At 50.3% G+C, this 57,671-nt stretch carries 50 protein-coding genes (2 of these 50 cut by a window edge); 19 read left to right on the forward strand and 31 right to left on the reverse strand.

Annotated elements, in window-relative coordinates; translation table 11 throughout:
• The 3 genes from SD425_RS22760 to SD425_RS22770 form a co-directional block, all read right to left on the reverse strand.
• Positions 1-506, reverse strand: the 5' portion of a protein-coding gene (locus SD425_RS22760) for an efflux RND transporter periplasmic adaptor subunit (protein ID WP_324672592.1). 616 nt of this gene lie to the left of the window's left edge; the window shows 506 of its 1,122 coding nt (coding positions 1-506); its start codon is at positions 504-506; the stop codon falls past the left edge of the window.
• 45 nt (positions 507-551) lie between these two features.
• Entirely contained in the window at positions 552-2,036 is a 1,485-nt protein-coding gene (locus SD425_RS22765) for a TolC family protein (protein ID WP_324672594.1), read from the reverse strand.
• Between the two features lie 88 nt (positions 2,037-2,124).
• Positions 2,125-2,739, reverse strand: a complete 615-nt coding sequence (locus SD425_RS22770) for a TetR/AcrR family transcriptional regulator (RefSeq protein ID WP_324672596.1) — start codon at positions 2,737-2,739, stop codon at positions 2,125-2,127.
• Between the two features lie 283 nt (positions 2,740-3,022).
• Between SD425_RS22770 and ispF the strand changes: the two genes are divergently transcribed.
• The 6 genes from ispF (at position 3,023) to SD425_RS22800 (ending at position 11,989) form a co-directional block, all read left to right on the forward strand.
• Complete coding sequence (gene ispF, locus SD425_RS22775) at positions 3,023-3,502, forward strand: 2-C-methyl-D-erythritol 2,4-cyclodiphosphate synthase (protein ID WP_324672599.1); 480 nt, start codon at positions 3,023-3,025, stop codon at positions 3,500-3,502.
• 59 nt (positions 3,503-3,561) lie between these two features.
• A complete protein-coding gene (locus tag SD425_RS22780) occupies positions 3,562-5,226 on the forward strand; it encodes a M28 family peptidase (RefSeq protein ID WP_324672602.1) in 1,665 nt (554 codons plus the stop codon).
• A gap of 117 nt (positions 5,227-5,343) precedes the next feature.
• Complete coding sequence (locus SD425_RS22785) at positions 5,344-7,005, forward strand: M28 family peptidase (RefSeq protein WP_324672605.1); 1,662 nt, start codon at positions 5,344-5,346, stop codon at positions 7,003-7,005.
• Positions 7,006-7,111: 106 nt separating this feature from the next.
• Positions 7,112-8,482, forward strand: a complete 1,371-nt coding sequence (locus SD425_RS22790) for a LutB/LldF family L-lactate oxidation iron-sulfur protein (protein ID WP_324672608.1) — start codon at positions 7,112-7,114, stop codon at positions 8,480-8,482.
• Between the two features lie 83 nt (positions 8,483-8,565).
• A complete protein-coding gene (locus SD425_RS22795) occupies positions 8,566-9,624 on the forward strand; it encodes a hypothetical protein (protein ID WP_324672610.1) in 1,059 nt (352 codons plus the stop codon).
• A 1,048-nt stretch (positions 9,625-10,672) separates the two neighbouring features.
• Positions 10,673-11,989 (forward strand): T9SS type A sorting domain-containing protein, encoded by a 1,317-nt coding sequence (locus SD425_RS22800; RefSeq protein ID WP_324672612.1) that lies wholly within the window; start codon positions 10,673-10,675, stop codon positions 11,987-11,989.
• A 109-nt stretch (positions 11,990-12,098) separates the two neighbouring features.
• On the opposite strand, the gene sdaAA is transcribed toward SD425_RS22800, so the two are convergent.
• Complete coding sequence (sdaAA, locus tag SD425_RS22805; protein ID WP_324672615.1) at positions 12,099-13,004, reverse strand: L-serine ammonia-lyase, iron-sulfur-dependent, subunit alpha; 906 nt, start codon at positions 13,002-13,004, stop codon at positions 12,099-12,101.
• A gap of 214 nt (positions 13,005-13,218) precedes the next feature.
• Positions 13,219-13,680, reverse strand: a complete 462-nt coding sequence (gene msrB / locus SD425_RS22810; RefSeq protein ID WP_324672617.1) for a peptide-methionine (R)-S-oxide reductase MsrB — start codon at positions 13,678-13,680, stop codon at positions 13,219-13,221.
• 290 nt (positions 13,681-13,970) lie between these two features.
• Here msrB and SD425_RS22815 point away from each other — a divergent pair, with 290 nt between their 5' ends.
• A complete protein-coding gene (locus SD425_RS22815) occupies positions 13,971-15,488 on the forward strand; it encodes an NAD(P)H-hydrate dehydratase (protein ID WP_324672619.1) in 1,518 nt (505 codons plus the stop codon).
• 35 nt (positions 15,489-15,523) lie between these two features.
• Here SD425_RS22815 and SD425_RS22820 read toward each other — a convergent pair whose 3' ends face one another.
• The 3 genes from SD425_RS22820 to pafA form a co-directional block, all read right to left on the reverse strand.
• On the reverse strand, positions 15,524-16,417 hold the full coding sequence (locus SD425_RS22820; RefSeq protein ID WP_324672620.1) for a UbiA family prenyltransferase: 894 nt from the start codon (positions 16,415-16,417) through the stop codon (positions 15,524-15,526).
• Between the two features lie 313 nt (positions 16,418-16,730).
• A complete protein-coding gene (locus SD425_RS22825) occupies positions 16,731-17,318 on the reverse strand; it encodes an inorganic diphosphatase (RefSeq protein ID WP_324672621.1) in 588 nt (195 codons plus the stop codon).
• 214 nt (positions 17,319-17,532) lie between these two features.
• Complete coding sequence (pafA, locus tag SD425_RS22830) at positions 17,533-19,245, reverse strand: alkaline phosphatase PafA (RefSeq protein WP_324672623.1); 1,713 nt, start codon at positions 19,243-19,245, stop codon at positions 17,533-17,535.
• Between the two features lie 152 nt (positions 19,246-19,397).
• Between pafA and SD425_RS22835 the strand changes: the two genes are divergently transcribed.
• Complete coding sequence (locus SD425_RS22835; protein ID WP_324672624.1) at positions 19,398-20,126, forward strand: HAD family phosphatase; 729 nt, start codon at positions 19,398-19,400, stop codon at positions 20,124-20,126.
• Between the two features lie 72 nt (positions 20,127-20,198).
• On the opposite strand, the gene atpG is transcribed toward SD425_RS22835, so the two are convergent.
• The 7 genes from atpG to SD425_RS22870 all read right to left on the reverse strand — a co-directional run bounded on the left by atpG (position 20,199) and on the right by SD425_RS22870 (position 26,212).
• On the reverse strand, positions 20,199-21,089 hold the full coding sequence (atpG, locus tag SD425_RS22840) for an ATP synthase F1 subunit gamma (protein ID WP_324672625.1): 891 nt from the start codon (positions 21,087-21,089) through the stop codon (positions 20,199-20,201).
• Between the two features lie 91 nt (positions 21,090-21,180).
• Positions 21,181-22,761 (reverse strand): F0F1 ATP synthase subunit alpha, encoded by a 1,581-nt coding sequence (atpA, locus tag SD425_RS22845; RefSeq protein WP_324672627.1) that lies wholly within the window; start codon positions 22,759-22,761, stop codon positions 21,181-21,183.
• 9 nt (positions 22,762-22,770) lie between these two features.
• Entirely contained in the window at positions 22,771-23,331 is a 561-nt protein-coding gene (gene atpH, locus SD425_RS22850) for an ATP synthase F1 subunit delta (RefSeq protein WP_324672629.1), read from the reverse strand.
• 90 nt (positions 23,332-23,421) lie between these two features.
• Entirely contained in the window at positions 23,422-23,916 is a 495-nt protein-coding gene (locus tag SD425_RS22855; protein WP_324672631.1) for a F0F1 ATP synthase subunit B, read from the reverse strand.
• Positions 23,917-24,098: 182 nt separating this feature from the next.
• Positions 24,099-24,356 (reverse strand): ATP synthase F0 subunit C, encoded by a 258-nt coding sequence (atpE, locus tag SD425_RS22860; protein WP_086594371.1) that lies wholly within the window; start codon positions 24,354-24,356, stop codon positions 24,099-24,101.
• A 50-nt stretch (positions 24,357-24,406) separates the two neighbouring features.
• Positions 24,407-25,465, reverse strand: coding sequence for a F0F1 ATP synthase subunit A (atpB, locus tag SD425_RS22865; RefSeq protein ID WP_324672634.1), 1,059 nt, complete (start codon positions 25,463-25,465; stop codon positions 24,407-24,409).
• Between the two features lie 501 nt (positions 25,466-25,966).
• Positions 25,967-26,212: an AtpZ/AtpI family protein gene (locus SD425_RS22870; RefSeq protein WP_324672636.1), complete on the reverse strand. Its 246-nt coding sequence runs from the start codon at positions 26,210-26,212 to the stop codon at positions 25,967-25,969.
• Between the two features lie 255 nt (positions 26,213-26,467).
• Between SD425_RS22870 and SD425_RS22875 the strand changes: the two genes are divergently transcribed.
• From SD425_RS22875 to uvrC, 3 genes are all read left to right on the forward strand, one after another.
• Complete coding sequence (locus SD425_RS22875; protein ID WP_324672638.1) at positions 26,468-29,479, forward strand: tetratricopeptide repeat protein; 3,012 nt, start codon at positions 26,468-26,470, stop codon at positions 29,477-29,479.
• A 276-nt stretch (positions 29,480-29,755) separates the two neighbouring features.
• The gene (locus tag SD425_RS22880) at positions 29,756-31,921 is read left to right on the forward strand and encodes a transglycosylase domain-containing protein (protein WP_324672640.1); all 2,166 of its coding nucleotides are present in this window, start codon (positions 29,756-29,758) and stop codon (positions 31,919-31,921) included.
• 170 nt (positions 31,922-32,091) lie between these two features.
• Complete coding sequence (gene uvrC / locus SD425_RS22885; RefSeq protein ID WP_324672642.1) at positions 32,092-33,927, forward strand: excinuclease ABC subunit UvrC; 1,836 nt, start codon at positions 32,092-32,094, stop codon at positions 33,925-33,927.
• A gap of 87 nt (positions 33,928-34,014) precedes the next feature.
• On the opposite strand, the gene gldN is transcribed toward uvrC, so the two are convergent.
• From gldN to lipB, 10 genes are all read right to left on the reverse strand, one after another.
• Positions 34,015-34,947 carry a gliding motility protein GldN gene (gldN, locus tag SD425_RS22890; protein WP_324672644.1) on the reverse strand — a complete coding sequence of 311 codons (933 nt, stop codon included), beginning with the start codon at positions 34,945-34,947 and terminating at the stop codon, positions 34,015-34,017.
• Between the two features lie 40 nt (positions 34,948-34,987).
• A complete protein-coding gene (gldM, locus tag SD425_RS22895; protein ID WP_324672646.1) occupies positions 34,988-36,571 on the reverse strand; it encodes a gliding motility protein GldM in 1,584 nt (527 codons plus the stop codon).
• A 61-nt stretch (positions 36,572-36,632) separates the two neighbouring features.
• Positions 36,633-37,439, reverse strand: coding sequence for a gliding motility protein GldL (gene gldL / locus SD425_RS22900; RefSeq protein WP_324672648.1), 807 nt, complete (start codon positions 37,437-37,439; stop codon positions 36,633-36,635).
• A 70-nt stretch (positions 37,440-37,509) separates the two neighbouring features.
• Positions 37,510-38,529 (reverse strand): SUMF1/EgtB/PvdO family nonheme iron enzyme, encoded by a 1,020-nt coding sequence (locus tag SD425_RS22905; protein WP_324672649.1) that lies wholly within the window; start codon positions 38,527-38,529, stop codon positions 37,510-37,512.
• A gap of 235 nt (positions 38,530-38,764) precedes the next feature.
• The gene (locus tag SD425_RS22910; RefSeq protein ID WP_324672651.1) at positions 38,765-39,754 is read right to left on the reverse strand and encodes a PorP/SprF family type IX secretion system membrane protein; all 990 of its coding nucleotides are present in this window, start codon (positions 39,752-39,754) and stop codon (positions 38,765-38,767) included.
• A gap of 133 nt (positions 39,755-39,887) precedes the next feature.
• On the reverse strand, positions 39,888-40,718 hold the full coding sequence (locus SD425_RS22915; RefSeq protein WP_324672653.1) for a uroporphyrinogen-III synthase: 831 nt from the start codon (positions 40,716-40,718) through the stop codon (positions 39,888-39,890).
• Between the two features lie 77 nt (positions 40,719-40,795).
• Positions 40,796-41,593: a DUF4271 domain-containing protein gene (locus tag SD425_RS22920; RefSeq protein ID WP_324672655.1), complete on the reverse strand. Its 798-nt coding sequence runs from the start codon at positions 41,591-41,593 to the stop codon at positions 40,796-40,798.
• 405 nt (positions 41,594-41,998) lie between these two features.
• Positions 41,999-42,889 (reverse strand): MraY family glycosyltransferase, encoded by an 891-nt coding sequence (locus SD425_RS22925; protein ID WP_324672657.1) that lies wholly within the window; start codon positions 42,887-42,889, stop codon positions 41,999-42,001.
• Between the two features lie 248 nt (positions 42,890-43,137).
• Positions 43,138-43,554, reverse strand: a complete 417-nt coding sequence (locus SD425_RS22930; protein ID WP_324672659.1) for a hypothetical protein — start codon at positions 43,552-43,554, stop codon at positions 43,138-43,140.
• A 2-nt stretch (positions 43,555-43,556) separates the two neighbouring features.
• Entirely contained in the window at positions 43,557-44,363 is an 807-nt protein-coding gene (lipB, locus tag SD425_RS22935; RefSeq protein WP_324672661.1) for a lipoyl(octanoyl) transferase LipB, read from the reverse strand.
• A 170-nt stretch (positions 44,364-44,533) separates the two neighbouring features.
• Here lipB and SD425_RS22940 point away from each other — a divergent pair, with 170 nt between their 5' ends.
• On the forward strand, positions 44,534-44,893 hold the full coding sequence (locus tag SD425_RS22940) for a YraN family protein (RefSeq protein ID WP_324672664.1): 360 nt from the start codon (positions 44,534-44,536) through the stop codon (positions 44,891-44,893).
• Positions 44,894-44,940: 47 nt separating this feature from the next.
• Here the strand turns inward: SD425_RS22940 and SD425_RS22945 are convergent, their stop codons facing one another.
• From SD425_RS22945 to SD425_RS22955, 3 genes are all read right to left on the reverse strand, one after another.
• Positions 44,941-45,924, reverse strand: a complete 984-nt coding sequence (locus SD425_RS22945; protein WP_324672666.1) for a hypothetical protein — start codon at positions 45,922-45,924, stop codon at positions 44,941-44,943.
• 186 nt (positions 45,925-46,110) lie between these two features.
• Positions 46,111-47,952 carry a molecular chaperone HtpG gene (gene htpG / locus SD425_RS22950; RefSeq protein WP_324672668.1) on the reverse strand — a complete coding sequence of 614 codons (1,842 nt, stop codon included), beginning with the start codon at positions 47,950-47,952 and terminating at the stop codon, positions 46,111-46,113.
• A gap of 135 nt (positions 47,953-48,087) precedes the next feature.
• On the reverse strand, positions 48,088-48,582 hold the full coding sequence (locus SD425_RS22955) for a hypothetical protein (protein ID WP_324672670.1): 495 nt from the start codon (positions 48,580-48,582) through the stop codon (positions 48,088-48,090).
• A gap of 893 nt (positions 48,583-49,475) precedes the next feature.
• On the opposite strand from SD425_RS22955, the gene SD425_RS22960 reads away from it, so the two are divergent.
• The 7 genes from SD425_RS22960 to SD425_RS22990 all read left to right on the forward strand — a co-directional run bounded on the left by SD425_RS22960 (position 49,476) and on the right by SD425_RS22990 (position 56,102).
• Positions 49,476-51,938, forward strand: coding sequence for a TonB-dependent receptor (locus SD425_RS22960; protein WP_324672673.1), 2,463 nt, complete (start codon positions 49,476-49,478; stop codon positions 51,936-51,938).
• Positions 51,939-52,150: 212 nt separating this feature from the next.
• Entirely contained in the window at positions 52,151-53,104 is a 954-nt protein-coding gene (locus SD425_RS22965) for a cation diffusion facilitator family transporter (protein ID WP_324672675.1), read from the forward strand.
• Positions 53,105-53,260: 156 nt separating this feature from the next.
• Positions 53,261-54,508, forward strand: a complete 1,248-nt coding sequence (locus tag SD425_RS22970) for an MFS transporter (RefSeq protein ID WP_324672677.1) — start codon at positions 53,261-53,263, stop codon at positions 54,506-54,508.
• Positions 54,509-54,578: 70 nt separating this feature from the next.
• A complete protein-coding gene (locus tag SD425_RS22975; protein ID WP_324672679.1) occupies positions 54,579-54,920 on the forward strand; it encodes a hypothetical protein in 342 nt (113 codons plus the stop codon).
• 97 nt (positions 54,921-55,017) lie between these two features.
• A complete protein-coding gene (locus tag SD425_RS22980; RefSeq protein ID WP_324672681.1) occupies positions 55,018-55,461 on the forward strand; it encodes a DUF6526 family protein in 444 nt (147 codons plus the stop codon).
• A 17-nt stretch (positions 55,462-55,478) separates the two neighbouring features.
• The gene (locus tag SD425_RS22985; RefSeq protein ID WP_324672682.1) at positions 55,479-55,766 is read left to right on the forward strand and encodes a YciI family protein; all 288 of its coding nucleotides are present in this window, start codon (positions 55,479-55,481) and stop codon (positions 55,764-55,766) included.
• 33 nt (positions 55,767-55,799) lie between these two features.
• On the forward strand, positions 55,800-56,102 hold the full coding sequence (locus SD425_RS22990; RefSeq protein WP_324672683.1) for a DUF4286 family protein: 303 nt from the start codon (positions 55,800-55,802) through the stop codon (positions 56,100-56,102).
• Between the two features lie 81 nt (positions 56,103-56,183).
• On the opposite strand, the gene SD425_RS22995 is transcribed toward SD425_RS22990, so the two are convergent.
• The 3 genes from SD425_RS22995 to SD425_RS23005 form a co-directional block, all read right to left on the reverse strand.
• Entirely contained in the window at positions 56,184-56,678 is a 495-nt protein-coding gene (locus SD425_RS22995) for a GNAT family N-acetyltransferase (protein ID WP_324672684.1), read from the reverse strand.
• 138 nt (positions 56,679-56,816) lie between these two features.
• Complete coding sequence (locus SD425_RS23000) at positions 56,817-57,041, reverse strand: hypothetical protein (protein ID WP_324672686.1); 225 nt, start codon at positions 57,039-57,041, stop codon at positions 56,817-56,819.
• A gap of 147 nt (positions 57,042-57,188) precedes the next feature.
• Positions 57,189-57,671, reverse strand: the end of a protein-coding gene (locus SD425_RS23005; protein WP_324672688.1) for a prolyl oligopeptidase family serine peptidase. 1,734 nt of this gene lie beyond the right edge of the window; 483 of the gene's 2,217 nt are visible here — the last part of the coding sequence; its start codon lies beyond the right edge, outside the window; the stop codon is at positions 57,189-57,191.

Genomic DNA, 57,671 nt, shown 5'->3' on the forward strand with positions numbered 1-57,671 from the left:
AACGCCTGGTAGTTGTTTTTAGCTTGTAGATACTGCACCTCCGTGCCGATCTGCTGCTTCCAGAGGCGGTCTTGCTTCTCGAACAACACGCGCGCCAAGTCGAGGCGGGTGCGTAGCTCGGCAATACCAGATTCGAGCACAGCCGCGTCGAGGGTAGCTAGCACTTGGCCCTTACCGACACGGTCGCCGCGCTGCACGCGGATATTGGTGATGGTCCCGGAGGCCCGCGCCGACACGTTTGCATTCTGATCGAAGTCAGCACGGCCCTGTACCTCCAGGTAGCTCCGGAAATCCTCCGGCTGCACTTTGATGATGCCTACTGGTACCGCAATAGCAGCCGCGTTGCTCTTGTCGGGGCCTACCTTAGCTTCTAGCTCCGCAATCTTGGCCTGGTTGTTTGCTTGTTCTTTTTTCAGCGCAGCCAGTTCCGCAGCAGGATCTTTTTGGCCACCGCAAGCGGCCAGCATTGCCAGCGCCAGCAGCGCGGCAGAAGTAGTATGTTTCATTGGGGAAAAGCGGTTCGAATAAGTCATATAGAGTGCGCGGGCTGCTTACTTTTTGTACAAGGTACCGGCTGCTTTGTCATAGTCTACTTTAGCCACCAGCGCATCGTAGAGCGCGGAGTAGTAGTTCGTCTGTGCTTGGCGCAAGTCCGTTTCGGCCGTCACTAGCTCCACATTGGAGCCCACCCCTTCTTGAAACTTCACTTTCGCCACGCGGGCCACTTCGGTAGCTAGGTCTAGGTTAGCTTTCTGGTTAACTAGCACATCCAGGTCGTTCTGCAACGTCGTCTGGCTTTGGGTCCGCTGCAAGTCGATGCTCTGCTGAAGAGTTGTAAAGCCTTTATTCAGCTGTTCCAGCGTTAGCTTAGCACTCTGTACCAGGTACTTCTTGCGAAAACCATCAAACACCGGGATTTGCAACTGTAAGCCTATGTTGCCGAAACCAAACCAACTCTGATTAGGGAAGTTGGTAACAGGGTCCAGAGAGTTAGGACCGCGGAATTCCAATAGGCCGGGCAACGACTTCGCGGAGCCGATGAAACCATAAGCGCCCACCAGATTTAGTGAAGGCAGATAGCCTGCACGTTGGTTGCGCACGTCGAGGGCAGCTAGGTCGCGCTGGGTTTCCAGCACCGAGTACTCAACACGGTTACTGTAGTTAAAGTCTTTCTCCACTTGGCTTACCTGCTGTTTGAGTCGCTCAGCGTCTAATACAGCTGTGCTTAGCGAGTCAGTCAGCTGCACCGGCTGACGCTGGTCGAGGCCCATCTGGAACTTCAGTAAGGCTACACTCAGATTAATCAGGCGTTCAGCGTTCTGCTGCTCAATGCGCAGGTTATTACGCTGCACTTGTAAGCGCTGTACATCCAGCTTCTCAACAAATCCTTCTTTAAAGGTGCGCTCCGTTTGATAAAGAAGCGTATCGAGGCGCTGCACGTTGCGAGACAGCAGTTTCAATCGCTCACTGGCTACCAGAGTGCTGTAGTAAGCTTTCGAAACCTGCTCCACCACATCCACCTCACTCTGTACCGTCTGCTTGGTTGCCAATTGCTGGTACACTTTTGCTGCCTTTAGGCCCAATAGATAAGAACCATTAAACAACTGTTGCGAGAAGGAAGCCGAGGTGTTGCCAGCGTATTGCAAGCCGAACGCCAGTGGTTGGGGCGGAGTAGCAACAGCCTCTTTATAAGCAGGTTGCAAGGTAACAGGCTGACCAGACTGCGCAGTAACAATGTCAGTACTGGTAAGGGTAGCACCTTGCAGTTGCGGACCGGCAAACGCCCCGAAATCAACTAGGGATTTTTGTAGTTTGAAGTTATCCGTCAGCGTGGCAGCCACATTCACCTGTGGCAAACCCTGCGACTTAATCTGCCCAATGCGAGCATCAGCTAGCTGTTCGTTGATACGAGTAGCCTGTAGCGTCGACTTATTCTTAAGCGAGTAATCAACAGCCTGTTGCAGCGACAGCGCCAACGGCGTTGAAGTAGCAACCGGCTGGCCAGTGGAAGGCGTCTGGGCAAGCAGCTTTTGCATTCCCAGAAAGCTTAGCGCTGCCAGAAGTAGCAGGAGGCGAAGCGAATTTTTCATACGATAGAAAGGAGAGTGTACGGAATAAGCGAGGTTATTCTTCCTCCGTCACATGACGGTATTGGTTGATAAGCTTGTAGCCTTTAAGGCTGGCGATACCTAGCATAAAATGCTCTAGGATACAGGTTTGCACCCTTTGCTGAGAGAACTGACGAGGTGGATAAACTTCTGCATTCAACAACAACTCAATCAGGGCTAAACGCATGCGGGCTATCACTTCCACGTCTAGCTCGGGGCGGTAAAGCCCTTCAGTAATTCCGCGTTGCAGATTGGCCTTAATCTGCGCTAGAATAAAAGTGTTCTTGTGTTCTAACCACAGCTGCCAAGCTCCTGGGTAATACTTCTGCATGTCGTAGAAAATACCCGGAACGATGTCGGCGAAATGGTTCCGAATCCACTCCAGCATCAGAAAGAACTCATCAATGGCATTAGCAGCCCCATTGAGTAATTGTTGGCCTTCGCACTGGTTATTGCTTAAGTATTGCTCCAGAGTGGCTTGCACAATCTGGTCCTTGTTTTCGAACCACTTGTAAAGCGTCTTTTTCGACACGGCCAAGTGGGTCGCAATGTCATCCATGGAGACGCTTTTCAAGCCTCGTTGCGAGAACAGCGCCCCGGCTGATTGTAGAATCCGATCTTTGATTTCCATAATTCTGGGACAAAGATACATCGGAAACTTTTTTCATTCCCAAAGTTTCCACTAAAATTTTCCGATGATACATCATATGCGCTATCACTTTCACCTTCTAAGACGGTGAGCTGTACCGGATACTTTAAGATTGAGAAAATATTTTTTCAGGATCACAAAGCAGCCTGTCTCATACCATCCTATTGAGTATCAGCCATTTGTTAACACTACCATAATCTGAGCACAGACTAATACCGGGTGTGTTGTACCTTGGCAGCCGTCTTCCTTACCTAGCTTCTGCTTTATGAAAATTCGCACCGGCTTCGGCTACGACGTGCACCAGCTCCGCGAGGGGCTTCCTTTTTGGCTCGGCGGTGTCCAGATTCCGCATACCCACGGCGCCCTCGGCCACTCCGACGCCGATGTTCTCATCCACGTGATTTGTGATGCCCTGCTCGGCGCCGCCAACCTCCGCGACATCGGTTTCCACTTCCCCGACACCGACCCGCAGTACAAAGGCATTGACTCGAAGCGTTTGCTGGCTGAAGTGGTGCGCCTGTTGGAGGAACGCGGCTACGCTATTTCCAATATCGACTCAACCGTTTGCCTAGAAGCGCCCAAGGTAAATCCGCACATTCCGGCTATGCAGGAAACTTTGGCAGCCGTCCTGCGCATTCCCACGGAAGACATTTCCATTAAGGCCACGACTACCGAAAAGCTAGGGTTTGTCGGCCGCCGGGAAGGTGTCGCTGCTTACGCCAGCGTGCTCATTACTAAGTCGTAAGCCGGCGCGCCAACCTAGCACCTATTTCGGTGGTGTGATGCAAGCTTTTGCTTAGGCTTGTGTCTTTGCTTCGCTATTTCATTCCCTCATTCTACTCCATGCACAAGAACACCTTTTACGCGCTGCTGCTAGCGGCGTGCTGTGCTACTTCTGCCGGGGCGCAGCAAGCGCCGGCCAAGGGCAAAACCAAAGTAAAGAGCCGCGGCGACGCTACTACTACCCCGGTGCAACCCACCATGACCCCGGCCCCAGCACCTTCTGCGGCTGACCTAGCTACTGCGTACGCCAACAGCATCACGCAGGAAGATCTGCGCAAGCACCTCTCCATCATCGCCTCCGACGCCTACGAAGGGCGCGAAACAGGTGAAAAGGGTCAGAAGATGGCCGCTGAATACATTGCCAAGCAGTTCCAAGAGCTAGGTCTGGTGGGCCCCGTGCAAGGCTCCGACAACCCCTACGTGCAGCACTTTACCATGGTGCGCTCCACTTGGGGCAACGACGCCACCCTAGCTATCGGCAAGCAGACGTATAAGTGGACCACGGACTTTCTTGGGTACGGCCGCACACCTTTCGCCACCGAAACCACGGTGCAACCTGTGTTTGTAGGCTATGGTCTGGAAGCCGACTACGCTGGCAAGGAGCTGAAGGGCAAAGACGTAATCATGCTGGTTAGTGAGCCGGGCATGAACGAGTATCGTTCGAAAATTGCCACGGCCAGCAGCAAGGGCGTGCGCAGCGTATTCCTGGTCAACTTCACACCGGGCGCTTCGTTTGCGGCGGCTACGGCTCCCATCGCGGCGTACGTGAATCGGCCAACGATTATGTTTAAGGATGCTCCGCAGCAAAGTGGTGGCCGGGCCGCAGCGTTTGTCGTGACGCCCGCAGTGGGCTACAAGATGCTAGGCACGAACGAAGCTGGTGTTACCAAATACCTAGCGGCGGCAAAAGCTGGTAGCCAAGCAGCAGCGCCGTTCAAACCCGTTAGCTTCCAGATCAAAACGCCCCAAAATCAGCAGGAGTTCGTCACCGAAAACGTGATGGGCTTGCTGGAAGGTACCGACAAGAAAGACGAGTACCTAGTATGCTCGGCGCACTACGACCACGTAGGCGTAATCAAAGGCGAGGTGTACAACGGCGCTGATGATGACGGCTCGGGTACGGTATCGGTACTGGAAATGGCGGAGGCGTTTGCCAAAGCCAAAAAGGAAGGCCACAGTCCGCGGCGCAGCATCTTGTTCCTCACCGTAACCGGTGAAGAGAAAGGCCTGCTCGGTTCGGAGTACTACACGGATCATCCGGTGTTGCCGCTCGCGCAGACTATTGCCGACCTGAACACCGACATGGTAGGCCGCACCGACAAAGACCACGAGGGCAAGGGCGCCTACGTGTATGTGATTGGCTCCGACAAGCTTTCCTCAGAACTGCACACCATTGTGCAGGCTGAGAACAAGCAGCACACCAACATCGACCTAGACTTCCGCTTCAACGATCCGCAGGACCCGAACCGCTTCTACTATCGCTCCGACCACTATAACTTCGCTAAGCACAAGATTCCGGTGGCGTTCTTCTTCAACGGTGTGCACGCCGACTATCACGGCGCCGGCGATGAGGTAAGCAAGATCGAGTTTCCGCAGATGGAAAAGCGCGTGCACCTCATTTTCTACACCGCCTGGGACCTAGCTAACCGCGACAACCGCATTGTAGTCGATTCCAATAAGCAATAATGTAAGAACCAGCGCCACGGCACGTTCTATTGCTGAGCAGCGTGCTTTTGTAATTCTTTACAGGCGGCGTAGACGATGAACACGCCGTGACGCGTTCTTACATGTCATTCTTTTTACATGAACAAACATCCTTTTTATGCGCTGCTTTTTGCGGCAGCGTGTAGCATAGCCGTGCCGGCAACGGCGCAAAAAGTAAAAGCGAAGAAAGCAGCCAAGACTGCTGCTTCGACCGCGGCACCAGCAGCTGACACCGATTTATCGGTGACGTATGCCAATACCATCACGCAGGAAGACTTGCGCAAGCATCTATCTATCTTGGCTTCCGATGCCTATGAAGGCCGCGAAACGGGCGAAAAAGGCCAGAAGATGGCTGCCGAGTATATTGCCAAATATTTCCAAGACCTAGGTTTGACCGGCCCGGTACAAGGCTCCGACAACCCTTACGTGCAGCACTTCCAGCTGGAGCGCACGCACTGGGGTGATGTGTCGTTTACGGTGGGCAAGCAGTCGTTTAAGTGGCTAGAAGACTTCTTCATCTTCGGCAAGTCGCCATTTCAGGAGGAAACAACCCTACAGCCGGTCTTTGTGGGCTATGGCATCGAGCAGGAGGGCTACTCCGACTACGCCGGCAAAGACGTGAAGGGCAAAGACGTGGTGATGCTAGGTGGCGAGCCCAAAACCAAAGAAGGCAAGTTTGTGCTCGGCACAGATGGCAAGCCCAGCAAATGGAGCACCGACCGCAGCGCCAAAATGACGACAGCCATGCAGAAAGGTGCCCGCAGCGTGATTACCATCAACCCCGACGCGGCACTGTTCATGGCCAATATCAACCGCATCAAGCCGTACTTGCAACAGTCGCAGATGGGCTTGCCCAAGGCAACCACGGAAGATGCAGCCAAGCCTGCTTCGTACGCAATTTTCTCCGTTTCGCCTGCTTTAGGTGCGTCACTGGTCGGAACCACGCCCGCGGCGCTTCAGCAGTACCAGGCCGACGTGCTGCAAGCTGGCAAGCCTGTAGCGGTGAAGTGGAAAGCTAGCCCCGCGAAGCTGAAAGCTCCTATTATCAAGGAAAACGTCACGACGGAAAACGTGATGGGCTACCTGGAAGGCACCGACAAAAAAGACGAGCTGCTGGTGTGCTCGGCGCACTACGACCACATCGGCATCACGGATGGGAAAGTGAACAACGGCGCCGACGATGATGGCTCGGGCACCGTATCGGTACTGGAGCTAGCGCAGGCATTCGCGCAGGCGAAGAAAGATGGCCACGGTCCGCGCCGCAGCATCCTGTTCATCACCGTAACCGGTGAAGAGAAAGGCCTGCTCGGTTCGGAGTACTACACCGAACACCCGGTGTTCCCGCTGGCGAGCACCATTGCCGACCTGAACATTGATATGATCGGGCGCATCGACTACAACCACAAGAAGGGTGACAACTACGTGGGCCTGGTAGGCTCGGATAAGCTGTCGTCGGAGTTGCATGCTATCAACGAGGCCAACAACACCAAGTACACGAAGCTTGACCTCGACTACCGCTACAACGTGCCCAACGAACCCGAGCGCATCTACTACCGCTCCGACCACTACAACTTCGCCAAAAACGGTATCCCCGTAATCTTCTACACCACTGGTGAGCACGAAGACTACCACAAGGAAACCGACGAAGTCGACAAGATTGAATTTCCGCTGATGGAAACTCGCGCCCGCTTGGTGTTCCACACGGCCTGGGAACTAACAAATCGAGACAACCGAATTGTAGTAGATTCCAACAAACCGTAAGTATCTTTAGTATTCTGATTGCCGTCAGAGGTTCGTGGAGGTCGTCTCTGCGAACCTCTGCGTTTTTTCTCCGCGTGCCTCTGCGGGAACCCACCACCTAGCTGCCATGACCAAAGTCCTGCAATTTCTTACCGACTCCGAGCAAAAAGCCTTTGATCTGGAGCACCGGCGCAAGATTCGCTTCAACATTGGCAAGTACAACGCCGCTGTGCAAACCGGCCTCACCTGGTACCACGACCACGAGCTAGCTCGGGAGCGCGCCTCTCATCTGAAGTCTAAGGCGATTAACAACCTAGAGCAGTACTTGCTTGAGTTTGAGCAGAACTTTACGGCCCGTGGGGGCAAGGTCATTTGGGCGCAGAATGCGGACGAAGCTCTGCGCGAAATCGGCAAGATCATGGCCCGCCGCAAGGCGCGCACCGTGGTAAAAGCCAAGAGCATGACCACCGAGGAAATTCATCTCAATCACTTCCTCGGCCAGAATGGCATCGACTCTATCGAAACCGACCTAGGTGAATACATTGTGCAGCTCAACGGCGAACGGCCCTACCACATCGTAACGCCAGCCATGCACTTGAACAAGCATGACATTGCCAACATCTTTGTCAAGCACCTAGGTATTCCTTACACCGACGATGCTCAAAAGCTGGTGCTTACGGCCCGGCACCTGCTGCGCGACAAGTACACGACGGCTGAGGTAGGCATCACCGGCGGCAACTTCCTTATTGCGGATACTGGTGCCATTGCCGTAACCGAGAATGAGGGCAACGCCCGTTTGTCGGCTACGTTTCCGCGCACCCACATTGCCATTGTTGGCATTGAGAAAGTTATTCCGAAGCTGGAAGACCTAGCTTTGTTCTGGCCCCTGCTGAGCACAAGCGGCACGGGGCAGCAGGTCACCGTTTACAATACCATTTATACCGGGCCGCGCCAGCCCCTAGAAAAGGATGGCCCCGACGAGATGTACGTGGTGCTGCTCGACAATGGCCGCACCAACCTGCTCGCCCAACCCGATAAGCGCGAAGCCTTGCATTGCATTCGGTGCGGCGCTTGCCTGAACGTGTGCCCCGTGTACAAGAACATTGGGGGCCACACGTACGAGGCTACGTACTCCGGCCCAATTGGCTCCGTCATTACCCCGCACCTATCAGGCTTAGCCGAGAACAAACACCTGAGCTATGCGTCGTCGCTGTGCGGCGCCTGTACCAGCGTGTGCCCAGTGAAGATCAACATCCACAATATTCTGCTCAAAAATCGGCAGCAAAGCGTACAGGAAGGCCTCACCGACAAAGAAGAACGCTTGGCCGTGAAGCTTTGGATGCGGGCCATGCTGAACCGGACGCTGCTGAACCTCTTACCAGCGCGCGCCAAAAACTACGTGCTCACCCGCCTGCTAGACTTGTCCTGGAACAAGCGCCGTGGCTCGTTAGCAGTAGCACCCAAGTCATTCAACCGCATGTGGCGGGAGCGCAAATAGCGAGAATCCGTCATAGAAGTTTGGCCTTGCGCTAACTATTCCAAGCTGAGCCTAGTACAACAGCAGCACAGGCTACGCTTTCTATGTTCGGGTCCTATTTGTTGCACATCCTAGCTTTTGTGGGCGGTGCTTTTCTGATTATCAATGCGGTTTTGGCAGCGGTGCGGTCGTTTGTACTGCCCCGCAACGAGTCGGTTTTGATCAACAACTGGACCTTTATGGGGGTCCGCTTCGTGTTCAATCAATTAGCCGCCGGTCGGAAAACCTATGCACAACGCGACCGGATCATGGCCCTCTATGCTCCGCTCGGCCTGATTTCGCTGCCTATTGTATGGTTGGCCATAGTTAGCGTAGGTTATACCTTCATCTTCTGGGCCTTAGGCGAGGAAGACTGGACGCAGTGCTACCGTCTTAGCAGCAGTGCTTTGCTTACCCTAGGGGCCGAAAACGCCGAATCCGTCTGGATCAGCGCCTTTTCCTACTCAGAAGCAGGCTTAGGATTGCTACTCATGACCCTGCTGATTTCGTACTTACCCACGATCTACCAGGCTTTTTCCCGCCGGGAATTGGTTGTATCTCGCCTAGAGCTACGCGCGGGCGTCGATCGGTCAGCCCCAACTCTAATTCGGTGGCTCAACCGTAGCGGCAGTTTGCGAGACGACCAGCAACAGTGGGAGAAGTGGGAAGAGTGGTTTGTTGAGATTGAGGAAACGCACACGTCACTGCCTATCTTATCTTTCTTTCGCTCCCCGCAGCCAGGTCGCTCTTGGGTCACGGCGGCCAGCATCATTCTCGATACGGCCGCGCTGATCATCAGTACCGTAGACCAAGAAGATGACCCGGATCTGCAACTCTGCTTTAAAGCAGGATGCTTATCTGTTAACCGGGTGTCGCGCTTCTTCGATCACCAGGCCCACGCCGAAGCACCCGACATAACGGAGGATAAGGACCCAATCGAGCACCCCGATCGAGAATCGTTTTTGACTGCTTTCAAGCAGCTCGGTGACCTAGGTATCGCCCTGAAGCCCGACCGCGAAAAGGCTTGGAACGAGTACCGCCAACTGCGTAGCCGCTATGTCGAAGCCATTGATTACTTGGCCAAGCTTACCATGTCGCCTGATCTGAACGTTTTGAGCAAGTGAGCAGAAGGGCTTACTCGTAATATTACCTTACTGCGCAATTTTCATAATGACTTATAAATAGAATCTTAACAATTGATTTATTTGTCTTATTTGAATATTAATTAAAATAAATTATTAGTCCTATTCAATTTAAACCAGCTTAAGAGTCATTTACTCATTAAACTTTAATAATATTTTATTATATAAATCATACAACACGTGTTTGGACATTTGGTATAAAAACAATCTAAAATTTACTTCTATCGTATATTTGCCGTCACTCATCCAATTAGTTAGTGGTAACATGCAAAAATCTGTACATTCTCACCCACTTTATTCTTCCTTATATCTAGCTGTATTTAGGAAGAATTTTTCTCTTCTGCACCGGGCCCTGCTGCTAGCAGGTTTTACTTTACTGTTGAGCGGGTTTTCTATACCTGCGAAGGCTTCTGATTTTTTCAAAAACTTCGTCGTTATCAATTATGGAGGTGGTACTCCTAATCAATATTACTCCACCAAGGCACCGAGTGATGTGCCGAACGATAAGTTCGACAACAAAGACCTAGGGACCTTCGATCGTACAAGCACAACTAGGACCCTTGTACTCAACGGAGCTGAGGCAAATACTTTTAATCAAGGTAGCGATGTTACTGCCACTCGGATGTGGTATCGCATTTACCCAGAAACTAACAGATCAGGCTCTTTCTCTTCCGTTGAGCTAGGATATCGAAATTCGAGCGGCGTTAACAAACTCTGGGATCAGACGGCTCAAGGTATCAACCTAGTTAGCTTAGCTACTGGTAATGGCAAGTATGTATTAGAGGTATATTTCGAAGGCAACGAAAACAACAATCCCACTCCTTCTATCTACGATAGCCAAGGCTTCGACAGGAATTACAGAGCAACGTTTACGGTAAGAGGAGCTTTGCCAACTACGTGGACTGGTAACGTAAGTGAGGATTGGAATACCCCGGGAAACTGGACTAACAATGTACCAACCAGCGAAAATGACGCATTAATTCCGGTAGGTCCAACTAGATTCCCTAACATTATAGCTGGCGCTTTTCAAGTGCACAACTTAGTTATCGACGGCAACGCACCCAATAACAAGGCAGTACTCAAACTCACAGATGGCCGCTTAGAAGTTTTCGGCAATTTTAGCAATGCACAAGGCGGTTTTGAGCAAGGCGGCGGTGTGTTCCAGCTAGCCGCAAACGGAGATCAATCGTTCGACGGAGACAACTTTTTCAATTTTGAAGTAAGTGGTAGTGGCAATAAGAAGCTAATCGGCCAGATGACTGTGCAAGGTGAGTTGCGCTTTCAGGGAGGTATTCTCATGACCGATCCTACTTTGCCGACGACTAATAACGTAACACTGCTTGGTAACGCCACGATGCAGAATGAGGCGGAAAATACTTACCTAAGTGGTACCGTCACCGCCCGCCAGGTGGTCAACCAGGGAGATGTTGCTAATTTCGGTAACTTAGGTTTACGCTACGAAAAAACCAGCGCCAATGCTGGCGAGACGCTAGTAACTCGTATTACGAGTATTTCTTATCCATCGGCTAGCAAAGCGGGTCAAAGCGTACGGCGCTCATTCAATGTTATTCCTGCAAATGATGTTACCGCTCAAATCACGTTTAATTACCTGGATGTTGAGCGGGGCAGTCTGAATGAAAACCTATTAGTACTCTATCGTTCCACTAACGGAGGTGCTACATTCGACCAACTCGGCAAAGATGGCCAGAGCACAGCCAATAATTTTGTGTCTAAAGGGCAAATACCTGGCTCGGGACTTTTCACAGTAAGCGTAGAACGAATTCCTCTACCCGTAGCTCTCACCAGCTTCACCGCCGCTCGCCAAGGCGCTGATGCCGCCCTAACTTGGGTTACAGCACAAGAGGAGAACAACGCTGGCTTCGACGTGCAAGTATCGACCGACGGTTCCTCCTTCCGCACGCTTACAACCATCACGCCCAAGTCGCCAAACAGCAGCATCGGCGCTACCTACAAGTACATCGACCAAGAGCTAGGTAAGACTGGCATTCGCTACTACCGCTTGCGCCAGTCAGATGTAGATGGCAAAGAGTCCTTCTATGGCCCTAAAGCAGTCGAGTTTGGTGATGCTGCCGTGGCTTTCTCGGCCGCTCCCAACCCTTTCAACTCAGAAGTTATGCTCACCGCACAGACAAGCGTTGCTGGTGCCGCTACGCTGCGTCTCACCGACATCAATGGCCGTACAGTCCGGGAACAAGCGCTGAGCCTTAATAAAGGAGTATCGACTCTACCTATGTCTGACCTTGATGCCCTGAAGGGTGGCATGTACTTCGTACAGCTTACCCTACCAAATGGTCAGGTACAGCGTCTGAAAGTGCTGAAGCAATAGCACAACGTAAAACCATCAAAAAAAGCCGACCTAGCTAGGTCGGCTTTTTTGTTTTCAACGCTTTAGAATCTAGTTGATTATACTCGTCGTCGCATGTTTTTGCTCTGCATCACTCAGCGGATTCATCGGGCAGGATGTTGATATCTTGTACTAACACGCGCTGTTCAATCTGACGGCCTCGCGGAGTATTGGCCAAGCCGCCCAGGGCGGTTTCTTTGTAGCGTGTTTCCATGCTTTGCCCCACCTCCCCTAGCGCGGCTACGCACTCATCAACAGGAATGACAGGGTCGACGCCTGCAATGGCGATCTGAGCTGAGGAGAAAGCAATAGCAGCGGCCGACGCGTTGCGCACAACGCATGGCACTTCCACCAAGCCAGCTACTGGGTCGCATACCAGACCTAGCATACACTGAATAGTGATAGCAACTGCGGCAAAAGTTTCTTCCACACTACCACCCAGGCAATACACAATGGCACCGCTGCCCATGGCCGCGGCACTACCCGTCTCCGCTTGGCAGCCTCCCACGGCGCCTGCCAAGGAAGCGTTTTGTTCGATAATCAGTGCGATACCTGCGGCCACCAGCAGCCCTTCCAAGATGGTGCGGTCTTCAAGCTTGTGTAGATCTTGCAGGGTAACCAGCACGCCGGGCAGAATACCAGAAGCCCCCGCCGTAGGGGCTGCTACCACCCTGCCCATGCACGAGTTTACCTCTTTGGCGCCGAGTGCCCGGGTAACAAGTTGTTTGAACTCAGGGGAAAGCACTGTTACGGGTGAGGCAGCTATTTTCTTAGCGCCGTTGTTGATCATGCCTGAGCGAGAAGTCATGTTTTCGGTCAGGCCGGCGTGTACAGCATCGCGCATCACGTCGTAAGCGCGTTGCAAACCCGCCCAAATCTCTGCTTCAGTGCGGCCTTTCTGCTCAATCTCATAGTCGAGCACTGGCTGATACAGGGGCTCCTGCGTTTGGGCGCAGTGAGCTTGCCAACTAGCAAAATCTGTGAAAAGCAGTGACATAAAGCGGGAAGGCTAAAGGTGTAGTAAGTAAGATACGGTAAGTTCGGCAGCATCTGGTGCGCTCTGCAAGCGACGCAGGTACTGTGCTAGTCGATCTACCTCCGTAGAACACGTAATTACCAGCCTGAGTGCAACCTAGGTTTGTCATCTTCACACAAATAAAAAGCGGCTGACAAGTCAGCCGCTTTTGTTCTTTCAGCTTACGCAAGGGTGTTTACACCGCCTCTTGCTGCGCTTTCACCAGTTTGATGGAAGCCGAATTGATGCACAGGCGCAAGCCGCTCGGCGGCGGCCCATCCGGGAAAACGTGGCCTTGGTGTGCATCGCAGACGTTGCACAGTACTTCTACGCGCGTCATACCATAGCTCGTGTCTTTCTTGTATTTCACGGCATTCTCCTGCACGGGCTGCGTAAAGCTAGGCCAGCCCGTTCCCGACTCGAACTTAGTGCTCGAATCGTAGAGTGGGGTGCCGCAGCACACGCAGGCGTACAAACCGGGTTCGTGTGCCTCGCAGTATTCGCCGGTAAACGCCCGTTCGGTGCCGTGTTGGCGGGTTACGTGATATTGCTCGGGGGAGAGCTGCGCTTTCCACTCTGCGTCGGTTTTCTCCACCCGATGATCGGGCGCAGGGCTGCCGTGGTTAGCAAGGCGGATAACATCATTCCAAGTTTGCATGGCGTTCTAATTACGAAGTCAAATCAAAAGGTACTCTATATCTGCAAACGCAGTCAGCGGCCGGAAGTTTAAACCCAACCGTTGACTACTCAGCAGCGGAGCTTATAGCACCTAGCTTGCCGCTTGTAAGCGCTTATTGCTAGGTTACTACAGCCCAGTTCTCATCAACAACTTGACGTGCGTACTCGTTCGCGGCTGAGTCGCTTTACCAAGCTTAGCCGACCAGCTTGGCCGATGCTACGTAGAAAACCGACGCAGACCTCACCTTTTACGCCCTGACACCCACTGTTATGAAGATTCTGACGGCCGCCCAAACTAAACAAGTCGATCAGGCAACCATCCGAGCAGAAAACAGCAGCTCCGATCTGCTTATGGAGCGCGCCGCTACGGCCTTCACCGATTGGCTTACCGCTCGCCAATCGCCAGCAGAAGCTGGTGAAGTCTTGGTATTGGCTGGCCCCGGTAACAATGGGGGCGATGGTCTGGTTGCGGCTCGGTTACTCCACCAACGCGGCTACCAAGTGCAAGTGCTGATCCTACCGGCTGAAAAGCATTCCACTGATTTCACCACTAATCGGCAGCGCTTACCTGCTGCTGTGCCAGTAGCGGAGCTAGCTTCCGAACAGTTGCCAACCCTTACGCCTAGTACACTGGTCATTGATGCTTTGTTTGGCACCGGTCTGAGCAGGCCATTGGAAGGCTTGGCGGCTACAGTAGTGCACCACCTCAATACCGCACGCGCTCGGGTAGTCGCCATTGATATACCATCGGGCTTACTCACGGATGCGCCTCAGCCCAAGGATAGTGCCGTTGTGCAAGCGCGTCACACCATCAGTTTCGAGCTACCAAAGCTAGCTTTCTTACTTCCGCAGAATGCCAAATTTCTCGGCGAATGGCACCTACTTCCAATTGGGCTGAACCGAGAAGTCATCGAGCAAATGGACACGAACATGCACTTCGTGGACGCTACGCTGCTGGCGGGCAAGCTTCCGAAGCGAGCCAAGTTTGGGCACAAAGGCACCTACGGTCACGCGTTGTTGCTAGCCGGCAGCAAGGGCAAGATAGGCGCTGCCGTGCTAGCCACTAAAGCATGCCTACACAGTGGTGTTGGGCTGCTCACACTACGCACCCCAACAGTGGGCTACGATGTAGTACAAACCATAGTGCCCGAAGCCATGGCTTTGGTCGATCCGCACTATGACTTCCTAACGGAGCTACCGGACCTAAAGTCCTATTCAGCTATTGGCATGGGACCCGGTATAGGTCAGGAAGCAGCCACGAAGGAGGTTCTAGTGCAGTTACTACGTACCGCTAACGTACCACTGGTGCTCGATGCGGATGCGCTAAACTTGCTTGGCCAGAACCGCGACCTACTCGACCTACTTCCACCTGATACGCTGCTTACACCACACCCCAAAGAGTTCGAACGCCTCACAGAGCCTGCCCGCGACGATTACCACCGGTTAGAGCTTCTACGCAACTTCTGTCAGCAGCATCACTGCTATGTAGTATTGAAAGGTGCTTACACTTGCCTAGGCACCCCAGAAGGCAACTTCTACTTCAACAGCACTGGCAACCCCGGTATGGGCACTGGTGGCAGTGGCGATGTACTTACGGGCGTACTCACCGCTTTGCGCGGCCATTCCTTTTTGTCACCGCTGGATGCTGCGCTACTTGGCGTGTATGCGCACGGCCGCGCTGGCGACCTAGCTGCCCAGCAGACCGGCGAAGCTGGCCTGAGCGCCGGTGACATCACGCGCTTCCTAGGCCCCGCCTTTCAAGAGCTGACAACAACAGAACCCTTCTAAAGCCAACTACTCACAGGCAGCTGCTTATACCTGGTTCAAGAAGCTAGGTACACTGCGATAAACTGCACTAGCAGCACGCCATCCGCCAGGAGCGCGAAGTAATAATCGGGGCGCGTTTCATCAGCAAACCAAATGATAGCACCGGCTAGCAACGTAGGCAAGGACAGCACGAGTACATGGTGAAAAGCCGCGCCTTGTGGAATTAGGAAGTTGGAAAGCACTAACGCTACCAAGGCGACCACCTTGGTAGCACGTACCCCGAATACGCCTGGAAAGGTACGGGTACCCGTGAGTTGATCCTTGGTGTAATCCCGAATGTCAAATACAAAGGCGAGAGCCAGGATAAAGAGAAAACGCCGGCCAAACAGCACCAATACTACAGGTGAGAGCAAGGGCTTGCCTAGGTAAAAAGCTGGAATCCATACCGTAACAGCCGCCCACACATAAGCAATGAGAAATACCTTTAGCAGTGGAAAATCACGCAAGGCGCGCCACTTGCCTCCCACTCGCATAACGGGCAAGGAATATAGCAGCGAAATAGCCGCCAAATGACCCAGAAAAACTAGCAAGTGTTGCCAACCATCTAGCCAGAAAAGTACCCCAGCTATAGCCAGGGCGCCCAGCGCTAATAAGAATAACTCACGCCGGTGGTTGATCATCCACAGCTTGCGTTCCGACAAAATCAGCCGCTGACTGTGTTTATAAGGCAATACACTGTCAATGTTGTAGAGGAACAGCGTTGCCGTGAAGATCATGATAGCTAGGCGCGGCGGCACATCAGCGCGCCAGAATAAAAACGTCGCCCAGGTAAGCCCAACCGCCGCAGCCGACAACCATACGCTACTGTACAAAACCGCGTCTACCCAACGCTTCAACCCGGCAAAGGAAGTAGAGGCAGAAGTAGGTGTAGGTTGACTGGGGTTCCGCATGTTGAAGCGTATACGTGAGTGGAAAACAAGCCACTTCAAGAAGGGTTAAATAATTTCTTATTGGCCTCTTCTTTCCAGCTAAGAATTACCTCTTGTCCTGTTCCGTCTGAGAGTAGCTAGGTCAGCATAATGGCTTCTAACCAACAAAATTACCTAGCTGGCAGCAGCCATATCATCAACACTAGTGCTGGTAATGGAAAAGCCAGACATTTGCTTCTGCTCCAGCCTAAACAACAAAAACCTTCCACACTCAAGCGCGGAAGGTTTTTGTTGTTTAGGCTAGTAACTGTCCAGCCCTAAGCACTTGTTCAGCTTACAACTCGACGTTAGCAGCCTGTTGGGTTGGCTCTGGCGTAGCGCTTCCCAGCGGGAAAGTTTCGTTATACAGCTTGATGCTCTCTTCGATGATGCGGTAGGCATCTTCGCGGCCCATGAAACGCTCTACAACTACTTGCTTATGCTCTAGCGCTTTGTAGTCTTCGAAGAAGCGGCGCATCTCCAGCAGCGTGTGTGGCGGCAAGTCAGCGATGTCGTTGTAGTGGTTTACCGATACGTCGTTGGCAGCTACGGCAATGATCTTGTCGTCTTCCTCGTCTTGGTCTACCATCTGCATCACGCCGATTACTTTGGCCTCGATGATGCACATCGGTACCACGTCGACAGAACAGATAACGAGAATATCAAGCGGGTCTTTGTCGTCGCAATAGGTTTGGGGAATAAAGCCGTAAGCCGCAGGATAATGCACAGCCGAGAATAATACGCGGTCTAGCTTGAGCAAGCCACTTTTTTTATCAAGCTCATATTTACCTTTCGATCCTTTCGGGATTTCAATGATGCCGTTTACAATACTTGGCGTCTTCTCGCCACGCTCAACGTCGTGCCAGGGGTTAAAATGGTCCATTTTCTGAGAGAATAAGATGATTAGGTCCAGGGAGTGAGACCTTGTGGGTATTTCAAAAATAGGAAGGAGTGAGCAGAAATGTTACAAAAAATCCCAGAAAAAATCAGGTTTTTGCTATACTCCACAGCACTAGGAAAGTAGAGGCTTATCTACGTAGCAGCAATTACAAAGTTGAACTATTTATATGTGCTCCTTGCTAGGCCTCAAGCACCAGCTACTTAGCCAATACCTCCAGCAAGGGTGTACCGGTGCAGCCGTCTGGCTCCTGAATATGGAGGAAGCGCGCTATAGTCGCGGCTATGTCTGTGATCTTAGCAGGCACATACGATTCGCCTTTCCGAACGTGCCAACCCCAGAATAGCAAAGGGACGTGCGTATCGTAGGCAGAAGCGCTGCCGTGCGTGGTACCGCGGCTGATTGGGTAAGAATATGCCTCAAGCCAGCCGGGCTCCAGCACCACTAACACGTCGCCGCTGCGCTTAGGGAAATAGCCGTTTTCCAGGTACATCAACATTCCGCTTTCCCAGTGAGACTTCTGCACATCGTCGGCAGTAATGGCCCGCGTGACGCCTGCAAACTTCAGCATCACCTCCGCTACTTCCACCTGGAAGTTGTGCAGGTCTAGCTTTTTTTGCGCAATTAGGGGCCGGTTCAGATATACCTGCTGGTTTTCGTAGGTGAGCACCCAGTTGCCGGCCCCGTGCCGGCGAACTAGTTCGTGCTGCAATGAGTCGCGCATAAGCGTAGGCCCAACCGAGCCCGCCGGAATCTTCTTATCGCGCAAAAACTCGGGCGAGTGAGCCGCGCCGTGGTCAGCACTCAAGAACACCAAGGCCTGCCCCTTCCCTACCGTCTTGTCGAGATAGGTCAATAAACGAGCTAGGTCTTGGTCTAAGCGCAGGTAGGTATCTTCCGTCTCAATGGCATTCGGCCCAAACTGGTGCCCCACGTAGTCGGTGCACGAGAAGCTCACGGCCAAGAAGTCCGTAATACCTCGTTGACCCAGCTGCTCAGCCCGCACCGCCTCCAACGCAAAATCGGCGGTTAGCGAATTACCAAACGGGGTTGAGCGTATCAGATCATAATTCGCCGACTTGGTAGCAACCGAAGCATCTGCCCCTGCTCGTTGGCCCGCTTTGGATGCCGCAATGTCAATGCCGCTTAACTGCGGCAAATTGTGAGGAAAAACTGGTTTGCTTTCGCCTTTGAAAGCGCCTTCCCATGCTACATCGTCGGCTGTGCTCTCCGTGTATTGCCCGATGGGCAACAACGTCTCCCAAGGCTTTGACAAATATTGCTCGGATAATTTCCGGTTGTTGAACTGCACGACCCACTCCGGCAGCGCCTGCTGGTAGAACGTGCTACTGATGAAAGCGCCGTTGGTGCCATCGTACCAGTAAGCCGCATTGGCCGCATGGCCAGCTGGCAGAATGGAGCCACGGTCTTTCATGCTCAAGCCAATCACCTTTGCTTGAAAATTAGTAGCTAAGCGTAGTTCGTCCGTGATGGTAGAAGTCAGCATATGGCGCGGCGACTGTTGACCAGCGGCGACTGAGCCACCTACTGACTGCACAGTTTTGTCTTCCGTCACGTACGTGCCCTTGCCCTCCTCGCGCACCCACCAGTTGTTGCCCACAATGCCGTGCACCGAGGGAGTAGTGCCCGTGTAGATGCTAGCATGCCCTGGCCCGGTATAGGTCGGCACGTAATTATAATGCGTATTCTCGTAGCTAAACCCCTCTCCTAGCAACCGCCGAAAGCCTTCGCTGCCGAACTTATCCCAGTATCGGTAGAGATAATCGTAGCGCATCTGATCTACCACAATGCCCACCACTAGCTTGGGCCGTTCCAGCGCTTTTCCTTTCTTCTGACCAAACGCTGTGCCCGCCAATGCAGCAGTCATCAGCAAGAGTAGGGTCTTTTTCAAATGCAAAAAGTTAAGTAACACGATTTGAGGCTAGCCCAATCAATTTCCCAAAGATAGATTCACAAGTTGAATCTCAACTCTAGCGGCCAAAGCTAGGTGTCTTGCGTAGGTAAGGGCTATTACGTTTTTGTTAAACGCTTTCCAAGCTTATAATGCCTACTGACCAATCTTACGCGCTCATCTTCGACATGGATGGCGTGATCATCGATAACACGGATTACCAAGCAGAAGCCTTTCAGCTACTCTTTCGTGAACATGGCTTAACTACCAACGCCCAGCATTTGCTCGAACGCCTGAATGGCATGCCTGCTACAGCTATTTTGAAGACCGTTTTTCAAAACCCGGTGCCTGAGAAAGAGTTGAAGCGCTACGCTGATCAGCGTGAATTTCTCTACCGAGTGTTGTACTGGGAGAAACGCAAAGAGGTAAAGGGCTTAACCGACTTCCTGCGTGCTGCCCGACAAGCAGGTTTCAAGATTGCCCTAGGCACTGGCTCTGCCCCCGACACGATTGGCTATATTATCGACCACCTGCACCTACGCCCGTTCTTCGATGTAATCACGGGCGCGGCCGACGTGGAAAAGGGCAAGCCTCATGCCGACACCTTTACTGTAGCAGCGCAGCAGCTAGGTGTCCCGCCCGAGCGTTGCGTGGTATTTGAAGATGCCGTGCTCGGTGAGCAAGCGGCTTATCGAGCTGGTATGCGTTGCATTTGCCTAGACACCTCTGTGGAAGCCAGCAAATTTCAGAGCCCTATCAGGGTCATTAAGGACTTTACGGAAGTCGTGCCACAAGATATAATTACGCTCTTAGAACAGCACCCGACGGTTCCAAAGCCCGATAAACAACGAGCGCAACGACAATACATGAAGCTGTCGTAAAACCTAGCTTTACAAAAAAGGCCCGCCTCTAGACAGAAGCGGGCCTTTTTTGTAAAGCTAGAGTGTCGTTGTCTAACGGCTCGATGCTAACGCTTCAGCACCACCTACGATTTCGAGAATCTCAGTAGTGATAGCCGCCTGACGCGTGCGGTTGTATGTTAACTTGAGCGACTTGAGTAGCTCACCTGCGTTTTCAGTAGCCTTGTCCATGGCTGTCATCCGAGCGCCATGCTCAGAAGCATTGCTCTCTAACACGGCTTTGTACAGTTGGATCTTCAACGACTGCGGAATGAGCGTCTGCACAATTTCTTCCTTCGAAGGTTCGAAGATATAGTCGACGTTTGCAGTAGTAGCAGCTTCAACAGGAGCCTCGGCGGGTACTAGCGGCAGCAACTGTTCATAGCGCACGATTTGCGTCGCAACGTTCTTGAACTCGTTGTATACCATCGTTACCTCATCGAACTCACCCGTGCGAAAACCTTCCATTGCTTGCTCAGCAGCAACTCGAACCGTATCGAAAGAAAGCTGGCCGAAAACGTGAGTATACTCACCTAGAATTGGACCACGCTTCGAGAAGTAATCATGAGCCCGTTTGCCAATAGCCATTACGGTGATATTGCCAGCAGCAGCTTGCGTAGCGTAGCGCTCTGCAATCAGTTGGTTTACTCCTTTGAAGATGTTGCTGTTAAATGCACCAGCAAGACCACGGTCAGAAGTAATGGCGATAATGAGTACTCGGTTCGCTTCACGCTGAACACCGTACTCACTTACCATGTCATCACCAGCTAGACTAGTTAGGTTGCTCAGAATGCTGTTGAGGCGCTGTGCATAAGGGCGCATCCGCAGGATGTTATCCTGAGCCCGACGCAGCTTAGCCGCCGCCACCATTTTCATGGCTTTGGTGATTTGCTGCGTGCTTTGCACTGAGGTGATGCGGTTGCGGACTTCTTTTAAGCTAGCCATTTATTGAATGGGAATGTTGTTGGATAACTGAATGATTAACGGCTGTTTCTGTGTGAACGATTGACCATTAATCATTCAGCCATCCGACCATTTACTTCGCGTAAGCAGCCGAAAGATCTTTGGCTACTTGCCGGATTGCGTTCGTGATGTTATCATCCAGCTTGCCAGCTTTTAGGGCCTTCAGTTCTTCTGGATGACGAGACTGCATTACCTGACGGAATTCAGTCTCGAACGTGCGCACTTTGTCAACGGGCACTTTATCGAGCAGACCATTGGTAGCAGCGTAGATAATTGCCACCTGATCTTCCACTTTCACCGGCGAGAATTGCGGCTGCTTCAGAATTTCCAGGTTGCGACGTCCGCGCTCAATAGTCAGCTTGGTCGAAGCATCTAGGTCAGAACCGAACTTCGCAAACGCTTCCAATTCACGGAATTGCGCCTGATCAAGTTTCAGTGTACCAGCCACTTTTTTCATCGACTTGATCTGAGCGTTACCACCTACACGGCTTACCGAGATACCCACGTTGATAGCTGGACGCACACCTGAGTTGAACAGGTTGGTCTCAAGGAAGATCTGGCCGTCCGTAATAGAAATTACGTTCGTTGGAATATACGCCGATACGTCACCTGCCTGCGTTTCAATCAGTGGCAAAGCAGTTAATGAACCACCACCTTTTACCAGGTGCTTGATGCTTTCTGGCAAGTCGTTCATGTCGCGGGCAATAGCATCGGAAGCGTTGATCTTCGCGGCACGCTCCAGCAAACGGCTGTGCAGGTAAAATACGTCGCCAGGATAAGCTTCACGTCCTGGAGGGCGACGTAGCAGCAGCGACACCTCACGGTAAGCTACAGCTTGCTTCGACAAGTCATCGTAAACAACAAGAGCCGGGCGGCCCGTGTCACGGAAGAACTCGCCAATAGCGGCACCTGTGAATGGCGCGAAGAACTGCATCGGCGCTGGGTCAGAAGCCGAAGCTGCTACCACAACCGTGTAGTCCATAGCACCACCGCGCGTCAGGGAGTTTACCACCTGCGCAACGGTCGAAGCCTTCTGTCCTACGGCTACGTAGATACAGAACACGGGCTCACCGCGCTCAAAGTACTCGCGCTGATTCAAGATAGTATCAAGCGCCACCGTCGACTTACCCGTCTGACGGTCACCGATGATCAATTCCCGCTGGCCACGGCCAATCGGAATCATAGCGTCGATAGCTTTGATACCTGTTTGTAGCGGCTCGTTTACTGGCTGACGATAGATTACGCCAGGAGCCTTACGCTCCAAGGGCATATCGTAGGTTTCGCCTTTAATCGGACCACGGCCATCGATCGGCTGACCTAGGGTGTTAACAACACGGCCGATGATGCCGTCGCCAACTTGAATAGAGGCAATCTTATTTGTACGGCGTACAGTGGCTCCCTCTCGGATGTCGCTGTAGTCACCGAGCATTACGGCACCTACGTTGTCTTCTTCTAGGTTAAGCACCAACGCTTGTAAACCATTTTCAAATTCGAGTAGCTCTCCCGATTGAGCTTTGCCCAATCCGTAAATACGAGCTACCCCGTCGCCAACCTGCAGCACCGTACCGACTTCTTCTAGTTCGGCTTCGGTTTTGAAGTTGGATAACTGCTCCCGCAGGATGGCGGATACTTCATCCGGACGTACTTCTGCCATGATGCTTGTTTATAGTTGAGATTGGTGGGAGGTCTCTTTAAGAGTATTGCGCAACCTGTTCAAGCGGCTGCGTACGGAGTCATCGATTTGCCGATCACCCACGCGTAGCACAAAGCCACCAATGAGTTCCGGATCAACTTTCTCGTTAAGCGTTACACTTTGATGACCAGTTTGCTCACGCACCAGCTTCGTTACCTCATGACGCAGAATAGCGTTGAGAGGCGTAGCAGTTGTTACTTGAGCTACCTGAATACCACGTAGCGCTTCATATTGACTTTGAAACTCGGTAGCTACCCACTCGAGTGCACTTTCACGGTTATGCTGCGTGATAATAGTGAAGAACTTTTCCGTAACCTCTGACACCTTCCCTCCGAAGATGGCGCGCAGAATAGCTAGCTTTTTGTCGTGCTTCACAATTGGATTACGTAGCAACAAACGAAGGTCACGGTTCTGCCCCAATGTCTTGGCGAACAGATCCATGTCCTCTTTTACTTGCTCTATATTTCCCCGCTCCTGCGCCAAGTCTAGCATCGACTTGGCATAGCGCGAGGCAGCGCGTTGTTCAGACATTGATTTTAGTATTGAGTAGTTGGCAGTGAGTACTGAGATAGTCTGGCGTCGGCTAACCGAAACTCACTACTCAATACATAATACTCACTACTAATTCAATTTAACATCCTTTAGGTAAGAATCCACAAGCTGCTGTTGAGAAGCAGTATCCGTTAGTTCACGACGGAGGATACGCTCAGCGATGTCGATTGACAGTTGAGCAGCAGTATTCTTAACTTCAGCTAAAGCAGCATTCTTTTCATTCTGAATGGCTTCGCGGGCTTGTACAATCATGCGGCCACCTTCTTCAGTGGCTTTAGTTTTAGCCTGGTCTATCAGTTGATTAGCCATTTGCGTAGCTTCCTGTAGCATACGGTCACGCTCTTGGCGTGTCTCAGCCAACAGTTTCTCATTGCTAGCTTTCAGCAACTGCATCTCTAGCTTGGCTTGGTCAGCCATGCGCAGAGCTGTTTCGATAGACTCTTCCCGCTCTTTGAGAGAAGAAAGAATAGGCTTCCAAGCAAACTTGGCCAGCAGAAACAACACGATCAGAAAGATGACCAGTTGCCAGAAAATCAGGCCGAATTCAGGCGTTACGATTTGCATAAGAGGGTAGTCAGTAAAGCGTTCGTACTGATGGTAATAAGTTAGCGGACAAGTGGCAACTCAGAAGGCTGCCGCTCAGTGGCAACGACTAAAGCACTTGTACCACAAAACCACGAGCAGCCCGTTGCGCCGTGCGCCGAAGCGACGCGCAACGGGCTGCTGCTATGATACTTCTAACCTCTTTAGAGCTTGAAGGAGATAAGCAAGCAGACTACTACTGCGAACAGTGCCAGACCTTCAATAAGGGCTGCAACGATAAGCATTGCGGTTTGAATACGGCCAGAAGCTTCGGGTTGACGACCGATAGCCTCCATAGCGCTACCACCGATGCGGCCGATGCCTAGACCAGCGCCAAGTGCAACCAAACCAGCACCAATTGCGGCGCCGAATACGGCCAGACCAGCGGAATTAGCAACCTGCAACAACAGAGAAAGAAGCATAAAAAGGAAGTTTTAAAGAGAATGAAATGAAAAGCTGGGTGAAAAACGTGTTAGTGACCGTGACCATGAGCTGGCGCAGCACCATCACCACCACCGATTTGCAAATCGGCATCGTGGTGCTCCTCCACTGCTCCACCGATATACATCGCTGTGAGTAGCGTGAAGATATAGGCTTGCAGAATAGCTACTAATAACTCTAGTACATTGATGAACAGACCAAAAGCTAGAGAAACAGGCGCTACTGCCACATTACGGAAGATGAAGATCAAGCTGATAAAGCTCAAAATTACGATGTGTCCTGCTGTGATATTAGCAAACAGACGAACCATGAGGGAAAAAGGCTTGGTGATGACACCAATCAGTTCTACCGGAATCATGATGGGCCGTAACCACATCGGTACGCCTGGGGTAGCAAAGATGTGACCCCAATAATACTTGTTGCTGCTGAAAAGCGTGATCAGCAACGTCAGTGTAGCGAGGGTCAAGGTCACAGCAATGTTCCCTGTCAGGTTAGCGGCGCCAGGCGTTAGGCCTAGCAAGTTGTTAAACCAGATAAAGAAGAAGACTGTAAGCAAATACGGCATGTAACGCTCGTACTTAGGACCTATTGATTTTTTAGCGATTTCGTCGCGGATAAACACAATAATAGGCTCCATAAAGGATTGCAAGCCCCTTGGGGCACTACCCTTGCGTTTTCTGTAGCCACTAGCAACAATGCTGAATACCACTAGCATCATGATGCTGCTTAACAGCAGGGCGAAAGCATTCTTGGTAAGCGAGAAATCGTATACCTTGCTGCCGTCTTCTGCTACCAGATGCTCATGTTCCAACTTTAAGCCTTCGTGCATTTCACCTTCAGCAACTCGCTTCGACGAAAAAACCGTCAGCCCTTGCCCTGGCCGGTAGGCAATAATCGGCAGATAAGTCGTTAAATGATTGTTATCGGTAGAAAACCAGTGCCACTCATGAGAGTCACCAATGTGGTGCAAGATCATCTCACCAGGGTTGAAGGCTTCCTCTTTGGTAGCTTCAGCCTGGGGTGCAACTGGTTCGTTTGCAAAAACAGGAAGTGAAAGAATGCAGAACAGAGCTATTAATAAGCGCTTCATTAAGAGCAGGTTATAGGGTCACCAGAGGAAAGATGAAGATTTGATTAACCCCGTTTTGAAAACGGGCGCAAGTTACTCAGCACGCTCCAGATTTCAAACCCGGCAAATAGAAAATACAAGAGAAAGAAGCTCCCTAGGAAGGCCCAAGTACCGGCTCCTTCTTTAGCACCTCCTTTATAGAAGTAGACAAGCACGAATCCTACTGACACTAACAATCGTGCTACTACAGACCCGAAATAAGCGGCCATAAAGTGGTTTGGGTTGGCTTGTACAAGCCGATTCGTAACCCAGTAAGTGAGTGCTGAGAGCAGCGCAAAGAACCCTAGAATGTAGTATGTAAGTGGATGGATAATACGTGGACCAAATTGACTGCCAATGGCATAGATTACACTTCCTAGTAAAATACAGAACAAAAGAAGGTCGCGGACAAATCGCTTCATTGTAGCAACGCTAATGCTTAGTGCGTATCAGTTTATAATTATTAATGTAGAATATTATACTTCACGACTTGCGAGTGATAGAGCGTATGACTTGGTACATAGCCCCTAGTACACCTAGGAGCATCAACCCAATGGTATACCATGGATTTTTATTCTGAAAGTGTGCATCAAGCTTTACTCCTGCCCAAGCGCACAAGCCAATAGTTGCCAACATTTGAAAACCTAGCCCTGAGTATTGGGCAAAACTGCGCATACGGTCAGCCCCATCATCAGTAGATTTCTTATCAGAATCAGGGGAGTTGAACATGATTGTCTGGACTTAGAATGGCAAAAGTATTACTTTTCAATGTAGCAGTGTCTATCATTGTCACGCTTCGGGCAACGAAATCAAAACCGCGCCGAGAAAATCGTAATTTTACTTAACGTGCTACGTTGTGCAGCAGGTGAGCTTTCCCAAACGAACGAACCGGGGTATAGCACACGTTTATTTCTGCATACTACTGTTCCGACCTTCTTTACCTTGAGTCATTCTTTAGCTTCTCGTCTGCTTCTGGCTTTTGCCGTGCTCCCAATTGTTGTGGCAGGGCTAGATGCCTGCTCCTCCGAGCGCTCAGTTGTGGGCAAAACCTACGACAATGTAGTAGCCCGTGACAATGCTTATTTTCTGGCGCGGGAGAAGATGCGTACGCTTGAAGCTTCTCTCTATAAAAATCGGGTAAACGACTACAATCAGATTCTACCGCTTTTTCCTACTCTTGACGAAGCTACTACGACGAAGATTACGGCAGATCTGGATGACATCATTAAGAAAGCCTCCTTACCAATTCAACATCGTCCGGGCAGTGACTGGACAGATGACAGCTACGTGCTGATTGGCAAAGCGCGGTATTATAAGATGGAGTTAGAAGATGCCATCAAGACGTTCAAGTACACCAATACAACTAGCAAAGATCCCAATGCCAAACACGAGGCATTGATCTGGCTAATGCGCTCCTTCTTGGCTGACAAAGATTACGAGAGTGCGCTATTGGTTTCTAATCTTCTGGATAAAGAACAGGGCAAGGAGCAAAATGCCCGCGAGCTGTTTCTGACGCGTGCGCAGTACTACTTGCTCACGGGCGACCAGAAGCTAGCTATTGAGCAACTGGAAAAAGCTATTCCTTACATTGAGGAAAAGAATGAACAGTCGCGCACACGCTACATTCTGGCACAACTGTACCAGGCTAACAACGACGATAAGAAAGCTTACGCCGAGCTCAACAAGATTCTGAAGCGTAATCCGCCTTACGAGCTTGACTTCTTCTCGAAACTGATGCTAGGTCAAGTTTCGGATTTGAACCTGACTGATCGGGCACGCTTAGATAAATACTTCACAAAGCTGCTGAAAGACACGAAAAACAAGGAATACCGTGACAAGATCTACTACGAGATGGCACGGCTTAACTACCGCCAGCAGCGGTATGACCAGGCGCTAGCTTTGTTGCAAAAATCGGCACGGACACCTGGCCCTAATAAGGCGCAAAAGTCATACACGTACTTGCTAGCTGGCCGTATTTATTACGAGAACTTACAGAAATACCGCTTAGCTGCCGCTTACTACGACAGTACCGTGCAGAACATGCCCAAAACAGCACCGGGATATGAGGCTACGGCAGAGCGAAGCGCTATTCTGAAAGATTTCGCGCAGCAGATTACAATTGTCGAAACGCAGGACAGCTTACAAGCACTGGCCAAGCTAGATCCTGCTACTTTGCAAACTCGGTTGACGGCCTACGCGGTGACCGAGCTAGAAAATCAGAAGAAAGAGCAGGAACGCTTATTGGCGCAGCAAGAGAAGCAAGCTCGTCAACAGGAGTCGATTTCTGGCGTAAGCTCTCTGCGGGCAGGTGACCCTAATATTGACCCAAACACATTTGCAGCGACGAGCACTGGCGCGCAGTGGTACTTCGATAACCCTGCTGCTCTTGGAACTGCACGCAGCGAATTTATCCGCCGCTGGGGCGACCGGCAGCTACAGGATAACTGGCGCGTAACTAGCCAAGCGAGCGGTTCAGCTGTTACTAACCGGGGTGGCAATGTGCCTGTCAGCATCGCTGGAGCTAATAATACGAGCGTTAATACAACAGGACAAGCCGCTACGCCAGCACCTACCGACCCAGCAGCCCAACAGGAGGCATTAGTAGCAAAATATCGTCAGGCAATTCCGCTTACGGAAGCTCAGATGCAAGCTTCTCAAAAGCAAGTGGAAGAGGCCCTGTTCATTCTAGGTACCATCTACGGCCAACAACTACGTGAGCCAGCCCGCGCCGCCGAAACCTATGAGAAAGTAGTAGCTCGCTTTCCGCAGAGTAAGCACTTACCGGAATCATACTATAGTCTCTATCTCATTTACAAAGAGCAACCAAATGCTCCTAAAGCAGAAGCTTATGCTTTGCGCCTGCGGCAAGAATTTCCAAACTCCTCCTACGCGAAGCTGGTCGCCGACCCGGAATATTTGCGTCGCACGTCTATTGTCAATGCAAAAGTATCAGTACAAGTAGATTCTGCTTTTGCCTTATATAAAAGGCAGGAATTCAAAAAAGCGGCCGATTTAGTAGCCGCTACTCGGCAGCAGTACCCGGAAAACGATTTAAATGATCGTTTGGCTTTCTTGACTACGCTGCTCACTATCCGTACGCAACCGCCACTTACGGCGAAAGCCTCTGTGGAGAAGTTTTACAAAGATTTCCCAGACAGCCAGTTGAGCAGCCAGGCGCTAACCATGCTAAATACCTACAAGGAGTATGAGGCTGGTAAAATAACGGGCGCCCTAGCTTCTACCGACAAACCTGTGGTTTCGATCTTCAAACCTGGCGAAGTGGAGAGTCGCCTTCGCGTTATCTATGCAGAGAATCAAGCTGCTGTTGCTTCGGCTCGCGCAGGGAAAACAGTACCTATAAAGCAACAGGTACCTCGGGCCGTTATCAATCCCGCAGATGCACCTGTAGCACCTAGCTCTACCCCTCCCGTGGCTACTACCCCTGCTTCGGCTACCACGACGAGCGCTGCTACCTCCACACCAGCGACAGCCGTAGTTCCTCCTACATCAGTAACTCCAACGCCTACACTCCCCACGGCTACTTCAACTTCACCTGTTCCCGCTGTTACTCCATCGGCGAACAATAAGGAAGCTACAACGCCAGCAGTTCCTAGCAAACCAGCTACTGCTTTTATCGCCAACCCCAATGTCCAGCACGTCGTGGTGCTAGCTTTCCCCAAGGGAGCATCTCCTTTGAAGGACATGCCTACTTTACTAGGCACCTACAACAGCCGATTCTTCCGCGCTAATAACCTTACTATTCGGGAATCAAGCTTGAATGATGCCTTGGATATGGTTGTTATTCAGCCGCTGCCAAGCGCCAAAATTGCCCAGAGTTACGCTTTGAAGTTACGTGGCCCTCAGTCCCCGTTAAGTCGTCTGCGCGGCGTGGGTTACCAAACCCTAGTTATTGGTATTGATAATCTACCGCTGCTGCTCCAAAGCAAAGATGTAGAAGAGTACCAGCGTTTCTACCAACAGACTTACGCCAAGTAGCCCGTTGCTGCTGTAGTGCTGAGGTAAGTTACTTCTCTCCTGAGTTCGTAAGCAATGAGAAGCTAGCTTTCTTCTGGCATTAGATCCTGTAATTCATTACCAGAAAACATGGCTTATCCTGCCACTAAGAATAAACCTTCACTCCGCAAACCTCAGCAATCCGGACGGTTCGCTCGCATTACGCGTGCCCTATGGTGGCTATTTGGGGGAGGCTTCGTTCTGTTTGTTCTATACATTTTTGCGGTCAGCATCAACTTGCTGAACCTGTTCGGCCGTATGCCGAACCTCAAGACCCTAGAAAATCCTAAGAGTGAGCTAGCTTCTGAGATCTACTCGGCCGACGGCGTGCTGATGGGAAAGTTCTTCCGAGAAAACCGCACCCCAGCCGATTACGAAGACTTACCTCAAAACTTAATTGACGCGCTCATTGCAACGGAAGACGTGCGCTTTGAGCACCACTCAGGTATTGACTTGAAGGCGATGGGCCGGGTAGCTAGCGGTCTGGTAACTGGCAGCAAAGGTGGCGGCGGCTCAACCCTAACTCAGCAGTTGGCCAAGTTGCTATTTCGTACCCGCGAGGACCTAAATGATGGTTTATTAAGCCATGTGCCAGGTCTGCGAATGCTCATCGTGAAAACGAAGGAGTGGATCATGTCGGTACGCTTAGAGCGTAACTACACCAAGCGCGAGATTTTGCGCATGTATCTTAACACCGCTGAATTTGGCTCGAATGCTTACGGCATCAACGTAGCAGCGAAGACGTTCTTCAACAAAAAGCCTAAGGCACTAACCCTAGAGGAATCGGCTTTGTTAGCTGGGTTGGTGAACGGTCCGTCGTGGTTCAATCCCGTACGGAACCCCGAACGATCCAGGAAGCGTCGCGATTGGGTTTTGAACCAGATGCACAAGTACGGCTACATTGACGAGCCAACGTACGAGAAGGCAGCTAGCAAATCAATCGTTTTACACTACAATGTAGAAAATGCCAATAAAGGCATCGCTCCTTACTTCCGTACGGAAATCGCTAAGTCGTTGCTGAAGTGGGCTAGGGAAACTGACCATGACCTCTATGCTGACGGTCTGAAGATCTACACAACTGTCGACTCGAGAATGCAGGGCTATGCGGAGTCGGCGGTTGCGGAGCATATGCAGTTGCAGCAGAAATGGTTCAATCAACACTGGAAGGGGCAGTTGCCATGGCGCGACGAAAATGGTCGCATCATTCCCAACTTTTTACAAACATCTATCAAGCGTACAGAGCGGTACAAGTCACTTTATAACCGCTTCGACGGCAATAAGGACTCCATTAAGTACTACCTGAATAAGAAGTATAAAATGACGGTGTTCTCGTGGCAAGGCGAGAAAGAAGTAGTGATGTCGCCCATGGACTCGCTGGCTTACTATAAGCGCTATCTACACGCAGGTTTTATGGCCATGAACCCACTGAATGGTCATATCCTAGCTTGGGTAGGAGGCACCAACTTCAAGTTCTTCAAGTATGACCACGTCAAGCAAGGTAAGCGGCAGCCAGGCTCTACGTTCAAACCTATCGTGTATACCGCTGCTATCGACCGTGGCTATTCACCATGCTTGCCACGCCCCGATATAGCTACCACCTTTCCAGCAGTAGCGGGGCGGCCAGCTTACACACCTAAAAACTTTGAGGGCGGTTTCTCGGGTCGGGTGTTCACCTTACGCCAAGCTCTAGCTCGTTCGATGAACTCCATTACAGCGTGGCTAGTAAAGGAAATAGGGCCCAGCGATATTGTAAAATACGCCCATCGCCTAGGTATCTCCTCTCCTATCGAAGCTGTGCCCGCAGTGGGTTTTGGCTCGAGCGACGTGAGCATCTACGAACTCTGCGGTGCCTACAGCACTTTCGTGAACAAAGGCATCTGGACCTCTCCCATGATGGTCACAAGCATTGCGGATAAGAACGGCAACGTATTACGTGAGTTCATACCGCAAACGCGTGAGGCGTTGAATGAGGAAACAGCCTACCTAATGACCTACATGCTACAGGCTTCTACAACTGAGCAAGGCGGTACTTCCACCATCCTAAAAACTGGCTTTAAGTTTCCTTACGAGATGGGCGCAAAAACCGGTACTACCAGCAACTACTCCGATGCTTGGTTTATGGGCATTACGCCTAACCTTGTGTGCGGCATGTGGGTAGGTGGTGAAGACAGAAGCATTCACTTCCGCACGGGAGCTTACGGCCAAGGAGCTCGGTTAGCTCTTCCAATCTATGGGTTATTCATGCGTAAAGTTTATGCGAATAAAGACAAGGTTGATATTGACACCAATCCTTTCCCCAAGCCAGCTAACCTTTCCATCGAAACAGATTGTAGTCGTTATAATGGCGGGCAGCGTGACACCATTCCCTATAGCCAGAAGCTCAACCAAGCTGAGCTAGATGACTTGGATGACAAGGATATTTAAGCCTAGGTATCTAGTCAACCTATTCTCCCCTTCAGACACGTGGCAAATGCAGTGCACTTGCCACGTGTTTGTTTATAAAGTATTCTGGCGGAAATTCCTTTACGAACCTCTGCGTTGTTACTCTGCGTACCATTGTATGCTAATGCTTCCTCCTTTTCAATTTGTGCTACATGGCTGCTAACGCCCATTTACAAGAGCAGATTCGCCATCTCCCCCATCGTCCCGGTATCTACAAGTACTTTGATGATGAGGGTATAATATATGTTGGCAAAGCCGTAGACATCCGTAAGCGTGTCAGCAGCTACTTCACTAAGCAAGACCATAATAAGAAGACCCAACAGCTGGTCAAAAACATCAAACGCATCGAATTCACGATTGTAGACAATGAGTCTGAAGCGTTCTTGTTAGAAAACAACCTGATCAAACAGCATCAGCCTAAGTACAATATACTGCTCAAAGACGGCAAGACCTACCCGTATTTGTGCTTGACCAACGAGCGGTTCCCTCGCCTTCTACCTACTCGCAATAAGATTGACAATGGATCTAAATACTACGGTCCTTATGCCAACCTCACGGCAATGAACATTGTGCTCGAACTGATTCGGGCTCTGTATCCGCTCCGCACCTGCACTTACAACTTATCGCCCGAAAATATAGAAGCTGGCAAGTTCAAGGTCTGCTTAGAATACCACCTAGGCAACTGTAAAGGTCCTTGCGAAGGCCTGCAAGATGAAGAAACCTATGCACAGTATATCCAGCAGATCCGGAATATCTTGAGCGGTAACCTATCCGTTCCGAAAGCTTATTTCCGGGAGCGAATGATGCAGGCAGCACAAGAGCAACAATTTGAGCTAGCGCATACCTTGAAGCAGAAGTTGGACCGCTTAGATGATTTCCAAGCCAAATCGACTGTAGTAAATGCGGCGCTTTCCAATATCGATGTGTTCAGCATAGCTTCTAACGAAAAAAGCGCCTTCATCAACTACTTGAAGGTGATGAACGGAGCAATTATCCAGACACAGTCGCTAGAGGTACAGAAGAAGCTTGACGAACTGGATGCGGATATTCTAGCTCCATTAGTCATGCAAATGCGGGAAGAGTTCGAAAGTGAATCGAAGGAAGTTTTGACGAACGTTCCCCTTTCTCCTTTGCCGTTGCCAGGGGTTACGCTCACAGTACCGCAGATAGGCGATAAGCGTAAGTTGTTGGAGCTCTCTATTAAGAACGTGCTTTATCTGCGCAAAGAAAAGGAGAGCATGAATGACCGCTCAAAAGATGTAAACGAGGTCCGCATTATGGAAGGCATAAAGCGCGACTTACGGCTGACTGAGTTGCCTAAGCACATTGAATGCTTCGACAACTCGAATTTCCAGGGTGATAATCCAGTTGCAGCTATGGTATGCTTTCGCAATGCAAAACCTAGCAAGAAAGATTACCGGCATTTTCACATAAAGACAGTTGTGGGGCCAAATGACTTCGATTCAATGTATGAGATTGTTACTCGCCGTTATCGCCGCTTAATCGATGAAGGTGCTTCGTTACCCCAGCTAGTTATTGTGGACGGTGGTAAAGGACAGTTAGGTATGGCCGTAAAAGCATTGCGTGATCTTGACTTATGGGGTAAGATTCCAGTGGTCGGTATCGCTAAGCGTTTGGAAGAGATTTACGTTCCTAATGACCCCCTCCCACTTTATATCGATAAAAAGTCGGAGACCCTGCGTCTCATCCAACGCATGCGAGACGAGGCACACCGCTTTGGTATCACTTTCCACCGTAGCCGCCGCGACGCTTCAACACTTAAAACTGAACTTACTGACGTCAAAGGCCTAGGACCAACAACTGCTGAAAAGCTATTAAGTAAATTCAAGTCCGTAAAGAAGATCCGAGAGCTATCTGAATCAGATCTAATTGCGGAGATTGGCAAAGCGAAAACTCGCATCTTGCTTAACCACTTTGAACAGCAAGAGCAGCCTACTTCTTCAGATGTAGGAAATAACGCTTCCTGATGAATAAAGCCCATAAAAAGAAAAAGCCCTAGCTTATATAGCTAGGGCTTTTTCTTTTTATGGGCTTTCTAAGTACAGTACTCTGACTTAGAAACTCCAGAGATTATACTCGTACTCGATCAAATCGGAAGCAGCTTGCTGCGAGGCTAATACACCTTGTTGCTGACCACCGTAAATCTCGTCTAGACGGGCATCGTTTGGGTTTGAAACCTTAACGATATACGAGTTAAACAACCAAAGTTCAAATGCATCTGCCAAGTTCTTATGCTGCGCATCATTTTGGGAGTTAAACCAAATGGCTTTGTCCGGATTGTTGCGGAACACTCGTACTAGATCCGAGTATTTAAAGTATCCAATGGTTTTTTCAATTCCCGAAGTATTTGCAGATAGTGTAGCCGGCACTAGTAAACCGATGCATTTGATGTCATGATACATCCGTGACCGTTTCTTGTCGAAGATCATATCTTCCTTCACTTCCATCTGGTATAGGTCCTTAGGACGGTATTCGTAGCTAGCAGGTGGCGGTGGTGTTGGCTTTGCTGCCACTGCCTTTGTTTTGCCTTTTGTTTTGCTACCAGCAGCAGTTTTCTTTTTGGGTGTTCCCCAACCATCATCGCTAGCTGCACCCCATCCGCCACCAGCATCTTGCTCACTGAAACCTGCTGCCTTTTCTTCATCCGAAAGACCAGCAGAAGCTTCAGCATATGACATGTTGGAGGTCATCTCTGCTGGAGTAATAGTCCGAGTAAGAGAATCGTTGCTGTAAGCTTGCAGCTCGCCACGCTTCACCGCTTCGATGATCACCCGGCTAATTTCTTTGCCTTCCGAGAACATCGGCTTATTCTGCTTTTCCCGAAGATCCACAGCCCGCCAGATTGTCTTGCTGAACATGATATCTGAGTTCGGGATCGGGCGATTAGAGCCGTTACTGCTTGCGGTGGTAGCTTGCTCCTGAGCTGATGCTGCCACCGACAGCATTAGACCAGCCGTTAGCGCGGCTAAGGAAAGAAATTTGTTCATACCGTAGTGATCTGAAAAGCTGCGGTTAGTTCAACGTAGTTTACAGCAGCGGTACGTTGAATTGTTTAGAGACATTTACTGACTCCGTGTTGCCTTGGAAGTTCATACGCTGAACTTCTTTTACTTCAACGTACAAACGGTCACCTTCGCGTGCTGAGTTTACAACATCGTTCAAGTTTGCATCTGGGCCGCTGATAGTTCTAGTTGGTATTGCAGGACGCTTACCACGAACCAGTGTGATTTCGTAGCGTGTTACCCGGTAGCGAGCATCTTCTGGGAGGAAGTTAGCAAAGCTAGGATCAGCTACAGCCTTCAAGCTCATATTGCGTACAGCTGTGATCGGGGTGCCTTGCTTCTCGTTGGCCTCACGGCCACCTACTACGCAGTGGATTTCAGGCTTTGGAATTGGACGCACCTGGAAGGTCTGCGAGCCGATAGCATTGCCACCGCTGCTTACGTTCAAAGTAACCTCCTTCGAGTTTGGTATCAGAGTAACCTCTCCCGTCTTAGAACCTGAGATTACAGAAGCACCCGAAGCAGAGAAGCCTGGCTTGTATTGAGCACCTAGTGCAGGAACTTGTACATTCAGCTTATTACCACACTTGAAGTAAAGAGCCTGTACCGAAGCAGATTGAATCTGCATTACTGGCTTAGATACCGTATAAGGTACGTTTACTTTAAAGGTAGTGTCACGACCATTCTGTTTGAATCGAATTGTACCAGTCCACTGCTTCTTAGCGTTACCAGCAGCATCGAAGCCACCAGGAGTAGCGGTAAACTCAATTTTACCCTTGCCGTCAGCACCTACTTGTAGTGGGCTGCCATTCAATGTCATTGTTGGACGCAAGCCTGTAGCCGACGCTGTCAAGAACAATTCTGCTTTGTATTTCGTACCAGCAGCCACCGTGTTCGACTCAGCGCTGGCGAAAGCACCTACTTTGTCAAATACGATGATGTTTCCACCTACTTTAGCTGACTGAGCAGCTAATGCATCTGACTCATACTTCAGCACTTCAGCCTCTTTTTGCGACAATACTGCCAAAGCAGCTACCAGAGGAGTATTTTCGAAGTTCAGCTCAGCGAAGTTTTTGTTCTTCTGTTCTTTCTCCGTTACCATTGGATCTTCTTTCGCATCAAGTGCAAGAGGAGAAGCGTTAGGAACGAACTTCTGAATGTAACCAGAGTACTTATTTAGCTCGTCTTTGAGAGCATAACCAGCGCCATCTTTCTTACCACCTAGCATGGTAATGGCCACCTTATCTTCAGCACTCATGTTTTTAAACTCATTCTTGCCTTTGTTCTCAGTGGCCGTCAAGAGTTTATCTCGTACACCTTGCAGGTAAGAAATCATCTGCTTGGTACGCTCACGTATTTCTTCGCTCTGCTTAAGAACCGCAACGTCGTTAGCCTGATTACGATTCTTCTCAACTTGAGCCTGAATTCCTTTAATCGTGCCGTCGTTCGCCGTTGAAACTTTCTGGTTGATGGTAGAAAGGCTATCATCCAGAAACTTAAACTTGAGCAGAATTGCCGAGTTTACTTGTAGGGCCAGAAGTGCAGTCAGTACCAAGTACATCATGCCAATCATCTTCTGCCGCGGAGACTCTTTTGCTCCTCCTGCCATTGCTGTGGTATGTTATCTAATCAATAGTTTTATAGAACAGAACTTATCAACGAACGTTGTATTAGCTGCTAGTACGCATTGCGTTCAGCATGTTGCCATACACTCGGTTCAGCGAGTTCAAGTTCGTAGTTAGGCTCGTTACTTCTTGCTTGAACTGGTCGGTCTCTTTACCAGCTTCAGTCAGGTTCTCCATAGCCTGGCTCAAAGTACCGTAGAACTTGTTCATGGACTTCAAATGAGTGTTAGCATCTTGAAGTTCCATTTCATACACGGCATTCAGAGCGCCTAAGTTCTTAGTCACATTCTGAACTTGTACGTGGTACTCTTTAGCATCAGAAGTAGCATCAGACATAGCTTGCATTGCTTGAGCAGTGTTAGCATATGCTTGATTGATGCGCTCCAAAGACTGAGCAGCTGAGCGTACTTTTGTAGTATACTCATCAGTAGCGTTGGTAGCTTCACCTAAGCCAGCAAGTTGCTGCGTAGTAGTGCTTAGACGATTCAAACCCTGACCAAGTGAAGCAATAGCTTCTGGAGTTACGTTAGCATCTTTCAGCATATCATCTAGCTTGCGCGTTAGACCAGTGCCGTTGTTGCTCGTTGTTGTCAGTTTGTTGCTGTTAGTAGAAGGATCATACCCTTCACTCAGTTCTGGATATACAAGCGACCAATCAACTTCTTTTGAGTTAGGCTGAAAAGCACTCAAGAAGAAGATCACTGCTTCTGTACCTAGACCCACCATCAACATCACGTCGGCGCCGTTCCAGTGTAGAATCTTAAACAAAGCTCCGATGATTACTACTGCTGCCCCAATACCATATACTTTGGGCATTACTGAGTCATACAGGAAGTTACCTTTTGCTGCCATTTTACTTAGAAGAGAGGAAAGTGAAAGTGATTATATAAAAGTTAAAAATTGAAAGTGTTGTAAAGTCAGTTTAGTTCATCTTGCTATTAGTACCCATACCAATTTGAATCATAGACGTGCGGAAACCTATATAAGAGCGAGCAGAGTCTTGGTATTCGAAGCTACGAGTTCCTGTTTCTAGGAAGTAGGCAATGTCTTTCCAAGAGCCTCCTCGTACTACTTTGCGTGGTTCGTTATCATCGGGGTTCGTAGGGTTCATATCCCATACTACTGGTACCGAAGCTTCCATAAAGGCATCGTCGCACCATTCAGCAACGTTACCGGACATGTCGTATAAGCCGAAGTCATTCGGGAAGAATGCGCCAACTGGTGAGGTATAAGCATACCCATCAGAAGCATAATCACCACGACCTGGTTTGAAGTTCGCCAGCATGCAGCCTTTAGAATTACGCAGATAAGGACCACCCCATGGATAAGTAGCTAGGTCGCGGCCACCGCGTGCTGCATACTCCCATTCAGCTTCAGAAGGCAAACGAAAGTTTGGCGTTGGCGCAAGGCCTGCTTCGGCATTAGCAGCGTTCTTGTTCTTGGTACGCCAGTTACAGAAGTATTTAGCTGCGAACCAATCAACACCTACTACTGGGTAATCATCAAAAGCTGGGTGAGTATAGTAGTACTCCATTAAGGGGTCACCCATATGATAAGTGAAGTCTCGTACCCAAACCGTAGTGTCTGGATAAAGCTCCGTCATCACATACTCTTCGCCCAATACATCAATAGAATCCTGACGGATTGCATTCATGAACTGGCGATACTCATTATTCGTAATTTCGGTCTCGTCCATGTAGAACCCGGCGATTGTCACCTGCTTGTTCATATTTACCATGGAAGCCGAAATATCCTGGTCCGTTTGGCCCATATGGAAAGTACCACCTGGACAAGGAACCATCCCGAAAGGAACTTCTTGAGGATTAAACTCTGGTCGATCCTCCGCCCCGACTAGGTCCCCCTGAGGTCCTTTGCCAAAACCACAGCCTCCCAATATTAATGCCGAAAGGGCTACGAGAGGCAATCCGAGAAACTTGTTCATATTAAGAAAAAAAGTCTGTTAGGCGGCAATATTCAAAGATTACAATTTCGCTGAGTCAGCAAATTTAATGGTTCCTCAACTTGCACACAAATAGGTAGCCAAAACTAGGCGACACAATCATGTACATGATAGGAATCTACTAAACGATGAAGGGCAGCTTATTAGTACTTAAAAAGCACTTTATTAGTTGCTTGAAAACTTCAAGGCAATAAGCAGGCCATTATTTATTACAGTATTAAAAACTGTAGCGTGGGGTCCGGATTGCGGGCCGCGTAGCCATTCCTGGCTTAGGTAGGCGATAAGAGAGCATAACCTCGTACGAGCTCAAAGCACGAGCATCTTGGTTAAATGCAATAAAGTCGTAAGCTAATCCCACCCTAAATGCATTGTCCTTTGCAAAGCTAAGTCCAGCCAAACCCGTTATTGATTCGTCATATCGGTAAGCCAATCCTCCCCAAAAACGATCGTTGAACGTGGCACGCACTCCGCCCTCATACGAGTTGTTCTTGAACGTAAATTTCCCTTCATCACCAAACTTGCCGGGCATTACCATTTTCACCAACACAGTCGGCGTAATTACAACGGAAGAAGTTGCCTCAATATTGTAACCGGCAGTGAAGTAGGCGTGATTTTCGTTAAGAATAGAAGCAGATGACGTATTCAGTACACTATTAAAGCTATAACCTGTACGGAATAGATTGTTTGCGCTCAAACCTGCATACAGCTTGTCTGATTCGTACCACACCCCTGCCCCCGCATCGAATTTATGATCTGATCCTTGCTGAGGTACATTAGGATCACCATCATCATTTGCACGATAAGACCCTTGATATATATAATTAAATATGCCTTGAATACCAATACCTAGTCGACCTTCGCCAACTTTAATATGCTTAGAATAGGATAGCTGCGTGTTTGTGGTAGTCCATTGGGCAATTCTGTCGCGATATGCTACTACTCCTATCCCTCCTCCAAGAACTTGCATTGGCAGCGAGGCACTAAGCATAAACGTTAGTGGAGAACCGCCATCATCGAAGGAAGCATTATAGCCAACATACTGGTCTCGACCAATAGTAGTAATCTCCCCTTGCCCCTTTATACCAGCATAAGCTGGATTTAAGTACATGCCATTAAATCCATAATGGCTGAACTGAGGCTGCTGCTGCGCAAGAGCGGTGCCGGTAACTGCCGACAGCAGGAGAGTGGCAATTAAAGATCCCTTCATGGAAGCAACTGGCTTGGACTGAGAATAAGGCTATTTAGACTAAGAGAGCTTGTTGTAACATACAAAAGCCCTGCAACTAAGTTAGATTAAATAACGAATGGAGACCGTTATTATTTGCTTCCTTTTGGGTTAGCTAAGCATTTTGTTTACCACTCTTGTTCTTCTCTTTTCCTGCATCTGCACCATGATGTAATCGGATGTATGCTTCAATAGCACCGGTCATAGACGGCGCATTTGGTTGAGGAGCTTCAATATCTAGTTCTAAGCCAGCATCTAATACGGCTTTTGCTGTGGTAGGACCAAAAGCTGCGATACGAGTGCCATCTTGCTCAAAGTCAGGAAAGTTGACGAACAGTGAACTGATTCCGGATGGGCTGAAGAAAGCGATACAGTCGTACTTCACATCTGACAAATCAGACAAGTCACTAGCAACTGTACGATAGATTACAGCTTCAGTAAACTTGAAGTTATTTGCCCGCATGAACTCCGGAATATCATCTTTGCGAATATCAGAGCAAGGATACAAGAATTTTTCACCCTTGTGTTTCTTGATGACATCAAACAAGTCAGCAGCAGTACGTTGACCTACGAACAACTTGCGCTTTCGTAGTACGATGTACTTCTGCAAATAGTTAGCAGTCTGCTCAGAGATACAGAAGTACTTCATCTCCGCCGGCATTTCCAACTTGGCTTCCTGGCAAATACGGAAGAAATGATCTACAGCATTGCGGCTAGTGAAAATGATAGCTGTGTGCTCAGCAATATTTATCTTCTCTTTGCGGAAGTCTTTGTAAGATACTGGCTCAACCTGAATGAACTCGCGAAAATCAACTTTGATACCGTATTTCTCGGCAATAGCAAAGTAAGGAGACACGTCGTTCGTCGGCTTAGGCTGGGTAACCAGGATGCTAGAGATGCGCTTGGCGTGCCGGCCCGTCCCCGGTTTGTCTGTGCTCTCGGCCATAAGGTAAATGGAGTGGGTAAGTCTAAAGCAAATAAGTGGCTTAAAAAACACTAGCCAGTGCTCAGTGCTGCAGGATGCTAATAGGTGAACACAATCAACTTCAAAAGCACCAAAAGAGGTATAACTTCTGTGGCGCAAAGGTACGAAAACAAATGTAGATTCAGTAGGGACACGCGTCGGCTTAGTGTACGTGCGATGCGGACTACTGTACCAACCAACATCAAGGAAACGACCCCATTAGATGCCCACAGCACTGCTTCCGGTAAGGTTTGATTCAAACTCAGATATAGAACCATCACTGCAGGCAGAAACAGTCCCATAAATAGGAAAGTACGAACAAATTCCCGGTACTGCATCATTACTAATTCCGTCACGTCGAAGATGTAACCCATCAATTCCAAGAAGAGGTACTTACCTAGTACAAATCCTGCTATCAGTCCTGTGTAAAGTAGCACACGTGCCATGATAGCTGATTCAGGTACATCGAATAAGCGCCGTAGAATGACAATGGTTTGGATATTGGTATGGATAGCAACAAGTAATAAGGCCAGCGACAATGAAAACACGAGTATTAGTAGAATATTCAGCCACGTAGCTGTCGGCTTGGTCAAAAACTCTTGGTCTTTGCCTTTTCCCCACCAGTTTTCGACCTGGTAAATACGAGCAAAGCTAGGCTGATACGTGGCCCGTATGCCACCGTAGAGTAAACCAATAAGGAGTAAGAAGCACAAGAACACATTCTCACCTTGATGACCGCGTGCACGTGCTTGCGCCGCAAAAACGTTAGTGTTAGCAGCTTTACCAACCTTCACCGGAGGTACCAAGGTGGTATTGGTAAAAGAAGAAATATCCGGAGCTATTTCAGGATGCCACACACATAGCAGGTGTGACCCAGTAGTCATCCCAGCTGGTAGTAGTTGCGCTAAATCGAGTGTGTAAGAGGCTGGACCTGGTGCCGTAAAGATGAGCCTGTTGTCCAGGAACAAGCTCTGATCTTTGCGCGCAGTAAATGTGATAGGGAAACCCTGCTTTGGCCGGATACTTACCCATTGGTAGTAGGCTCGGGCAGGATTGTGATAACCAGGCAAATAAAGAATTAACCGGTTCGAAGCTTCCTCATAGATTAGCCACTCATCGGAAAGACCAGTCTGTGGCGCAGGTGGTAGCGGACGATATTCCGTAGCCTGCCCAGCTAGCGTATGTAGTAGTAGCCACATACATATAACAAACCTACTTGCTACCCGCCAATCAGTGTTTCTCACTCTATTTCTGCTTGCCTCTTAAGAAGCTACTCGTTGCTGTGCAGTACGGCTACGGTATACACCTAGGAAGATGCTGAGTAGCACGGAGAAGGCTACTAGAGCGCCAATTAGCAACGTGTTACCTAGCTCAGCGAAGTTTATAACGAATAGGATCACTACCAAATTTAGCAGGCTTAGTAATAGCACAGTGCTTATTTGTTGAAAGCCCATAGCGAGGATCCGGTGGTGAATATGGTTTTTATCGGGCGAGAATGGCGAACGTCCGGCTAGCATGCGCACCAAAAAAACGCGTACCGTATCGAAAAGAGGAACGAACAAGATTCCAACTGCAACAGAAGGAGCTGATGAAGCGAAAGGCTGTCCAACCTTTAAACCCATCTCGATAAATTGGATGGTAAGTACTGACACGATAAAGCCGCAAACTAATGAGCCCGTGTCTCCCATAAAAATACTAGCACGGTGAAAGTTATAACGCAAGAAGCCTAGTATTCCCCCTATGACGCAGACAGAAACATACACGTAGTTGCTGTAGCTGGTACCACCATAACGGTAGAAGTAATAGCCAAACGTACTAGCAATGATAATAACGATGGTACCTGCTAGACCATCCAATCCATCGATGAGGTTGATGGCGTTCGTAATGCCAACAATTACTAGAAAGGTGAAGGCATAACTTATCCCAATTGGTAGCTCATGAATCCCTAAGATACCTTGAAAGCTAGTAATCCGGATTTCAGGTTGGGGCATGATCATTACAATGCCCGTTGCTAATAGCTGTCCGACAAACTTTTTTGTGACGGATATAGTAACCAAATCGTCTTTAAGCCCGACGAAGAACAGAACGATACAACCTGCTAATAGCTGTTGAATTCCATTACTTAAGTCAGCAAAGATGGTAAGTGCTGACATGAAGCCAGCGAACACAGCTACCCCTCCGAGCCGAGGAGTGAGCGACTCATGCACGGTTCGCACGTTGGGCGTATCCAACATGTTTTTAAGATGAGCAATATAAATAATGGAGGGCACCGCAAATAGCGCTACCCAAAAGGCCCACATAAATGATAAGCTCAATGAAATCCCAAGTGCATTCATCACCTATTCAACGCTTAAAAGGCAGAAGCTAACCGTTGAGAGTAACAGCTAGTCATATAAATCAATTAACTGTGCAATACCCCCGAACGGCCGAGGAGCGCAATAGAAATCAGGTTGGCGGCAACAATAGAATCAGGCACGAATATGAACTTCTTATCAAAGATTTGTGAGCCACGATAGTAGCTTACCCAATACTGATTGTTGAGACGAAATAAGTCAGGATCAATAGGTTCAACGGGTACGGCACTGTGTGGTGCTACTTCTACGAACACGTGACGTAGGGTCGAAGTACGCACTTGCTCACCATCTTCCTTCGTTCCGTACCCATTAGAACTAACGATAACGTTTTCCAACGGAAATGCATTGTGATTAAGTAAGTATACCTGCCAACCCGCTTTGCCTTCCTCTGTAGCTGCGTTATCGTCAGGCACTACGGCTATAGAAACGCCTTCAACTGGATCAAACAGAATATGTTCCTTCATTCCTACTCAAACATAAATTGGGCAGCGAACAAGTCGGCCAAGTGTATCAACAAGCGGTCTTCTACTTCTGAGAGCGGTACTGCTCTACCTAGCTCCTGCTGCAAAGATGTAACGGCTTTATCACTGATACCGCACGGCACAATGTGCCCGAAGTACGATAAGTCAGTGTTAACATTCAACGCAAAGCCATGCATAGTCACCCAACGGCTGCATTTGACCCCTAGGGCACAAATCTTACGTGGGTTGCTAGCTCCTTCTTCAAAGTCTAGCCACACACCCGTGAGACCAGGAATGCGGCCTGCTACTAACTCGTATTCTGACAACGTACGAATCACCGCTTCCTCTAACACCCGTAGATACCGGTGAATGTCCGTAAAGAAGTTATCGAGGTCTAAGATCGGGTAGCCTACTAGTTGACCCGGCCCATGGTACGTTATATCCCCTCCCCGATTGATACGGTGAAATGTAGCTTGGTGCTCCTGCAATGCAGCTTCGTCGAGCAACAAGTGTTCAGGTTTGCCGCTCTTGCCTAGCGTGTACACATGCGGATGCTGGCAAAGCAAAAGGTAATTAGGCGTTGGCAACACAGGGGTGCCTGCTTCCGTTGCTTGACGATTTTGTGCTTTGATGGCAAGCGTTGCGGCCAGCAGTTGTTCTTGGTAGGCCCAAGTGGTTTCGTAATCTGAGAGCCCTAGCCGCTGCACCACTACACGATGGTTCTGACTTGCTTCAGCTATAGTCGGCGCAATCGGATCAACACTAGGGGTGGCGGCAACGGGTACACTGCACTGACTATATAAGGAATCCATCAATGAGCAGTTCAGGTGGTAGGATAGATGATGCAGAACAGATGTGCACCATAGCAACGGTTTCGGCATTTAGGTTCCAGCAGGCGAGTAACTGTCGCTGGTACCATAGCAAAGGTACGTAGATTCGTCCCAAAGCCAATTGTACGACATACCGCAACTGCCTCTCTCCTATGCCCTACGATGCTCATCAACTTGGCCACGCGGGTGAAGCGGCAGCGGCCGACTACTTCCTAGGGCGTGGCTTTGCCATAGAACGTCAGAATTACCGTTATCGTCGCGCTGAAGTAGACCTTATTGTACGACTCGCAACACAACTTCTGGTTTTCGTTGAAGTGAAAACGCGTTCCTCTTCCCAGTTCGGTTATCCAGAAACCTTTGTTACGGACCGCAAGCGCCAACTTTTTCGCTTAGCGGCCGAACAGTACCAAGAGGAAATCAACTGGGCAGGCGACATCCGATTTGATATCCTAGCACTTACACCGACTGCCACCGGTTTCAAAATCGAGCACTTTGAAGACGCCTTCTACTAGCGAGCAGCTACCGACAAGTAGCTAGGTTCTGAGACACTATCGCAGTCCTATTTTCTAGTTCCTAGCCGGTTCGTTCCTGGTCTATTAGTGCCAGGTCTACTGTCATCTGGGGCGTTACGCCGATCTAGCTTGTCTTTCTCGTAGATAAGTGTTCCGTTCCGGTTGTACTCACGTAGCAGTATAGGCTCAGCTTCGGGCTCGTAGCCGCTTTCTGGATACTGATAAACGTAGTGTAATCGATTGGGCACGTTGCGAAACCCCCAATACTTGTTCCAGAGACCTACCTTTTTTCCGTTCTCGAACTGCCCATCCCAGTCGCGCTTACCGTTTTCGAGGTAGCGCACGTACTCGCCTTCCAGCTTACCGTCAACGTAAGGCACTACTTCTTTTAGCTGCTTCTGCTCACCATCGTAATACGTAACGTTGGCATCGCGCGGGAAGCCTTTCTCGTAATGCACTTTGGTAACCAGAATATTGTCTTTGCTAAGCCGCTCCCAACGTAAGTGGCGCGTACCAACGGCATAGAAGCCTGTTTCGACCACTTTGCCGCCTTGCATCTTCTTATAAGGTCCGTGCAGCACCTTGTTAGCGCCGGGGTCTACCCCAGCTCGGTCCTGCAGAATGCGACGTTTGTGCGCATCATAATAATAGCGTACAGGAGCAAAAGGATCCGTTTTCTGTGGATTGCGCATGTAGTAGAAGATTTCTACTACTTGATTACGTCCCTTTGGGCCTGACTTGGTATAGGCCTTCTTGATTGGCTCGCCAAGAAAGATGTTCTTTTTCTTCTTAGGCTTACGCTTATTCTTCTTGTCTTGATCCTTTGCCTGCTGCTCTTCCTCCTTCGTCATAGCCACACGCTTGGTTTTGAGCAAGTTTGTGGTGTCGCTGTTCTGCGTCAATGTGTCGTTGACGGTCAGCGCTACGAGGTCTTGATCGGGCTTGCTATTGAAGGAGACGGTTTTCTTGGAACACGCTCCAACTAGTAGCAGCAGAGCAAACAGCAATAATTGCGGTCGAGAAAAAGGCATAAGTAAGCGAGCAAATTCGCAGCAGTAAACGTAAAGATACAGTGATTTGGTGCCCGACACCTAGGTAGCTGATTAGCTACTTACTGGCGTAACTTATCGTATTCTTATCAAAAGAATAAAACCCCAGCAACTTTCGTCGCCGGGGTTCTATTGTTACTGCACGAGCGAGTTACTTCAAAGCACCCACTATGCTGTTAGCAGATCAGCACTGCGCTTCACAAAGGCAGTCAGTGCTTCTCCTTTCAACATGTTTTGCGCCAACAGACCTAGGTCGAAGGCCTGACGAGCTAGCTTACGTCCTGCTTCTTCGTCGGCACTGAGAATACGCTGGCTTATTGCGTGGTTAGCATTGACACTCACCGTATAGCTATCTGGCAAGCTGCCCATGAAGGCCATACCGCCACCGCCGCCCGTGCGCTGCATGTCTTTCATCCGCCGCATAAACTCGGGCAGCGTGATAATAACAGGTGAGTCTTGAGGCGATAGAGCTTCTATCTGCACATGCATGTGCTCGTTATTGATTGCTTTGGCAAACAGCTCCTGCAAACGCGTTTTGTCTTCATCGCTTAGCACACTCTCGGTAGCTTCATCCTTCTCGATGAGCTTACCAACCGTGTCAGCATCCACTCGTTTGAAGGTCACCTTCTCCAGTTTCTGCTCTAGCTGCCCGATGAAGTGCGTGTCAAGTACACCATCGAGTTTCAGTACATCGTAGCCCCGGTCGAGGGCGGCGGCCACATAGGCGTGCTGTGCTTCCGAATCGGAGGTGTACAGCACAACCAGTTGCTCTTGCTTGTCCTTCTGGTTGGCTTGGATAAATTCTTGGTACTCGCTCAAAGTAAAGTACTTACCGGCCGTGTTCTGCACGAGCGCAAAGTCTTTGGCTTTGTCGTAGAATTTCTCGTCCGACAACATACCATACTTCACAAACAGACCGATATCTGACCATTTTTGCTCGTAGCCAGCCCGGTCTTTCTTGAACAGCTCGCTGAGCTTGTCTGCTACCTTACGGGTAACATACGTATTGATTTTCTTCACGTTAGCATCAGCTTGCAGGAAGCTACGCGACACGTTCAGCGGGATATCAGGCGAGTCGAGTACGCCGTGCAACAGCATCAGGAACTCTGGCACCACGTCTTTCACCTCGTCGGTAATGAACACCTGGCGCGAGTAAAGCTGAATCTTGTTGCGCTGGAGCTGTAGCTCGTCCTTCACCTTGGGGAAATACAAGATACCCGTCAGGTTGAAAGGGTAATCGACGTTGAGGTGAATCCAGAACAGTGGTGGCTCTGTGAGAGGATACAGCTCCTGGTAGAACTTCGTGTAATCTTCGTCGGTCAACTCCGAAGGCTGCTTGGTCCAGATGGGTTGCGTCTGGTTGATGACCTCGCCTTCAAACTCAATCTCGATAGGCAGGAATTTGCAGTACTTCGTCAGGATAGTCCGCAACCTAGCTTCTTCCAGGAACTCGTCTGAGTCAGCGGCTACGTGCAACACCACATCGGTACCGCGCTCAGCTTTCGCGTGCTCGCCCGTGGGCTCATCGAGCGTAAATTCGGTGCTACCATCGCACGTCCAATGCGCCGTTAGGGTATCATCCTTGTACGACTTCGACCAGATTTCCACCTCCTCTGCTACCATGAAAGCAGAGTAAAAACCTAGGCCAAACTGACCAATGATCTGATCTTTGGTGCTAGCATCCTTCTCTTTATACTGCTCCACAAACTCGGTGGCGCCAGAGAAGGCGATTTGGTTGATATATTTCTTAATCTCCTCGGCCGTCATACCTAGGCCACGGTCGGAGATAGTGATTTTACGCGCTTCCTTATCCACCGTCACGCGCACCTTCAGTTCGCCTAACTCACCCTTGAACTCACCTAGCTGGGCTAGGCTCTTGAGCTTTTGGGTGGCGTCAACTGCGTTCGAAACCAATTCCCGAAGGAAGATTTCGTGATCAGAGTACAAGAATTTCTTGATGATGGGGAAGATATTCTCGGTATGAATCGAGATGCTACCTTTCTCTTGCATAACGTATTGGCAGAAGCAGTGAAACAAAAAACCGGACAAAACGCTAGGCACTTGCAGCTATAGCGTTGTCCGGCTCTCGGTTTCAAAAGGTGTTCCACGCCTTCCGTGCTGCCAGTTTGACAGCACACACAGGGGTTAATCAATAAGCTTTTTTAACGACAAGCGTTGGGTACCAGGCTGTGAAGCTGTGTATGCGGCGGCAAACCATTCCATTTCCAGGCGGTGTACGTCGTCGGGCGTTTTAGATAGCCAATCTAGTGCAGCAGGGAAATCAGCAAAGAACTGTACGTTGACCTGAGTATAGCAGCGGCCACTATCGAGTACATGCTCCATTGCCAGTTGATTATGTAAGTCATTGGGCAACATCAGGGCTATATTTAATACACCAACATGCGCAAACTGAGCCACCCACCGCTGACTTACCCAAGCTTGTTCGTCGTTGCCAAGCGGCGGCATTTGGGAGATGTCGACCATCCATTGGCGAATCTTGTGTTGGCGGGAAAAGAGTAACAATCGTTCAAGGGCCATCTGAAATCGTAGCAGACTTAAAGGCCCCTGCCACTGCCAGCGTACTAACTGAAGTTGAGGATCGTGTTGCAGTAGGAGTGATTCGTGAAGAGAACAGATCATATTGATAGCAGTAACACTAAAACCAGTACTTTTTATTGATAGGGTTCACAAATCTATATAGTAATTTTTTAATTATATGTACATACACGTTGACTCAGCAAAATTGCTCGCTTAACAGAACGTGAATCTCGCTAGATCAGTATACAGACTCCTCAAGATAGGTATCAGTTAACCTGTAAGCCTCTCTCTGAAGCCAATAGCAACTTTTCAATATACTGTATAAAATTGTATTATTCTCTTAATCATATCTGTTACTATGCAGAGTGGTTTAGCAATTTCTCCATAACCTAGCTGTTCCGATTAAGCAAAATCATTCTACATTTGGCAGGTACATTCGCCACATTGTTGCATAATGCGCGCTCTTCGTTCTCATCTGGCACTTTTGCTCCTGCTCTGCTTTACGCGGGTGCTCCTGCCAGATACTTGGATCTTGGCGTTGCACCAGCATCAGCACACAAGCGAAGAGGCGGCGCATGTGTCGCTAATGAGCAAGCCGGGCAAGGCGCGATTACTGCTCACGTCCAAACACCAACATTGCCAGACTGACCACTTTAGTCATGTCTCCTGCCAACTGGCTGCACCGCTAGAGTTTGAGGTCATACCGTTTTTTTCGGCGGCTATTAGCGATAAGCTCTGTGCAGCATGGCCTAGCTCGGTGGTCGCTACCGGGTATTTGCGCGGACCACCTAGAAGCTAGGTTTCCTGCTTCCCTCTTTGCTGCTTTCAACCCATACTCTTCGTACGGCGTCCACCATGGTGTGAACGCCGTTACCTAGGTTACTAGTTAGCAGATACTTACGCTCAGAAGCCGCTGCTTCTGTAGGCTGGCCCTAGTTGCTAGCGTGGCGTTCCTTTCCTTCTTAGCTCATTCGCTAGGCCCTAGCTTTCAGTTTATGTCACGATATTTTCTAGTGATAGGCTTGTTGCTGCTCACTACAAGCACAATTGCGCAAGTACCCACTACCACTACTCCGCTCGCTGCACAGCGGGCAACATCCGGCAACCTCGTTACAGGCCACGTGGTAGATGCCGCGACGAAAGAGCCCGTTCCCGGTGCCACCATCCTGTTTCCCGACTTGCGCCAAGCTACTGCGACTGGCCCTGACGGTACTTTCCGGTTTGCTAGCTTACCGCGCGGCCGCTTTCTAATGCAGGTTCGCTCCTTAGGCTACACTAGCGTCGCACGCACCATTGACACTGGCACAGGTCAGCCTATTGAAGTAGCCTTGACATCTACGGCTACCGAAATCGGTCAAGTAGTCGTGACGGGAGTATCAGCGGCAACAGAAATGCGCCGTTCGCCCATTCCAACCACGGTGGTCGATCATACTCGCTTGCAGCAGGCCGCAGCTACCAACGTGATAGATGCCATAGCGCACACTCCCGGCCTTTCACAAATTACAACGGGCGCCGCCATTAGCAAGCCGATCATCCGGGGGCTAGGTTTCAACCGCGTTATTACCCTCAACAATGGCTCTAAGCAAGAAGGCCAGCAGTGGGGCGACGAGCACGGTATCGAGATTGATGAGTATTCTATTGACCGCGCGGAGGTAATCAAAGGTCCCGGCAGCTTGCTCTATGGCTCCGATGGTATGGCGGGCGTTATCAACTTTCTGGCACCTGACCCCGTGGAAGAAGGCAAGATCATTGGCTCAGCCTCAGCCAACTACCAAACCAATAATGCCTTGCAGGGCTATTCGCTCATGAATGCGGGCAATAAAAACGGTTTCAACTGGTTGGTACGCGGCAGCAGCAAGCTAGCGGGCAGCTACCGCAACCGCTACGATGGGCGCGTCTTTAACTCCGGCTTCCGCGAGCTAGATGCCAACGGATACGTAGGCGTCAATAAGAGCTGGGGCTATTCACACCTGACGTTCAATACCTTCAACCAGCAGCTAGGGTTAACGGAAGGTGACCGGGACCCAGCAACGGGCCGCTTCTTGAAAGACGTGGCTGTGCATGACACAGCGACCGAAGCCGTGCCTGTGACTACCGACGACTTGCGCGGCTATGGCCTAGCTCTACCGCGGCAGCGGGTCAACCACTTGCGCATTGGCACCGAAAACAACTTCATTTTCGGTCAGAGCCGCTTGACGGTAAATGCTAGCTGGCAACAGAACTTACGCCGTGAGTTCGGCGACGTACTCAATCCGGATACACCAGAGCTGTACTTTCAGCTGCGCACGTTTGACTACGCTGTGCGGTACTTTCTACCCGAGATGCAAGGCTGGAACACCACTGTCGGCGTCAGTGGTATGCAGCAGCAAAACGTTAATAAGGGTGAGGAATTCCTAATTCCTGCTTACCACCTGCTCGATGGCGGTGTGTTTGGGGTGACGAAGAAAACTTTTGGTAAGCTAGACGTGAGTGGCGGCCTACGCTACGACATCCGGCGTATCAACGCCGACGCCTTGTACCTCGACGCCGATGAGCGTCCGGTGCCCGCGCCTGGCGCAGAGCAGAAGTTTGCGGGCTTCAAATCTACTTTTCGCAACGTGTCGGGCAGCATCGGTGGCGCGTACAGCCTCAGCGAAAAGCTGCTGGTAAAGGCCAATCTATCTCGCGGATTTCGGGCACCTAATATTTCCGAGCTAGGTTCCAATGGGCAGCACGAAGGCACCATCCGCTACGAAATTGGTGACCCGACGCTCAAAGCAGAAACCAGCTTGCAATATGATGCCGGCATCAGCTACGTAACTGACCACGTGAGCCTGAACGTGGACGCTTTCGAAAACCGTATTCAGAACTACATCTTCCCACGCCATATTCTGAACGCAGCAGGCTCCGATTCGATTGCCTCGACGGGAAACCCCGTATTTCTGTACGACCAAGGCAACGCCCGTCTGGTTGGCGGAGAAGTAAGCGTTGATATTCACCCGCATCCGCTGGACTGGCTGCACTTTGAAAACAGCTTCTCGATGGTGCGCGCGCGCCAGCTTAATCAACCCGCTGACTCCTTACGTAACCTGCCGTTTATTCCTGCCGACCGGTTGCAATCGGAGCTGCGCGTTAATTTTCGCAAGGTGAAGAATACGCGTTTGGCGAACTTGTACGTCCGCGTCAACGTGGAACACACGTTCGTGCAAAACCGCTTTTTTGCGGCTTATCAAACCGAAACGCGTACGCCGGGCTACACCCTAATTAATGCAGGCGTGGGCACCGATTGGATAAATGCGAAGGCGCAAACGCTCTTTTCAGTCTTTGTGACTGGCAATAACTTGTTTGATGTTGCCTATCAGAGCCACCTCAGCCGTTTGAAATACGCGGATTATAATGCCAGCAACGGCCGTATGGGTATTTTCAACATGGGTCGCAACATCAGCGTGAAGGTGGTGGTACCGTTGCGCTTCAATTAGCGGCGTAGTGCTACCTGGGTCTGGTCGCCATTAGCACACATTTTTTCTTTGTAAGCTCAAGCACGTCTGTCGAGGGCTGCTGATTCTTCTGTACCTTAACCCAAGCTGGTGAGCTGACCAATGTTGCCCTGATTTACTTCGAGCAACACCTTTTATGGAACTGCGCCGCGCACCAGTCGTTACAGACTAAACAGCAACTTTCTTTATCATCAATGGCGCATTCTCACGACCACCATGGTCATGATCATAGTCACGGTCACGACCACGACCATCATCATGGTATTGCAGCGGCATCCGAGATGCACTTTGGTCGGGCATTTGGCATCGGCATCGCCCTGAACCTGATTTTTGTAGTGGCTGAGACCCTAGGTGGTTTTTGGTCTAATTCTTCGGCTTTGCTCTCCGACGCAGGTCATAACCTGAGCGACGTGTTGAGCTTGGCCCTAGCTTGGGGAGCGACACAGCTAGCCAGCCGGCCTTCTTCCGAGCGCTACACCTATGGGTTCAAGAGTGCTACTATTCAAGCAGCGCTCATCAATGCAGCATTGCTCTACGCAGCACTAGGCTTTATTCTTTGGGATACGATTGAGCATTTACGTCACCCTGCCCCAGTCAATGGCCGCCTCGTGATGCTACTGGCAGGCATCGGTATTGCGGTGAATGGGCTGACCGCTTACTTATTTCGGAAGGGCCAGCATGGCGATGTAAACCTGCGGGGCGCGTATCTGCATATGCTTACCGATGCGTTGGTGTCGCTGGGCGTGGTGGTGGGCGGCGCGTTGGTCACCTGGACGGGTTGGCAGTGGCTCGACCCGGCTATCAGCTTCGTTATCCTAGGCATTATTGCTTACAGCTCATGGGGGCTGCTGCGCGAGACGGTGCAGCTCACCATGCTCGGCGTACCGGAAAGCATCGACCTACAACAGGTAAGGCAGCGCCTACTTGCCCAACCCGGCGTCACGCAAGTCCACGATCTGCATGTGTGGCCCATGAGCACACGCGACACGGCGCTTACGGTGCATTTGGTACGCCCTGGCTACAGCGGCGACCATGACTTCCTGACGCACTTGCAAAATATTATGCAGGAGGAGTTTAGCATCTGTCACTGTACCGTACAAATAGAGGAGCGTGAGCCCGTGCTTGAGGAATCGTGTGGCTGTGTCTAACACTCGTTACAACCAGTAGCAACCTAGCTTTAAGAACAGACCGCACCATAACCCGTGCGGTCTGTTCTTTTTGGGCCTTTTGGAATTCCCCTTTCGAAAAAGAAGAAAACTGTCGAATATGCGTACAAACGCCTTTTACCTGCTTTGCCCTAGTCTATGATTTCCTCCTCCGCCCCTCAGCCTCCTAAGACGGCTTCCTTGCTAAGTGCTGTTGTTATTGTGGCCTCGCTCGGCTACTTCGTTGACATCTACGACTTGGTACTATTTAGTATTGTGCGGGTGAAAAGTCTCAATGGTCTAGGTGTACTCGACCCAAGTCAAGTCACAGAGCAAGGCATTTACCTAATCGATATGCAGATGGGCGGCATGTTGATCGGAGGCATTCTGTGGGGCATTTTGGGTGATAAGCGGGGGCGTTTGTCGGTGCTATTCGGCTCTATTCTGATGTACTCGTTGGCGAATATTGCCAATGGCTTTGTGCAAACCGTGGATCAATATGCTTGGCTGCGCTTTATTGCGGGGGTGGGACTTGCCGGTGAGCTAGGTGCTGGCATCACGCTGGTAGCCGAGAGCTTGCCCAAAGAAAAACGAGGCTACGGAACCATGATCGTGGCCACCGTAGGCGTATCTGGGGCGATAGTAGCGTATTGGGTGGGTGAGCGGTTTGGCTGGCGCAACAGCTATTTTATTGGGGGTGGCCTAGGCTTGGCTTTGCTTGCCTTGCGCGTGGGGGTATTCGAATCGGGTATGTTTGAGCAGGCTAAGCGAGAAGATGTCGCCCGCGGCAACTTCTTCAGCTTGTTTACCAACAGCGAACGGCTAGGCCGGTACATACGCTGTTTGCTTATTGGCTCACCTTTCTGGTTTATCGTCGGCATTCTAATTACGCTGGCGCCTGAGTTCGGCAAGCACTTCGGTCTGCAAGGCTCAGTCACTGGCGGCTTGAGTATCTTCTGGTGCTACCTAGGTCTAACGATCGGAGACTTTGCCAGCGGTAGCCTCAGTCAGCTATTGCATAGCCGTAACCGCACACTACAAGTGTTCATTTTGGCTTCGCTCACGATGGTGGGCGTGTACTTGTTTGGGCTGCATGGGGCGAGCACTACGATGTTTTACACCGTTTGCTTTTTGCTAGGCCTAGCAGGAGGCTTCTGGGCTTTGTTTGTGACCGTATCGGCCGAGCAGTTTGGCACCAACCTGCGCGCCACTGTTGCTACCACGGCACCCAACTTTGCCCGCGGCGCCATTGTGCTTATTAATCCGACGTTCAAGGCGCTACAAGGGTCGCTTAGCATTGTGGGTGCGGCGGCATTTATTGGGTCCGTTTTGCTGCTCTTGGCCTTCTGGAGTGCCAGCACTTTGCCGGAGAGCTATGGCAAAGACCTTGATTTTCAGGAGGTATAAAGATTTACCCCCAACCTCCGAGGCAGGCTAGCCGTATTAGGACCAAATACTCTTGACCAGACCCTCACTCATGAAAAAGATAACTTTCCTGCTGACAGTTGCTGCGCTAACCTCTCTCAGCACCATCGCTCGTGCCCAAACCACGAGAGTAGATAGCGTTCAACAGCAAACTGCTAACTCGAAGGCCCTCTACGACGCGCAGAAAGACCAGGCTGACGCCAGCAAACGGTCGTTGAAGGATAGCAAAGCTGAACTGAAGCAGCAGAAGCTCGCTCTGAAGAACCAGCAGAACGTGCTAAAGCAGCAGAAGCTCGCCGACAAGCAAGCGCAGCAGCAAGCCAAGTTGGCCAAAGAACAAGCGAAGCTCGATAAGCAGCGCCTACGCATGGAAAAGAAAGCAGCGAAGAGCTAGCCCCTTTCTTCTCTGTTCAACGCCTACAATAAACAAAACTCCAGTCCAAGGCGGCTGGAGTTTTTTGTATTCTCTTTTTCCACTTTTCTTTCGCCGAATGGCTACTACCAAAAACACCGTTAAGTATTACCCGCTGCACCACTTCGTTTTGCTGCCCGCCGCATTGATCATGGCGATTTATACCATCCGCCGCTACCTATCAGTTGCCGGTGAAGATTCGGAGGAGTCGCGGATATGGTTTTGCGTGATGGTGCTAGCCATTATTGTGTTTGCTGGGCTAGTGATGCTCCGGCAGCACTATGCATTGATGCTTCAAGATCGGGTTGCGCGCTTGGAAGTACGTCAACGCTATTTTGAGCTAACTGGTAAAAGCCTGCGGCCTCTAGAAGAGCAGCTTACGCTGAAGCAGATATTATCTTTGCGCCTCGCCGGCGACCAAGAGCTACCGGGCTTGGTGCAAGCTAGCATCCAGGAAAAGCTGACACCAAAAGACATTCAGGCGCGTATTCAAGACTTTCAGTTCGACACGATGCGCGTCTGAGGTGTACCTTTGTGGCTATGTTTCTGCTTGTTCTCACGTATTCGAAGCCTCTGGAGGATGTGGAGCCCTTCATGGCCGCACACATGACTTGGGTCGATGCACACTACCAAGACGGTACTTTCGTAGCCTCAGGCCGGCGCGTACCCCGTACCGGGGGCATCATCCTAGCTCGTGCTACCGACCGTGCTAGCTTGGAAACCATGGCTGCTACGGACCCTTTTCTGGAAGCGGGTGTAGCGCAGTATGACATCATCGAATTCACTTTATCGCGCACGGCGCCGGGCTTCGAAAGCCTGCTCAGCTAGCTTTACGGCGCCTGCTTTCTTATTTTCACCTGAATGATTCTGTACAACGTAACCAGTAGTATCGACCCGGATATCGCCGACGAGTGGGTCACGTACATGCGCGACGTGCACTTGCCCGAAGTAATGGCCACGGGTTTTTTCGTCAAAAGTCAGTTGTGCCGCTTGCTCAATGAGGAGGAAGGCGGTATTACTTACGCCGCACAACTGTATTGCCTCGGCTTAGATCAGCTTGAAGATTACCAAGACCTTTTTGGGCCTGGCCTGAACGCTAACCTAACCACGCGCTTTCCCGGCCAATACGTATCGTTCAGCACTATTCTGGAGATAGTTGACTAACATCTGTGGCCATAACCGAAAAGCCAAAGGCCCTGCTGAAGAGATTTCAGCAGGGCCTTTGGCTTTTTTAGTCTTTCTTTCCTACAAGCTCATCACGGCCTCATTGCAATTGTAGGCAAGTAGCTGCTCATTAGTTAGGTTGCCGTTGTGCCACTCAGGGTCTAGGTTGGCGCCTATCTTTTTGTAGAAGCCAATAGCTGGCTCATTCCATTCGAGCACCTGCCACTTCATACGATTGGCACCTGTAGTGCGGGCTTCATGCACGACAGCATCAAAGAGCAGTTTACCGAGGCCAGTGCCGCGGGCAGCTTCCGTTACCACCAAGTCTTCGAGGTAGAGCATACGGCCTTTCCAGGTAGAATAAGCGGTATAGTACAGCGCGATACCTAGGATAGCGCCTTCAGCATTTTCGGCCACGAAAAACTTGAAGATGGGCTCGGGGCCAAAGCCGTCGCGCTGCATGTCGGCCAGCGTATTCGTGACTTCCTGAGGGGCGCGCTCGTATTCGGCTAGCTCCTGAATGAGACCTAGCACCTGGGGCAAATCGGCTTCAACGCCGCGACGAATAGTTGTCATCAATGAACAATCAACAATGATGAATGAGCAATCTTGGTTAACGTGACACTTTGATCAAGCTTGTCTTAAATGAACAATGAGCAACGCTGCGAACAGCCATTGCTCATTGTTCATTTAAGATAAGCTTGATCAAAAAAGCTACATCTGCGGCTGCATCTGTTTGATATCCTGCGTTGCATTTACGGCATTAATTTCGCGCGGCACGTTGGTATCAGGCTTGCCACCAGTCGTGTCGGCTGCGGCCGGAATAGGTGGTAGTGGCCGAGTCGCCACGTCTTCATCTGTGTTGATATCTGGATTGCCGCATGATGATACGGTTAGCGAAGCGACGGCCAGCAGACCGAGCAGAAGCGTTTTCTTCATAAGTAAGCCGAAATGTACGGGCATTGGAGTTTCGGGCCGCAAGATACAAAGCAGGCCCCGAAAGAGTTGTACGGGTTTGCTTGTTGTTTTAGCTGTCTTTTCACAGGCAATTCTACGCCCAGTAAGAAGGTTATTCGAGTGCTGCGTTTACTTTTCATAGGGGGTTAGCCCCATATTGTAGTAGGCAAACGCCCACACATCGGCCCATTCCTGAATCTGGAGCGCCGTGCTTTTGCCTGCACCGTGGCCCGCATTTACATCTACACGGATGAGCTGCGGATACGGCCCAGCGTTCTTTTCCTGAAGCGTGGCCGCAAACTTAAACGAGTGCGCCGGCACGACACGGTCGTCGTGGTCGGCGGTCGTAATCATGGTGGCGGGGTAAGTCGTGCCCGCTTTCAGATTGTGCAAAGGTGAGAACCGGTAGAGGTTCTGAAACTGATTGTAGTTGTCGGAGGTGCCGTATTCGGGCGCCCAGTTCCAGCCAATGGTGAACTTCTGGTAACGCAACATATCCATCACGCCTACCGCCGGGAAAGCTACGTGGGCTAGGTCGGGGCGCTGGGTCATGATGGCGCCCACGAGCAAGCCGCCGTTGGAGCCACCCGCAATAGCGAGGCGGTTGGGGTT

Source organism: Hymenobacter sp. GOD-10R (assembly GCF_035609205.1).
Lineage (GTDB): Bacteria > Bacteroidota > Bacteroidia > Cytophagales > Hymenobacteraceae > Hymenobacter.

Coding starts and splice junctions, on each gene's coding strand:
- SD425_RS22955 (WP_324672670.1), bottom strand. CDS start 48,582: ATGATCTGTTCTCTTCACGAATCACTCCTACTGCAACACGATCCTCAA.
- SD425_RS22985 (WP_324672682.1), top strand. CDS start 55,479: ATGTTTCTGCTTGTTCTCACGTATTCGAAGCCTCTGGAGGATGTGGAG.
- uvrC (WP_324672642.1), top strand. CDS start 32,092: ATGGCTGCTAACGCCCATTTACAAGAGCAGATTCGCCATCTCCCCCAT.
- SD425_RS22930 (WP_324672659.1), bottom strand. CDS start 43,554: ATGAAGGAACATATTCTGTTTGATCCAGTTGAAGGCGTTTCTATAGCC.
- ispF (WP_324672599.1), top strand. CDS start 3,023: ATGAAAATTCGCACCGGCTTCGGCTACGACGTGCACCAGCTCCGCGAG.
- SD425_RS22855 (WP_324672631.1), bottom strand. CDS start 23,916: ATGCAAATCGTAACGCCTGAATTCGGCCTGATTTTCTGGCAACTGGTC.
- SD425_RS22795 (WP_324672610.1), top strand. CDS start 8,566: ATGTTCGGGTCCTATTTGTTGCACATCCTAGCTTTTGTGGGCGGTGCT.
- gldL (WP_324672648.1), bottom strand. CDS start 37,439: ATGGCAGCAAAAGGTAACTTCCTGTATGACTCAGTAATGCCCAAAGTA.
- SD425_RS22905 (WP_324672649.1), bottom strand. CDS start 38,529: ATGAACAAGTTTCTCGGATTGCCTCTCGTAGCCCTTTCGGCATTAATA.
- atpE (WP_086594371.1), bottom strand. CDS start 24,356: ATGCTTCTTTCTCTGTTGTTGCAGGTTGCTAATTCCGCTGGTCTGGCC.
- sdaAA (WP_324672615.1), bottom strand. CDS start 13,004: ATGTCACTGCTTTTCACAGATTTTGCTAGTTGGCAAGCTCACTGCGCC.
- SD425_RS22910 (WP_324672651.1), bottom strand. CDS start 39,754: ATGAAGGGATCTTTAATTGCCACTCTCCTGCTGTCGGCAGTTACCGGC.
- atpB (WP_324672634.1), bottom strand. CDS start 25,465: ATGAAGCGCTTATTAATAGCTCTGTTCTGCATTCTTTCACTTCCTGTT.
- SD425_RS22940 (WP_324672664.1), top strand. CDS start 44,534: ATGCCCTACGATGCTCATCAACTTGGCCACGCGGGTGAAGCGGCAGCG.
- atpA (WP_324672627.1), bottom strand. CDS start 22,761: ATGGCAGAAGTACGTCCGGATGAAGTATCCGCCATCCTGCGGGAGCAG.
- SD425_RS22960 (WP_324672673.1), top strand. CDS start 49,476: ATGTCACGATATTTTCTAGTGATAGGCTTGTTGCTGCTCACTACAAGC.
- SD425_RS23000 (WP_324672686.1), bottom strand. CDS start 57,041: ATGAAGAAAACGCTTCTGCTCGGTCTGCTGGCCGTCGCTTCGCTAACC.
- gldN (WP_324672644.1), bottom strand. CDS start 34,947: ATGAACAAATTTCTTTCCTTAGCCGCGCTAACGGCTGGTCTAATGCTG.
- msrB (WP_324672617.1), bottom strand. CDS start 13,680: ATGCAAACTTGGAATGATGTTATCCGCCTTGCTAACCACGGCAGCCCT.
- htpG (WP_324672668.1), bottom strand. CDS start 47,952: ATGCAAGAGAAAGGTAGCATCTCGATTCATACCGAGAATATCTTCCCC.
- SD425_RS22990 (WP_324672683.1), top strand. CDS start 55,800: ATGATTCTGTACAACGTAACCAGTAGTATCGACCCGGATATCGCCGAC.
- SD425_RS22995 (WP_324672684.1), bottom strand. CDS start 56,678: ATGACAACTATTCGTCGCGGCGTTGAAGCCGATTTGCCCCAGGTGCTA.
- SD425_RS22870 (WP_324672636.1), bottom strand. CDS start 26,212: ATGTTCAACTCCCCTGATTCTGATAAGAAATCTACTGATGATGGGGCT.
- SD425_RS22945 (WP_324672666.1), bottom strand. CDS start 45,924: ATGCCTTTTTCTCGACCGCAATTATTGCTGTTTGCTCTGCTGCTACTA.
- SD425_RS22880 (WP_324672640.1), top strand. CDS start 29,756: ATGCCGAACCTCAAGACCCTAGAAAATCCTAAGAGTGAGCTAGCTTCT.
- lipB (WP_324672661.1), bottom strand. CDS start 44,363: ATGGATTCCTTATATAGTCAGTGCAGTGTACCCGTTGCCGCCACCCCT.
- atpH (WP_324672629.1), bottom strand. CDS start 23,331: ATGTCTGAACAACGCGCTGCCTCGCGCTATGCCAAGTCGATGCTAGAC.
- SD425_RS22915 (WP_324672653.1), bottom strand. CDS start 40,718: ATGGCCGAGAGCACAGACAAACCGGGGACGGGCCGGCACGCCAAGCGC.
- atpG (WP_324672625.1), bottom strand. CDS start 21,089: ATGGCTAGCTTAAAAGAAGTCCGCAACCGCATCACCTCAGTGCAAAGC.
- SD425_RS22825 (WP_324672621.1), bottom strand. CDS start 17,318: ATGGACCATTTTAACCCCTGGCACGACGTTGAGCGTGGCGAGAAGACG.
- SD425_RS22835 (WP_324672624.1), top strand. CDS start 19,398: ATGCCTACTGACCAATCTTACGCGCTCATCTTCGACATGGATGGCGTG.
- SD425_RS22925 (WP_324672657.1), bottom strand. CDS start 42,889: ATGTCAGCACTTACCATCTTTGCTGACTTAAGTAATGGAATTCAACAG.
- SD425_RS22975 (WP_324672679.1), top strand. CDS start 54,579: ATGAAAAAGATAACTTTCCTGCTGACAGTTGCTGCGCTAACCTCTCTC.
- SD425_RS22790 (WP_324672608.1), top strand. CDS start 7,112: ATGACCAAAGTCCTGCAATTTCTTACCGACTCCGAGCAAAAAGCCTTT.
- SD425_RS22815 (WP_324672619.1), top strand. CDS start 13,971: ATGAAGATTCTGACGGCCGCCCAAACTAAACAAGTCGATCAGGCAACC.
- SD425_RS22765 (WP_324672594.1), bottom strand. CDS start 2,036: ATGCAAAAGCTGCTTGCCCAGACGCCTTCCACTGGCCAGCCGGTTGCT.
- gldM (WP_324672646.1), bottom strand. CDS start 36,571: ATGGCAGGAGGAGCAAAAGAGTCTCCGCGGCAGAAGATGATTGGCATG.
- SD425_RS22970 (WP_324672677.1), top strand. CDS start 53,261: ATGATTTCCTCCTCCGCCCCTCAGCCTCCTAAGACGGCTTCCTTGCTA.
- SD425_RS22965 (WP_324672675.1), top strand. CDS start 52,151: ATGGCGCATTCTCACGACCACCATGGTCATGATCATAGTCACGGTCAC.
- SD425_RS22820 (WP_324672620.1), bottom strand. CDS start 16,417: ATGCGGAACCCCAGTCAACCTACACCTACTTCTGCCTCTACTTCCTTT.
- SD425_RS22785 (WP_324672605.1), top strand. CDS start 5,344: ATGAACAAACATCCTTTTTATGCGCTGCTTTTTGCGGCAGCGTGTAGC.
- SD425_RS22980 (WP_324672681.1), top strand. CDS start 55,018: ATGGCTACTACCAAAAACACCGTTAAGTATTACCCGCTGCACCACTTC.
- SD425_RS22770 (WP_324672596.1), bottom strand. CDS start 2,739: ATGGAAATCAAAGATCGGATTCTACAATCAGCCGGGGCGCTGTTCTCG.